At 65.6% G+C, this 57,671-nt stretch carries 43 protein-coding genes and 1 tRNA gene (1 of these 44 running past the window's edge); 21 read left to right on the forward strand and 23 right to left on the reverse strand.

Annotated features, from left to right (window positions below):
* The 3 genes from ACI3K3_RS11140 to tenA all read left to right on the forward strand — a co-directional run.
* The coding region (locus ACI3K3_RS11140; protein ID WP_404913692.1) for a VOC family protein at nucleotides 1–200 on the forward strand (200 nt) is incomplete at its 5' end.
* 64 nt (nucleotides 201–264) lie between these two features.
* Complete coding sequence (locus ACI3K3_RS11145; RefSeq protein ID WP_404913694.1) at nucleotides 265–1,101, forward strand: S1/P1 nuclease; 837 nt, start codon at nucleotides 265–267, stop codon at nucleotides 1,099–1,101.
* Nucleotides 1,098–1,760, forward strand: coding sequence for a thiaminase II (gene tenA, locus ACI3K3_RS11150; RefSeq protein ID WP_404913696.1), 663 nt, complete (start codon nucleotides 1,098–1,100; stop codon nucleotides 1,758–1,760). The genes ACI3K3_RS11145 and tenA overlap by 4 nt, the downstream gene beginning before the upstream one ends.
* 42 nt (nucleotides 1,761–1,802) lie before the next feature.
* On the opposite strand, the gene ACI3K3_RS11155 is transcribed toward tenA, so the two are convergent.
* Nucleotides 1,803–3,119 carry an Hsp70 family protein gene (locus ACI3K3_RS11155; protein ID WP_404913697.1) on the reverse strand — a complete coding sequence of 439 codons (1,317 nt, stop codon included), beginning with the start codon at nucleotides 3,117–3,119 and terminating at the stop codon, nucleotides 1,803–1,805.
* A gap of 81 nt (nucleotides 3,120–3,200) precedes the next feature.
* On the reverse strand, nucleotides 3,201–4,691 hold the full coding sequence (glpK, locus tag ACI3K3_RS11160; protein WP_404913699.1) for a glycerol kinase GlpK: 1,491 nt from the start codon (nucleotides 4,689–4,691) through the stop codon (nucleotides 3,201–3,203).
* Between the two features lie 170 nt (nucleotides 4,692–4,861).
* On the opposite strand from glpK, the gene glpD reads away from it, so the two are divergent.
* The 5 genes from glpD to ubiM all read left to right on the forward strand — a co-directional run bounded on the left by glpD (nucleotide 4,862) and on the right by ubiM (nucleotide 11,052).
* Nucleotides 4,862–6,436, forward strand: a complete 1,575-nt coding sequence (gene glpD, locus ACI3K3_RS11165; RefSeq protein WP_404913701.1) for a glycerol-3-phosphate dehydrogenase — start codon at nucleotides 4,862–4,864, stop codon at nucleotides 6,434–6,436.
* A gap of 28 nt (nucleotides 6,437–6,464) precedes the next feature.
* Nucleotides 6,465–7,274 carry a DeoR/GlpR family DNA-binding transcription regulator gene (locus ACI3K3_RS11170; RefSeq protein WP_404913702.1) on the forward strand — a complete coding sequence of 270 codons (810 nt, stop codon included), beginning with the start codon at nucleotides 6,465–6,467 and terminating at the stop codon, nucleotides 7,272–7,274.
* A 97-nt stretch (nucleotides 7,275–7,371) separates the two neighbouring features.
* On the forward strand, nucleotides 7,372–8,049 hold the full coding sequence (locus tag ACI3K3_RS11175) for a hypothetical protein (RefSeq protein WP_404913788.1): 678 nt from the start codon (nucleotides 7,372–7,374) through the stop codon (nucleotides 8,047–8,049).
* Nucleotides 8,050–8,268: 219 nt separating this feature from the next.
* Entirely contained in the window at nucleotides 8,269–9,798 is a 1,530-nt protein-coding gene (locus ACI3K3_RS11180) for an MDR family MFS transporter (RefSeq protein ID WP_404913704.1), read from the forward strand.
* 93 nt (nucleotides 9,799–9,891) lie between these two features.
* Nucleotides 9,892–11,052 (forward strand): 5-demethoxyubiquinol-8 5-hydroxylase UbiM, encoded by a 1,161-nt coding sequence (ubiM, locus tag ACI3K3_RS11185; RefSeq protein ID WP_404913706.1) that lies wholly within the window; start codon nucleotides 9,892–9,894, stop codon nucleotides 11,050–11,052.
* Nucleotides 11,053–11,058: 6 nt separating this feature from the next.
* Here ubiM and ACI3K3_RS11190 read toward each other — a convergent pair whose 3' ends face one another.
* Both ACI3K3_RS11190 and ACI3K3_RS11195 read right to left on the reverse strand, forming a co-directional pair.
* A complete protein-coding gene (locus ACI3K3_RS11190; RefSeq protein WP_404913708.1) occupies nucleotides 11,059–11,673 on the reverse strand; it encodes a biliverdin-producing heme oxygenase in 615 nt (204 codons plus the stop codon).
* A 78-nt stretch (nucleotides 11,674–11,751) separates the two neighbouring features.
* A complete protein-coding gene (locus tag ACI3K3_RS11195) occupies nucleotides 11,752–13,986 on the reverse strand; it encodes a TonB-dependent hemoglobin/transferrin/lactoferrin family receptor (protein ID WP_404913709.1) in 2,235 nt (744 codons plus the stop codon).
* Nucleotides 13,987–14,276: 290 nt separating this feature from the next.
* Here ACI3K3_RS11195 and ACI3K3_RS11200 point away from each other — a divergent pair, with 290 nt between their 5' ends.
* Nucleotides 14,277–15,731, forward strand: a complete 1,455-nt coding sequence (locus ACI3K3_RS11200) for a CHAD domain-containing protein (RefSeq protein ID WP_404913711.1) — start codon at nucleotides 14,277–14,279, stop codon at nucleotides 15,729–15,731.
* Between the two features lie 28 nt (nucleotides 15,732–15,759).
* Here ACI3K3_RS11200 and ACI3K3_RS11205 read toward each other — a convergent pair whose 3' ends face one another.
* Nucleotides 15,760–16,542, reverse strand: coding sequence for a multiprotein-bridging factor 1 family protein (locus tag ACI3K3_RS11205; RefSeq protein WP_404913713.1), 783 nt, complete (start codon nucleotides 16,540–16,542; stop codon nucleotides 15,760–15,762).
* A gap of 169 nt (nucleotides 16,543–16,711) precedes the next feature.
* On the opposite strand from ACI3K3_RS11205, the gene ACI3K3_RS11210 reads away from it, so the two are divergent.
* Complete coding sequence (locus ACI3K3_RS11210) at nucleotides 16,712–18,865, forward strand: marine proteobacterial sortase target protein (protein WP_404913715.1); 2,154 nt, start codon at nucleotides 16,712–16,714, stop codon at nucleotides 18,863–18,865.
* On the forward strand, nucleotides 18,862–19,476 hold the full coding sequence (locus ACI3K3_RS11215) for a class GN sortase (RefSeq protein ID WP_404913717.1): 615 nt from the start codon (nucleotides 18,862–18,864) through the stop codon (nucleotides 19,474–19,476). Before ACI3K3_RS11210 ends, ACI3K3_RS11215 begins: the two co-directional genes overlap by 4 nt.
* Nucleotides 19,477–19,521: 45 nt before the next feature.
* Here the strand turns inward: ACI3K3_RS11215 and ACI3K3_RS11220 are convergent, their stop codons facing one another.
* The 6 genes from ACI3K3_RS11220 to ACI3K3_RS11245 form a co-directional block, all read right to left on the reverse strand.
* Nucleotides 19,522–21,711, reverse strand: a complete 2,190-nt coding sequence (locus tag ACI3K3_RS11220; RefSeq protein ID WP_404913719.1) for a TonB-dependent receptor — start codon at nucleotides 21,709–21,711, stop codon at nucleotides 19,522–19,524.
* A 305-nt stretch (nucleotides 21,712–22,016) separates the two neighbouring features.
* A complete protein-coding gene (ssb, locus tag ACI3K3_RS11225) occupies nucleotides 22,017–22,619 on the reverse strand; it encodes a single-stranded DNA-binding protein (protein ID WP_404913721.1) in 603 nt (200 codons plus the stop codon).
* 107 nt (nucleotides 22,620–22,726) lie between these two features.
* On the reverse strand, nucleotides 22,727–24,571 hold the full coding sequence (locus tag ACI3K3_RS11230; RefSeq protein WP_404913723.1) for a ferrous iron transporter B: 1,845 nt from the start codon (nucleotides 24,569–24,571) through the stop codon (nucleotides 22,727–22,729).
* Nucleotides 24,568–24,807 carry a ferrous iron transport protein A gene (locus ACI3K3_RS11235; protein ID WP_404913725.1) on the reverse strand — a complete coding sequence of 80 codons (240 nt, stop codon included), beginning with the start codon at nucleotides 24,805–24,807 and terminating at the stop codon, nucleotides 24,568–24,570. The genes ACI3K3_RS11230 and ACI3K3_RS11235 overlap by 4 nt, the downstream gene beginning before the upstream one ends.
* A gap of 141 nt (nucleotides 24,808–24,948) precedes the next feature.
* Complete coding sequence (locus tag ACI3K3_RS11240) at nucleotides 24,949–25,602, reverse strand: COQ9 family protein (protein WP_404913727.1); 654 nt, start codon at nucleotides 25,600–25,602, stop codon at nucleotides 24,949–24,951.
* An 8-nt stretch (nucleotides 25,603–25,610) separates the two neighbouring features.
* Nucleotides 25,611–26,168: an ankyrin repeat domain-containing protein gene (locus tag ACI3K3_RS11245; RefSeq protein ID WP_404913729.1), complete on the reverse strand. Its 558-nt coding sequence runs from the start codon at nucleotides 26,166–26,168 to the stop codon at nucleotides 25,611–25,613.
* Nucleotides 26,169–26,371: 203 nt separating this feature from the next.
* Here ACI3K3_RS11245 and ACI3K3_RS11250 point away from each other — a divergent pair, with 203 nt between their 5' ends.
* From ACI3K3_RS11250 to ACI3K3_RS11275, 6 genes are all read left to right on the forward strand, one after another.
* Nucleotides 26,372–26,971, forward strand: coding sequence for an SCO family protein (locus tag ACI3K3_RS11250; protein ID WP_404913731.1), 600 nt, complete (start codon nucleotides 26,372–26,374; stop codon nucleotides 26,969–26,971).
* Complete coding sequence (locus ACI3K3_RS11255; protein WP_404913733.1) at nucleotides 26,968–27,498, forward strand: YcgN family cysteine cluster protein; 531 nt, start codon at nucleotides 26,968–26,970, stop codon at nucleotides 27,496–27,498. Before ACI3K3_RS11250 ends, ACI3K3_RS11255 begins: the two co-directional genes overlap by 4 nt.
* A gap of 3 nt (nucleotides 27,499–27,501) precedes the next feature.
* Nucleotides 27,502–28,227 (forward strand): M48 family metallopeptidase, encoded by a 726-nt coding sequence (locus ACI3K3_RS11260; protein ID WP_404913735.1) that lies wholly within the window; start codon nucleotides 27,502–27,504, stop codon nucleotides 28,225–28,227.
* Nucleotides 28,228–28,311: 84 nt separating this feature from the next.
* Nucleotides 28,312–28,809, forward strand: coding sequence for a hypothetical protein (locus ACI3K3_RS11265; protein WP_404913737.1), 498 nt, complete (start codon nucleotides 28,312–28,314; stop codon nucleotides 28,807–28,809).
* A gap of 8 nt (nucleotides 28,810–28,817) precedes the next feature.
* Entirely contained in the window at nucleotides 28,818–29,804 is a 987-nt protein-coding gene (ribD, locus tag ACI3K3_RS11270; RefSeq protein WP_404913789.1) for a bifunctional diaminohydroxyphosphoribosylaminopyrimidine deaminase/5-amino-6-(5-phosphoribosylamino)uracil reductase RibD, read from the forward strand.
* 2 nt (nucleotides 29,805–29,806) lie between these two features.
* Complete coding sequence (locus ACI3K3_RS11275; protein WP_404913739.1) at nucleotides 29,807–30,424, forward strand: riboflavin synthase; 618 nt, start codon at nucleotides 29,807–29,809, stop codon at nucleotides 30,422–30,424.
* Nucleotides 30,425–30,527: 103 nt separating this feature from the next.
* Here ACI3K3_RS11275 and ACI3K3_RS11280 read toward each other — a convergent pair whose 3' ends face one another.
* Nucleotides 30,528–31,706 (reverse strand): aromatic amino acid transaminase, encoded by a 1,179-nt coding sequence (locus ACI3K3_RS11280; protein ID WP_404913741.1) that lies wholly within the window; start codon nucleotides 31,704–31,706, stop codon nucleotides 30,528–30,530.
* Nucleotides 31,707–31,910: 204 nt separating this feature from the next.
* Nucleotides 31,911–32,642 (reverse strand): DUF1134 domain-containing protein, encoded by a 732-nt coding sequence (locus ACI3K3_RS11285; protein ID WP_404913790.1) that lies wholly within the window; start codon nucleotides 32,640–32,642, stop codon nucleotides 31,911–31,913.
* Nucleotides 32,643–32,975: 333 nt separating this feature from the next.
* Here ACI3K3_RS11285 and ACI3K3_RS11290 point away from each other — a divergent pair.
* Nucleotides 32,976–33,067, forward strand: a tRNA-Ser gene (locus ACI3K3_RS11290).
* A 515-nt stretch (nucleotides 33,068–33,582) separates the two neighbouring features.
* On the opposite strand, the gene ACI3K3_RS11295 is transcribed toward ACI3K3_RS11290, so the two are convergent.
* The 5 genes from ACI3K3_RS11295 to ACI3K3_RS11315 are packed head-to-tail and all read right to left on the reverse strand — an operon-like array spanning nucleotide 33,583 to nucleotide 44,633.
* A complete protein-coding gene (locus ACI3K3_RS11295) occupies nucleotides 33,583–35,514 on the reverse strand; it encodes an alpha-L-fucosidase (RefSeq protein ID WP_404913743.1) in 1,932 nt (643 codons plus the stop codon).
* A 26-nt stretch (nucleotides 35,515–35,540) separates the two neighbouring features.
* Complete coding sequence (locus tag ACI3K3_RS11300; RefSeq protein ID WP_404913745.1) at nucleotides 35,541–36,992, reverse strand: glycoside hydrolase family 125 protein; 1,452 nt, start codon at nucleotides 36,990–36,992, stop codon at nucleotides 35,541–35,543.
* Entirely contained in the window at nucleotides 36,992–39,586 is a 2,595-nt protein-coding gene (locus ACI3K3_RS11305) for a glycoside hydrolase family 3 C-terminal domain-containing protein (RefSeq protein WP_404913747.1), read from the reverse strand. Before ACI3K3_RS11305 ends, ACI3K3_RS11300 begins: the two co-directional genes overlap by 1 nt.
* Entirely contained in the window at nucleotides 39,586–42,165 is a 2,580-nt protein-coding gene (locus ACI3K3_RS11310) for a glycosyl hydrolase 2 galactose-binding domain-containing protein (protein ID WP_404913791.1), read from the reverse strand. The genes ACI3K3_RS11305 and ACI3K3_RS11310 overlap by 1 nt, the downstream gene beginning before the upstream one ends.
* 17 nt (nucleotides 42,166–42,182) lie before the next feature.
* Entirely contained in the window at nucleotides 42,183–44,633 is a 2,451-nt protein-coding gene (locus tag ACI3K3_RS11315; RefSeq protein ID WP_404913749.1) for a beta-N-acetylhexosaminidase, read from the reverse strand.
* 160 nt (nucleotides 44,634–44,793) lie between these two features.
* Between ACI3K3_RS11315 and ACI3K3_RS11320 the strand changes: the two genes are divergently transcribed.
* Nucleotides 44,794–45,534, forward strand: coding sequence for a GntR family transcriptional regulator (locus tag ACI3K3_RS11320; RefSeq protein WP_313437373.1), 741 nt, complete (start codon nucleotides 44,794–44,796; stop codon nucleotides 45,532–45,534).
* Nucleotides 45,531–48,446, forward strand: a complete 2,916-nt coding sequence (gene galA, locus ACI3K3_RS11325) for a beta-galactosidase GalA (protein WP_404913751.1) — start codon at nucleotides 45,531–45,533, stop codon at nucleotides 48,444–48,446. The genes ACI3K3_RS11320 and galA overlap by 4 nt, the downstream gene beginning before the upstream one ends.
* Nucleotides 48,447–48,504: 58 nt before the next feature.
* On the opposite strand, the gene nagE is transcribed toward galA, so the two are convergent.
* From nagE to ACI3K3_RS11350, 5 genes are all read right to left on the reverse strand, one after another.
* A complete protein-coding gene (nagE, locus tag ACI3K3_RS11330; protein WP_404913753.1) occupies nucleotides 48,505–50,265 on the reverse strand; it encodes an N-acetylglucosamine-specific PTS transporter subunit IIBC in 1,761 nt (586 codons plus the stop codon).
* Nucleotides 50,262–52,835, reverse strand: coding sequence for a phosphoenolpyruvate--protein phosphotransferase (gene ptsP, locus ACI3K3_RS11335; RefSeq protein ID WP_404913755.1), 2,574 nt, complete (start codon nucleotides 52,833–52,835; stop codon nucleotides 50,262–50,264). Before ptsP ends, nagE begins: the two co-directional genes overlap by 4 nt.
* Nucleotides 52,836–52,887: 52 nt before the next feature.
* Nucleotides 52,888–54,036, reverse strand: coding sequence for an N-acetylglucosamine-6-phosphate deacetylase (gene nagA, locus ACI3K3_RS11340; protein WP_404913792.1), 1,149 nt, complete (start codon nucleotides 54,034–54,036; stop codon nucleotides 52,888–52,890).
* On the reverse strand, nucleotides 54,033–55,094 hold the full coding sequence (locus ACI3K3_RS11345) for an SIS domain-containing protein (protein ID WP_404913757.1): 1,062 nt from the start codon (nucleotides 55,092–55,094) through the stop codon (nucleotides 54,033–54,035). Before ACI3K3_RS11345 ends, nagA begins: the two co-directional genes overlap by 4 nt.
* 193 nt (nucleotides 55,095–55,287) lie before the next feature.
* Nucleotides 55,288–56,031, reverse strand: coding sequence for a copper homeostasis protein CutC (locus ACI3K3_RS11350; protein ID WP_404913759.1), 744 nt, complete (start codon nucleotides 56,029–56,031; stop codon nucleotides 55,288–55,290).
* 472 nt (nucleotides 56,032–56,503) lie between these two features.
* Here ACI3K3_RS11350 and ACI3K3_RS11355 point away from each other — a divergent pair, with 472 nt between their 5' ends.
* Nucleotides 56,504–57,671 carry the 5' portion of a GH92 family glycosyl hydrolase gene (locus ACI3K3_RS11355; RefSeq protein WP_404913761.1) on the forward strand. The gene runs 1,151 nt beyond the window's last position, so the window shows 1,168 of its 2,319 coding nt (coding positions 1–1,168); the start codon lies at nucleotides 56,504–56,506; its stop codon lies off the right edge, out of view.

Here is a 57,671-nt window from a genome sequence, read left to right on the forward strand (position 1 = left end):
CCCGTCCGGAAGCCTGCGGACTGCGGCACCTTGCCTTCGCGGTGATCGATCTGGACGCGGAGATCGCCCGGCTGCAAGCGGCCGGGGTGGAATGCGAACCGATCCGCATCGATCCCTACACGGACAGACGCTTCACCTTCTTCGCGGACCCCGACGGCCTGCCGCTAGAGCTTTACGAGATGGCAGATCCAAACGACTGACCTGGTTAGAGGAACTGGCCAAACCGAACTGGCATGCCGGGCCGGTTGCTGTATGGAGTGGCCCATGCGCTATCCGACTCTCTCGCTTTCGCTCGCCGTCACGCTCGCCACGGTCGTCGCCCCCGCTTCGCCTGCCCTGGCCTGGGGCGCGATCGGCCACCGCATTACCGGCGCCATTGCCGACGAGAACCTCAGCGGCGTTGCCCGCGCGCAAGTGCGCCTGCTGCTGGGCACGGAAGACCTTGCCGAAGCGGCCACCTGGCCTGACGACATGAAGTCCGATCCCGCCCCCTTCTGGCAGAAGCAGGCCAGCCCCTGGCACTACGTCACCGTGCGCGAAGGAGACGCCTATGCGCCCTCCGACGCGCCGCCGGAAGGCGATGCCATGACCGCGCTCACCCGTTTCACCGCCACGCTGCGCGATCCGAAGGCCCCTCTGGAAGAGCGCCGCCTGGCACTGCGCTTCATCGTCCACATCATCGGCGACCTGCACCAGCCGCTCCATGCCGGCGGCGGTAACGATCGGGGCGGCAACGACGTGAAAGTCACCTGGTTCGGCAACCAGACCAATCTCCACTCGGTATGGGATTCGGGCCTGATCGAGCAGCGCTCGCTGTCCTACTCCGAATATGCCGGCTGGCTTTCGCGCAAGATCACGCCGGAGCAGGTGGTAGCCTGGAACGTGCGCGATCCACAGGTGTGGGTGGCCGAGAGCATCGCCCTGCGCAAGACGATCTATCCGACGAATCCGGTCATCTCCTGGGACTATGCCTACCAGCACCGCGCCGAGGTGGACGACCGGCTGGAACATGCCGGCATCCGCATCGCGGCATACCTGAACTGGATCTTCGACCAGGACGCGACTGCCACCAAGCCTGGCCGGCGCGGAGTATCGCGATGAGCTTCTGCGAAACGATATGGGCGGAACTGGCGCCCCTGCGTCGCGCGATCCTGTCCCACCCCTTCCTGGACGAGCTGGCCGAGGGCACGCTCCCTCCGGAGAGCTTCCGCCATTATATCGTTCAGGACAGCCTCTATCTTGCCGAATATGCCCGCGTACTGGCCATCGCCGCCGCGCGCGCGCCGAGTGCGGCGGGTCGGCTGGAGTTTTCGGACGGCGCCAAAGTGGCCGTGCAGGTGGAGGAAGCCCTTCATCAGGCGTTCTTCGCCCAATTCGGCGTAACGCCCGGCATGGCGGAACAGAGCGAGGCAACGCCCGCCTGCCTCGGCTACACCGGCTATCTCGCCAGCCTTGCCGCCACGCGCAGCTACGAGGAACTGATCGCCGGTATCCTCCCCTGTTTCTGGGTCTATTGGGAAGTGGGCTGCGACATCAAGCCGCGCGCCGCTTCACCCAACCCCTACGCGGCATGGATAGAGACTTATGCGGCCCCCTCTTTCGGAGAGGCCACGCAGCGGGTTCGCGCGCTGGTGGACCAAGCCGCCGCCGACGCCACGCCGGCCATCCGCGCGGCCATGGCCACGGCCTTCCGCAACGCCGCGCGCTACGAATGGATGTTCTGGGATTCCGCCTATCGGCGAGAGACCTGGCCGATCTGAACCACCCGTCCGAGCGTTCCTAGGGGGCTTAAAAGCGGCGGCTCAGTCCGGTTCGCCGGCGGTCCACTCATCCAGGTCGGGTGACTGACCGATCAGCGCAAGGCCATGGGCGATCGAGGTCAACTCGTTGCCGGAGGCAAGCCGTTCTTCACCGAAGCGCTCCACGAACAGCCCGCGCACGGCCGGTATCAGCGAGGAACCGCCCGTGAGGAAGACATGGTCGATCTCGTCCGCCCGCAGTTCCGCCTGCGCCAGGGCGCCATCCACCGTTTCCCCGATGCGCTGGAGATCGGGCGCGATCCAGGTTTCGAATTCGCCCCGGCTCACTTCAGCCTCGATGGTCAGCGCTTCGCTTTCGAAGTGGAAGGCGGCATGGTCCGCAGCGGATAGCGTGCGCTTCAGGCGGCCCACCGCTTCGTAAAGGCCGAAGCCCAGTTCATGCTCCACCACCGCGATCATGCGATCGATGGCCGCGGGATCGGTGGCGCCATGCTTCAGCCGCGCCAGCTGTTCCAGGGTACGACGGTTGCGCATCATGGCGAGGCGCGACCAGTCCCCGAAATCCGCGAAGTGGCCTGCCGGGATTTCCAGGACTTTGTCGAACGATCGATAAGTGCCGCCCTTGCCCAGCAGCGGCAGCACCAGATGATCCATGATGCGATAATCGAAGCGATCCCCGGCGATGCCGATCCCGGCCGATCCCAGCGGCAGGCATCGCCGCGCCGCGCCCGGCGCTTCCACCCGGACGATCGAAAAGTCGCTGGTGCCGCCGCCGAAATCCGCAACCAGCAGGGTCGCGGGCTCGGTGAGGCGGGACGCGAAACTGAATGCCGCGCCGATCGGCTCATAGACATAGTGGACCGTACGCCCCAGCAGCCCGAACATGGCATCGTAGCGCTTGCGGGCCAGCGCCTCGTCCGGACGCGACCCGACATAGCGAACCGGCCGCCCGACGACGACGCGCTCCGGCACTTCACGCAAGGCATCCCCCGAATGCCCTACCAGATGCTTCAGGAAGACCTGACCCAGTTCCTCGAACCGCAGCCGTTTCTCGAACAGGGTGGCATGCTCGAACGCCGGGTTGGCCGCCACGGACTTGAAGGATTGCAGGAAGCGCGACCCTTGCGGAAATTCCAGAAATTCCGAAATCGCCCAGGGCCCGGCCTCATGCGCCAGCCCGCCGCGAACGGCTTCGTCCTGCCAGAAGCACAAGGCGGAGCGAAACACCGAACCCGACCCGCCCTGTGCGGCGAACTCCACGAGTTCGGCGTCCTGCGCATGTTCGGCGATGGCGATGACCGAATTGGTCGTGCCGAAATCGATGCCGACGGACCGGGAAGCGACCGGGTTGGCCGACATGACGAAAATCCTCGCTGAAACGGAATTGGGCTGCGCCTATCGCAGCCTCCAACCCGTCGCGCAAGTCGCTGTGCGGGTTGGTTACTGGCTAAGGGTTCTCTTCAAGGCATCGCGCCAACCATCGATCAATCCCCTGCGGGTCCGGCCATCCATCCGGGGCGTAAACAGGCTTCCCTGCGTCCAGGTGGCGGAGAGCGCGGCGAGATCGGGCCAGACGCCGGTGGCGAGACCCGCATGGAAGGCCGCGCCCAGGGCCGTCGTTTCCAGATGGACCGGACGCTCGACCGGCACCTCCAGCATGTCCGCCAGGAACTGGCAGAGCCAGTCGTTCGCCGCCATGCCTCCGTCCACGCGCAGCTTGGCGAGCGCGTCGCCGCCGTCAGAGACCATGGCCTGCGCCAGGTCCATGGTCTGGTAGGACACCGCTTCCAGTGCCGCGCGGGCCAGATGAGCCTGGGTAGCGCCCAGGGTCAGGCCGAAGATGGCGCCCCGCGCGTCCGGATCCCAATGCGGCGCGCCCAGCCCCACGAAGGCAGGAACCATGTAGACGCCGTGATTGTCCGGCACCTGCGTCGCCATGTCGTTGGTCTCGCGCGCGTGGGTGATCACCCCGATGCCGTCGCGAAGCCATTTCACCGCCGCGCCCGCCACGAAGATCGAGCCTTCCAGCGCATAAGTCATCTTGCCACCCAGACGGTAGGCAGGCGTGGCCAGCAGCCGGTTTTCCGAAGCGAGCGCTTCCGATCCGGTGTTCAGCAGCATGAAGCAGCCAGTGCCGTAAGTGGACTTGGCCATGCCCGCCTCGAAACAGGCCTGGCCGAACAGCGCGGCCTGCTGGTCGCCCGCGACGCCGGCCAGCGGGATCTCGACGTCGAACAGCGCCTTGTCCGTCATGCCGAACAGATGCGCGTTGTCGTGCACTTCGGGCAGCATCTGCATCGGCACGCGGAACAGGCGGCAAAGCTCCTCGTCCCAGCGCTGTTCCCGAATATTGTAGAGCAGCGTCCGACCGGCATTGGTCACGTCGGTGGCGTGGACCTTGCCGCCCGTCAGGCGCCAGAGCAGGAAACTGTCGATCGTGCCGAAAGCAAGCTCGCCACGTTCCGCGCGAGAGCGGGCATCCGCCACGTTGTCGAGGATCCAGGCCAACTTGGTGGCCGAGAAGTAGGGATCGATCAGGAGGCCGGTGCGCGCCCGCACGTCCGGCTCGGCACCATCCGCCTTGAGATCCGCGCAAAGGCGAGCGGTCCGGCGGTCTTGCCAGACGATCGCGCGATGGATCGGCTTGCCGCTCTCCCGCTCCCATACCACCACCGTTTCGCGCTGGTTGGTGATACCGATGCCGGCAATCCCGCGTTCGCCCACTCCGCTGCGTTCTATCGCTTCGCGAGCGACCCTGACGGCATCGCGCCAGATGTCTTCCGCATCGTGTTCCACCCAGCCCAGATTCGGGTAGTGCTGCTCGAATTCCGACTGTGACGTGCCGAGGGGACGAGCGGCATCGTCGAAGACGATGGCACGCGTGGAGGTGGTGCCCTGGTCGATGGCGAGGATGTGGCGGGGCTGGGTCATGGCGCGTATCTCCGAGGGTATCCTGTCGATCCAGTCAAGCCCGGCGCATAACGATCGACGACGCCGTTCTGCGCATGCTTTCGAACGAACGTCAAATGTTTCGTTTGATCTTTCGTATTGCCAAGCCTATTTTCATAAATCGAAATCATGGTCAGTTTACGAGAGTCCTCATGCCGCAGCCAGAGGCGCAAGTTTCCGCGCAGTCGCCCGTTCCGAACGACCGGATCGAAAGCTACGATCTGCTGATCGTCGGCGGTGGCATAAATGGCGCCGGGATCGCGCGCGACGCGGCAGGTCGCGGTCTTTCGGTGTTGCTGGTCGAGCAGGACGATCTTGCCAGCCACACGTCCTCGGCTTCCACGAAGCTGATCCACGGCGGGCTTCGCTACCTGGAATACTACGAATTTCGCCTTGTACGTGAGGCGCTTATAGAGCGCGAACGGCTGCTCGGCATGGCGCCGCACATCATCTGGCCCTTGCGCTTCGTCCTGCCCCAATCGCGCTCTCCCCGCCCGGCCTGGATGGTGCGGCTCGGCCTGTTTCTTTACGATCACCTGGGTGGACGCAAGAAGCTGCCGGGCACGGAGACGGTTGATCTCGATCGCGGGGGCCAGGGCAAGGGGCTGAGACGGCAGGAAACGAAAGCGAAAGGAAAGGGCAAGGCTTTCGTTTATTCCGACTGCTGGGTGGAGGACAGCCGCCTGGTCGTGCTCAACGCCATGGATGCCGCCGCGCGCGGTGCCCGGATCGAAACCCGCACCCGACTGACCGACGCCGTAAGCGAAAACGGCAGCTGGATCGCCACTATCGAAAGCGCCGGCGAAAGCGAAAGAGGCCCTCGTCAGGTCCAGGCGCGCATGCTGATCAACGCCGCCGGGCCTTGGGTCGCAGACCTGCTGCGCCAGATCGGACGCGCCAGGGACGACCGCGGCGTGCGGCTCGTCAAAGGCAGCCACATCGTCGTCCCGCGGCTCTATCCCGGCGATCACGCCTTCATGTTGCAGAACCCCGATCGCCGGATCGTCTTCGCCATCCCCTACGAGCGCGAATTCACCCTGATCGGCACCACCGACGAGCCCTGGAACGAGGCGCCCGGCAAAGCCACGATCAGTCCCGACGAGATCAACTACTTGTGCGAAACCGCCAATCGCTACTTCGAGCGTCAGGTGAGCCCGGCCGACATCGTCTGGAGCTATGCCGGCATTCGTCCGCTCTATGATGACCATGCGGCCAACGCTTCGGCGGTAACGCGCGACTACGTACTCGATTTCGAACAGGGCGACGATCGGCAGGCGCCGATGCTGTCGATTTTTGGAGGCAAGATCACCACTTATCGCAAGCTGGCGGAGCATGCCATGGAGCACATCGCACAGCTGTTCCCGCAAGTGACCATGCCCTGGACGGCAGGCGCAGTGCTGCCGGGCGGCGACTTTACGGATGGCGACTTCGAACGGTTCGTCGCGGAGCTGGTCGCCGGTTATCCGCAGATGCCGGCCGAACTCCTGCGCCGCCTCGCCCGCGCCTATGGCACCCGCGCCAGCGAGATTCTTGGCCAGGCGCGAACCACGGCAGATCTCGGTCAAGACTTCGGCGGCGGCCTCCATGCCCGCGAGATCGAGTATCTCGTGGACGCGGAATGGGCGCGCACTGCGGAGGATATCCTGTTCCGACGCAGCAAGCTGGGGCTTCACGTCCCGCCCGGCACGGCCGAGGCCGTCGATGCCTGGCTTTCCGGCAATCGATAGGGACGGGCGATAAGGACGGGACGCGAATATGATCGACTTAGCCGCAGAGACCAATGGCGATATCGTGGCCCGGCGCCGCGCCCATATATTGGAGATGGCACGCGGTGCCGGCAGCGTCAGCGTGGATGATCTTGCGGAGCGGCTCGGCGTTACGCCGCAGACGATCCGCAAGGACCTGAACGTGCTGGCCGGGCAGTCGCTGCTCTCGCGCGTGCATGGCGGCGCGCTCGTCACTTCGGGGGTGGACAATCTGGCCTACGACGAGCGCCGCGATGTCGCTTCGGCGGCCAAGGCCCGGATCGGCGCCGCCGCCGCCGCGCTCATCCCGGACGGCGCCTCGCTCTTCATCAATATCGGCACGACCACGGAGGCCGTCGCCGCAAACTTCGCGCATCACCGCAATCTGATGGTGATCTCCAACAACCTGAACGTCATCGACGCCCTGTCGAACCACCCGGCGCTGGAGCTTGTCAGCGTCGGCGGGAAAGTGCGGACCGGAGACCGCGCGGTCGTCGGTGCCCTCGCCATGCGCTTCATCGAGAACTTCCGTGTGGACTATGCCCTGATCGGCATTTCCGCGCTGGACGGCGATGGCAGCCTGCTGGACTTCGCCATAGACGAAGTCGAGGTTTCGCAGACGATTATCCGCAATGCGCGCAAGGTCATCCTCGTTGCCGATTCCTCCAAGGTCGGGCGCTCGGCCCCTGTCAGGGTCTGCGGGATGGAAGCGATTGACTTCCTCGTCTGCGACCGGATCGACGATCCCGCATTGCGCGGCGCCTGTGAGCGCAACGGGGTCAAGCTCATAGAAACGCAACCGTCCACCGCCTTGCCGTAGGGCGTAAACGGGAAACATATCTCTACTGGTCTTGCCCGGCGCCATCGGCCATGCTGCCGTCCCGAAGGCCCTGTCAGGAGAGCATGTGTACCGTTCCATGATGTTTGCCGCGAGCGCAATGGTCGTCGTTGCCGCTGCCCCTGTCGCGCTGGCGGATACTCCCCGCGAACTCCTGACCACTGCCGCTTTCCAGACTTCGGACAAAAAAAAGGCCCTGTCGCTCATAAACCAGGCGATAACCGAATCCGACCGGATACTGACCGCCCATCCTGGTGATCGAGAGGCTACGCTTCAGCGTGGGATTGCAATGGGTTATCGCGGCAAGCTAACACGCAACCGCACCGACGCGAAGGCCTCGCTCGAGGTGTTCCAGCGTCTTGCCTCCCAAAATCCGCGCGATGCCGAGGCGCAGATGGTCATCGCCGGCTGGCATCTCGACGCCATCGACCAATTGGGCGGCCTGGTGGCACGCACCGTGATCGGCGCCAAGGCCGACGCCGGAGAGGCCGCGCTGACCAAGGCCGTCGCGCTGGGCGGAAACCGGGCGTTCTACGCCGGGCTGGCGGCGATGATGCGCATTCGCAAGGACCAGGGCCAAGTGGCGCAAGCGCGACGACTGGCTGAAACCGCTGCCACCGCCCCTGCTCCGACGCCTCTCGACGCGCAGATGAAGCGGGCCGCCCTGACAATATTGCCGGCCTTGCGCGCAAACGACGGAAAGACCGCCGCTCGCCTCTCACGCAAGCTCCTTCCGTTTGGCAAGATCGATGACTAAAATCATGTTATGACGTAATTTAAGAAAATAAGTCCGCTCCCTTGGTCCCACACCCATGCCCGGCAAGCAAGGGCGGGTTACATTTTCCGGCTGGCAGCCTATATGACCTTCATCGGCACGCCCGCGTGACAGATGGACGGCCAGTTCGGCGGAGAGGATCTTCAGTCCGCTAGTTCGAAAGTTGCCCATGTCACTCCCCCCTCGAAGCTCGCAGGCCCCATGCTGAGGCCGCGCCGTCGCGGCGTTGCCTCGGTCAATGCGGAAGTTCGCGACGGCATCGTGCCGGCCGCCGGTGCACTCGCGAAAACGCACGACGAAGGCCCGGAGGCTTCGGGAGCGAACTATCGGCTGGTGGCGCTGATCATCGCCTCGGCTCTGTTCATGGAATTCGTGGATTCCACGGTGCTCGCCACCGCCTTGCCCACCATGGCGCGTGATTTCGGCGTCCGTCCGCAGGAAATGAGCGTCGCCTTGACCTCTTACCTGCTTGCGCTGGCGGTGTTCATTCCGGCCTCTGGCACGATCGCCGATCGTTACGGATCGCGCACGGTCTTCAGGGCGGCAATTCTCCTTTTCGTGCTGGGAAGTCTTGCCTGCGGCCAGTCGCGAACGCTGGAAATGATGGTCGTTTCCCGCTTCGTCCAGGGCGTGGGTGGAGCGATGATGATCCCGGTCGGCCGACTGGTGCTGCTGCGATCGGTGGCCAAGCAGGATATGGTCAACGCCATGTCCTGGCTGCTGGTACCGGCCCTGATCGGCCCGATCATCGGCCCACCATTGGGCGGCCTCATCGTGACTTATCTCGACTGGCGCTGGATCTTCTACATCAACCTGCCGATGGGTGTGCTGGGCTTCTATCTGGTGGGGCGTTTCATCGCCAACATCCGCGAAGACGAACCCGCCCGGTTCGACACGCCCGGCTTCGTGCTGAGCGGCCTGTCGCTGGGTTGCCTGCTGTTCGGCTTCGAGATGGTCAGCCGCCCCAACGAAGGCGCCCTTGCCGCGGTTCTGATCGGCGTAGGGCTGGTGACGGGAACGCTCTACGTGGTGCACGCCCGCAAGCGCGATAACGCCATTCTCGATCTATCCCTCCTGCGGGACGACACCTTCCGGCTTTCGGTCATAGCCGGGTCGATCACCCGCATCACCCAGGGGGCGCAGCCGTTCCTCCTGCCGCTGATGATGCAGGTGGGCTTCGGTTTCTCGGCGGCCCGCAGCGGGACCATAACCGTGGCCACTGCGATCGGATCGCTCGCCATGAAGAGCTTCGCGCCGCGCGTGCTGCGCCGTTTCGGGTTCCGTAAGGCCCTGGTGTGGAACGGCGTCATCGCCACTTTCGGATATGCCGTCTGCGGGTTGTTCGGCCCCGGCTGGCCGGTCTGGGCCATGTTCTGCGTGCTGGGGCTCTCCGGCTTCTTCATGTCGTTCCAGTTCACCGCCTACAACACCATCGCCTACGACGGCATCGACAAGAAGCAGATGAGCCGCGCGACCGCGTTCTATTCCACCTTCCAGCAGCTGATGCTTTCCCTGGGCATCTGCGTGGGTGCCCTGGGCCTCCACCTGGCCATGACGGCAAACGGGCGCGAGGCCCCTGCCCTCATGGACTTCTCCGTGGCCTTCTGGGTGGTTACCGCGATTTCATTGACCGCCACGTTCTGGAACCTGCGCTTCGCCCCAGACGCCGGCGCGGAAATTTCCGGCCATGCCGCCCGCAAGCAGTCGGAGCCGCGGCAAGAGGCTGCCTGACCCGGGATTGACCTGCATCATGGCGCCGATGGAAGCAGGCGTGCAGGATCAGCCCGGCAGCAAGATGGCCCGACAAAGATGGAACCAGCGACGATGACGCATGACGTTGTAGTGGTGGGAGCAGGCCCGGCAGGCCTTGCCTTCGCCGCAGCCCTGGCGGGCACGGACCTGCGCGTAGCCGTGGTGGAACGACAGCCGGTGGAGGCCCTCGCCCGCCCCCTGCCGGACGGGAGGGAAATCGCCCTGACGCAGCGCTCTGTTCGCGAATTGCGCGAACTTGGCGCCTGGCATCGCATCGACGCGCAAGGCATCGCGCCCTTGCGGGAAGCGCGCGTCCTGAATGGAAAATCCGCCTTCGCGCTTTCCTTCGGAGCGGGCCATGCGGAGCGGCTGGGTCATCTGGTCTCGAACCACCTCATCCGCCAGGCCCTGTTCGAAGTGGTGGACGGGCTTGCCGGGGTCGATATCCTCGGCGGCCGCGCCGTCCATTCCATCGAGCGCGGGCCGCACCGGGTGGTCGTTCGCCTGGATGACGGCGAAGCGTTGCAGGCACGGCTCGTGGTCGGGGCGGATTCCCGCTTCTCGTTCGTTCGCCAGCAGTTGGGCATCGGCGCCGAAGTGAACCGGCTGGGCCGCGCGATGCTGGTCTGCCGGGTAGTGCATGATCGCGATCATGACGGCATCGCCACCGAATGGTTCGACCATGGCCAGACGATCGCCATGCTGCCGCTGAACGGCCGCCAATCCTCGGCCGTCCTGACGCTGTCGTTAGCCGGGATAGACCGGCTCACTGCCCTGGATCAAGAGGCGCTGGGGGCGGAGCTGACCCGTCGCTATCAAGGACGCCTGGGCCGGATGAATGTGATCGGGCAGCCCCATGTCTATCCGCTGGCGACGACTTACGCGCGCCATTTCGCGGCCTCTCGCGCGGCGCTGATCGGCGATGCGGCGGTAGGCATGCACCCGGTGACGGCCCATGGCTTCAACCTTGGACTGACCAGCGCCTGCACCCTGGCCGGTCTCATCCGCGAGGCGGCGGCAAGGGGCCAAGACATCGGCGCGTCGTCGCTGCTGCGTCGCTACGAAGCCGCGCATCGCCTCGCCGGCCGGCCGATCTACACCGCGACCAACGCCATCGTCGGCCTTTACACCGCCGAGCACCCGGCCGCGCGTGTGGCACGGCACGCGGCGCTGCGCACGGCCAGCTTACCCTTCATTGCGAAGAGCGTCAGCCGGCTGCTGATGCAACCCTGAAGCCGCTCAGCCGTATTGCTGCTCGACCAGCGCATGAACGCGCCTGAAGGCGGCATTGGCACCATCGACCACCCGCGCTTCCTCGGCCGCGTCCAGCGTGACGCCGTCGAGCGCGCCCGTGAACGAGCGCCAGTGCTGCGCGCGGCCGTCGGGATGCCCGGCGAGATGGCGGGCGCCGTGGTTTTCGTCGAGACCGAGCGCCTTCGCCATCTTGAACAGGAACGCCGCGCCCAGGTTCGAACCCTCAGCGACATAGAGCCATCCCAGCGCCGTCGGCAGATCCACTGCATCGGCCACGAACCGGGGTTCTTCGTCTGGCTGCGGCAGGTCCAGCACAAGATCACTCATGTCCTGTCCGATTTGCCCGAAGCGGCGACGATCGGAGAGATCGGGCAGGAGCGCCGACAACGCCGCATTGTCGTAAAGCGCGTCGATATCGCGATGGAACTGGTGCTGCACGGCCAGAAAGCGGCCGTAGTTCGCAACGGAAGCGAACGGTTGCCCAGCCATGATCCGCTTGTCCAGCCGATCGTGCGTCTCCGTGGTGGCAGCCTTGAGGCGCTTGGCGCGGCTCGTTTCGGAGTGGGCGGTTTCAGCGTGGTTCTGAAGTGCCGTATCCATGGATTATCCTTCTTCCATTGTTCGCGGGGGGAAGTGTGTGAGGCCTGCCCCGCCTCACACGCCCCCCAAAGCCGCAGGTCAGAACGCCAGTATCATCGACGCCTTGTAGGTCCGTCCCGGCTGGCTGTAGTAGCTTTGCGAGGCGGTGGCGCTGTCCGAAATGTCCAGCGCGTTGTAATAGGTCTTGTCGAGGATGTTGTATACGCCGCCCTGAAGACGCAGGCCTTCGAACAGGCCGGGCTTCACCCAGGCGGTGAAATCGATGATCCCGTAACCGGGCGTCTTGTTGATCGAGGAAGCGGGATTTTCGACCTTGTTTCGCTTCGCGGCAACCGTGGCGGACAGATCGGCTCCGAAGCGGGACTGGCTGTAGCCGAAACCGGCGATGCCGCGCAGGGGCGGGATCGAGTTGAGGTGGATATCCTGCTCGGTGTCCTTGCCGTTGGCATAGGCGATCGATCCCCACACGCGCCAGTTGTCGGTCAGCGCCCACTGCGCGCTGGCTTCGACGCCGTAGATTCGAACGCGGTTACGGTTGGCGTACGTGGTTATGCCGAAGGGATAGGAGCCTGTGACACCCGCTTCGGCGGCTGTCGTGCTGACGTTGTCGATGAAGTTGCGGTAGTAATTGTCGTAGAAGCTCACCTTGGCGCCGCGCTTGGCGTCACCGAACTTCATGCCGATCTCGTAACCCTTGCTCGTCTCCGGCTTGAGGTCGGGATTGCCTATATTGAGATAGGTACCGGGCCCGCCATAAGTGAGATAGAGCTCGGTGGCCGAAGGCGCGCGGAAGGCCTGCGCATATTGCGCATAGGCGGTCAGGCCGGGAACGATATCGTATTCCGCCAGGATCTTGGGCGAAAACTGGGAATCGCTCGACCGGCTGGGCAGGCCTTCATATGTCGGATTGGCCGTGTAGCCCGGCGTATCCTGCGGGCGGCGGCGATACCAGTCGAAGCGCAGACCCGGCGTCAGGTGCAGGGCCCCGAAGCTCATCCGGTCCTGTATGAACAGGCCCAGGTCCAGGCTCTTCACGTCGGGCATGTCGGACTGGTTCACATGCAGGAACGAGCAGGATGCGATCGCCGGGGTGCAATTGTCGACGCCGGCGGCATATTGCTGGGTCTTGGTGGCGAAGAATTCACCGCCCAGGCTGATCTCGTGCTCCACCGCTCCAGTGGCGGCCCTCCCGATGATCGAGCCGTTCGCGCCCCAGGATTCGTTCTGGAGGTCACTGTCGCGATCGAACTGCCCGGCAGGCCGGGTTATGCGCATGGCCTGCGTGTAAGTACGCAGGTTCAGCCGCTGCCAGTAGCCGACGAGATGGGCCTCCTGCACGAAGCCGTCGCCTTCCGCCTGATAGTCGTAAGTGCCGGCGATACGCTTGCGCTTGTTCTGCTCCAGCGTGGAGTAGGTCCGGTAGGTGGCGTTGACGCTGGTCAGTGTGTTCTCGTCATAGCTGCGCTTGAATTTCTCGCCGGTCAGGCCGATCCGGTGTCCGCCGCCGAGGTATTGGTGGACCTTCAGCAGCAGGTTGCCCTGATCGTAGGAGGCGGGATTTCGCGCTGTGCGGCCGGTGCCGGTGCCGTAGACCGTCCCCTGGTTCTCCACCTCATGGCCGTTCTGATAGCCGCCCTGGATGAGGACGAGCGTATCTCCCGTGCGAAACGCCGCCGCCTGGTTGAGATAGACGCTGTCGCTGGTGCTATCGTAAGTGGCCTTTCCAAGCGCGCCCTGCTTCTTGCCTCCGGTCAGCAAATCCTCGGGATCAAGGGTTCGCACCGCGAACACGCCGCCCAGCGCACCCTGACCGAAATAACTGGAATCGCTGCTCTTCACCACATCGATGGCACTGAGCGAGTTGAAATCGAAGGCCGCCACGCCGCCCTGCACTCCGCGTGCGCCATCGTTCATCCACGGCAAGCGGATGCCGTCCACGGTCGTCAGCACGCGGTTGGCGTCGAGGCCGCGAATGTTGATGCTCTGGTTGCTGCTGCTGAAGTTCACCCCGGCATCCACACGACGCGCATATTCGGCGATATTGTCGACCATGCGCTCCCGCAGGGTTTCCGCCGTGGTGGTGGTGGTGAGCACGGAAGGCTTTCCGGCCGCATTGCGATCGACGCCCTCACGCTGATCGCCGATAGCCGTATCCTCGACACGCACCGAACCGAGCTTACCGGCATCTTCGGGTCCAGCGACGGTATCCTGCGCGGCATGGGCCTGGATCGCCGCGCAGAACATCGCGACGGCACCGAGGGCAGATGTCTGTTTCAGCGCGCAAACCAGGGAGCGCCGTGTGGAGAAGATCATTGAGGTTCCGTTCTACTGCTAATGATTCGCAGGAGCGGTATGTGCACAAGGTAGCCCTGGGATTTCAATGGCCCCGATGAATTTTTTCGTGGAACCTCAATCGATCGGAATCGCTCGCGCACGGATGAGGTGAAGGAGCGCTCTTCGATGGCCCGAAAAGGCGGTCTTTGTAGCATTCCGGTAATCCCGAACCGGCAAGGCGAACGTTCGGGGTTCTGGTGCATTTATCCTACTGAGACCAAGCACCGGCAACGCCTGCCTGTCTTGCCGAATAGAATGGAGATCACGTCATGACGGCCGCCCCGAACGAGGAAGCCGAACTGAAGCTGGAACTCGCGGCGGACAGTGCAGATCGCCTTGAAAAATCCGGATTGCTCAAAGGCGATCCCAGCGTGTTGCCGCAACACGCCATCTACTTCGACACGCCGGACCATGACCTGGCCAGCGAAGGCCTTTCACTCCGCATCCGGCGCGAGGGCGAGAAGCGGAAGCAGACCGTCAAGGCGGACGGTTCGTCTGCCGGGATGTTCATCCGTCCGGAGTGGGAGCGCTCCGTCACCAACGACGAACCGGTCATCGATCATGCCACGCCCATTCCCGCCTTGCTGGGAAAGAAAACGGCAGCGATCGCGCCGATATTCACAGTCGAGAACGAAAGGCATCTCTGGCTACAGGACGGCATCGAGATCGCGCTGGACCGGGGCCGCATTCTGGCCGCAGAACGCGAAATGCCGATGTGCGAAGTCGAGCTGGAACTGAAGCGAGGCCATGCCGCCGCGCTGTTCGCACTGGCGCGGCGGATAGACGAAATCGTGCCGGTGCGCATCGGCGTATCGAGCAAGGCGGAACGCGGCTATCGCCTGCTCGGCCCCGCACCCTCCGCCTTCAAGGCCGAGCGCGTGAAACTGGGCAAGGACCAGACCGCCGCAAGCGCCTTCCAGACGGTTGCAACGGCGTGCCTGCGCCATTTTCGGCTCAACGAACCGCTGGTTCTGGACCATCGCGATGAAGCGGCCCTGCACCAGCTACGCGTCGCCATCCGCCGCTTGCGTTCCGCGCTGACCCTGTTCAAGCCCCTCTTCGACGAGAAAGCGCGCCGCCGGTTCAACGACGAACTGCGCTGGTTGGCCTCCGAGCTGGGCAAGGCGCGGGATCTCGACGTGCTTGCCGGCCAAGTGGAACCCGGCCCCCTGCTCGACCGCATCCTCTCTGCGCGGGACGAGGCTTATGACGGCGCGATCGCGGCGCTGGATTCGCTCCGTGCGCGCAGGTTGATGCTCAGCCTTGCCGAATGGATCGCCGTTGGCGCGTGGCTTTCGGATGCGGAAACGCAGGACTTCCGTGACACGCCGGCCCGAGAGTTCGCCACCGGGGTACTGGAGCGGTTCCGCCGCAAGGTGAAGAACGGCGGCCGGAAAATGGAAAAACTCGGCGACCATGCCCGCCATGAGGTTCGCAAGACGGCCAAGAAGATGCGTTACGCGACGGACTTCTTCGCGGGCCTGTTTCCCGACAAGCGCGAGCGGCGGCGCCGCAAGCGCTTCGTTTCCGCGCTGGAGGAATTGCAGGACGGTCTGGGTGCGCTCAACGATCTGGCGGGCGCGCCTGAACTGCTGGCCAGGCTGGGCCTCGAAGGCTCACCGCAGGCAGCGGGGATCGTCACCGGGGATCGCAAGGCCGATCTTCTGGAATCGGCTGCCGAAGCCTACGATGCTTTCGTCGATGCCAAGCGCTTCTGGCGCTGACCGGCGACCACGCGGCAAAAGTCCAGGATCATGACGGCAGGTGCAGCCGCGCGAAGTCTCCCCCGGTCGCGCGGCCCAACATCTCGCTGTAGCCGCTGAAATGCCCCATGTCGGCGGTGACGAGCCCCAGTTCGACGTTCTCGCCATCGGCCAGCTTGCGCAAGGCGATCGGCGCCGCGGCAGGAACGAGTTGCGATCCGCTGCCCACTTCCAGAGTGGTCAGGATGCCGAACATCTGCCCCTCGATCGTGGGGCGTGAAAGAATGGCCAGGCGGTACTGCCCCTGCTCATTGGTGACGAGATAGATATGGCCGGAGAGATTGGGCATGGAGACGTGCCCGGCCTGTTCGAACCGGGAATCCGAACGGCCGGATTCCGCAAATCCCAGACATCCCTTTTCCGGCATCCAGCAAACGGTGGTGAGATAGGCAAACAGCCCGCCCGGCGTGCCGAAGCTGGGCCGCAGAGTGAGGTAGCGTCCTTCCAGCCATGTCACCGCCGAGCGCGCATAGGCGCCCATGGTGTCGGGCGCCACGTCGGGGACGATGGGGCCGGCCATCGCTGAGGCCGCGAGGCTTTCGCCGCCCGGACGCAAGCTGACGCCCAGGGCGTCCTCGATCCGCAGCAATGTCGCCAGCGTGAAGGAACGCTTGCCCGCCAAGGCCTTTTCCAGCGTAGACAAGCTGATACGCGCCATATCTGCCAAGGCTTGTCGGGATATCCGGCGGCGCGCGATCTCCTCACGCACAAGGCGGGCGAGTTCGGCCGAATCGGTCTCGGCATCGGTAGGGTCGGTAGCGCTCGTGGTCATACTGCGCACCTTTCCGCACAATTGCGCACATCACGTCAATAGCCGCATCACTTTGCGCAATCCCGCACAGACCCCCGCACAGGCATGCCGGAACCGGCCGAAACTGCTCGTGGCTGTGCGGCAAGCCCGGCGCATAAGGAACAGGCTCCAAGCCAGATGGAGCTTCGCCATGCCGCAATCTTCCGCAAACCGCCGCGCCTTTCGCCGCGCACTGATCCCCGCCGCCATGCTCGTCCTTGCAGGCCCGGTGGCGATCGCCATCCAATCGACCGCCGCCGTGGCCGAGGGAACCGCTCAGGGATCATCCTCGGAACAGGGTCCGGCCACCGGCACGCTGCTGCTGCGCGGTCAAGGGATCGCCCGCAGCCTCCCCGCCGTGCGCCTGGGCACCGACATGGACGTGACCGTTACCGGCCAGATCGCCCGCGTGCGGGTTACGCAGGCCTTCCGCAACACCTCGGATCGCTGGATGGAGGCGAGCTATCTCTATCCCCTGCCACAGGACGGCGCGGTGGATTCGCTGAAGATGGTCGTGGGCGAGCGGGTCATCGTCGGCCGCATCCAGCCCCGCGAAAAGGCCCGCGCGGCTTACGAAGCCGCCCGGAGCAGCGGCCGCAAGGCAGGGCTTGTGGAGCAGCAGCGCCCGAACATGTTCAGCACTTCGGTCGCCAACGTAGGCCCCGGCGAGACGGTGCTGATCTCGATCGAGTATCAAGCCCCGGTCGCCCAGACGAACGGCACCTTCTCGCTGCGCCTGCCGCTGGTGGTCGGGCCGCGCTACACCCCGCCGCATACGCTGACCTCCTCCACTGCGGCGGACGATGCCACGGCCGTCACCGCCGCGCCGGTCCTCGATCCCGCTCTGGGGGCGAACCAGAACCCCACATCGATCTCCGTCCACCTCTCGCCGGGGTTCGACGTCGCCAACCTGATCAGCCGCTATCACAAGATCGACGTCGCGGGTCCGACAGACGACCGGACCGTCCGCCTTGCCGAGGCCGCCGTGCCTGCCGATCGCGACTTCGTGCTCGAATGGCGCTCCGCCTCGGCAGACCCCACGCTCGGCCTGTTCGCCCAGAGGACCGCTGCGGGAGACTATGTCATGGCCTCCATAGCCCCGCCGGCCAATCTCGACGGCCTGCCCCGCCCGCCGCGCGAGATGGTGTTCGTGATCGACAACAGCGGATCGATGGGCGGCGACTCGATGGAGGAAGCCAAGGCCAGCCTCGTCCATGCGCTGGGCACCCTGCGCCCGCAGGACCACTTCAACGTCATCCGGTTCGACGATACGATGACCCGCCTGTTCGAGCACAGTGTCGCCGCCACGCCCGATCAGGTGGCCTTGGCCACCCGCTTCGCGCAATCGCTGGAAGCGCAGGGCGGCACCGAGATGCTTCCCGCTCTGAAGGCGGCGCTGGAAGATGCCGGAACCGGCGGCGGCAACGATCCGGATATCCTGCGCCAAATCGTGTTCCTCACCGACGGCGCCATTTCCAACGAGCGCGAGATGATGGCCGCGATCGGCGCCGACGGCGGCCGCAGCCATGTCTTCATGGTCGGCATCGGCTCTGCCCCCAACGACTTCCTGATGGAGCGGATGTCGACGATCGGCGGCGGCGTCTACACCCATGTCGGCGCGCCCGGCGAGGTGGCGGCCAAGATGATGCCCTTGCTCGACGTACTCAGCCATCCCGCCGTCCGCGACCTTTCCGTGCGCGTCGAGGGTGGCTCACTGGACCTCACGCCGTCCCGCCTGCCGGACGTCTATGCGGGAAGACCGCTGGTGCTCCTCGGCCGTGCCGACAAGCTGGCGGGAACCCTGACCGTCAGCGGCAAGATCGGCGATCGGCCGTGGGAGCGGCGGGTCGATCTTGCCGCCGCCCTGCCCAGCCCGGCCATCGAAAAGCTCTGGGCGCGCCGCCGCATCACCGATGTCGAGGCGGATCGCGCGCTTGGAAAGCTGGAGGACGTACGCGCCGATGCCGAAGTCGAGCGGATCGGCATGGAGAGCGGCATCGTCACCAGCCGCACCAGCCTCGTGGCGGTCGACGAGACGCCCTCCCGCCCGGCCGGAGCGCGCCTGAGCCGCGAGGAACTGCCGATCAACCTTCCGGCAGGCTGGGATTTCGACCGGCTGTTCGGACAGGACACAGTCCAGGCCGCGCCGAAGGACGGATCGGAAGCCTCAGCCGCCATGCAGGCTGAGGCGCTGGAACTTCCGCAGACGGCCACCGGCTTCCTGGGCGTGATCGGCAAGGGTCTTGCCCTGATACTGGCGGGCCTGACCGGCCTTGCACTGCTGCTGCGCCGGAGGGCGGCATGAGCCGGGCGGTGCTGGCGGCGCGCATCGGGAAGGTCGCGCCGATGCGCGGCCTGCTCGCCCTGGCGCTGCTGGCCCTGTGCCTAACCGGGCTCGTGGAGGTCGCGCGCGGACTCTACATCCCGGCGAAGGCGGCCACGGCGCAAGTCCTGCTCGACCGGGCCTTCGAGCGGAGCCGCATCGATCACGCTCCCCGCAAGCCCTGGCCCTGGGCGGACATGACGCCGGTCGCGCGCCTGGTGGTGCCAAGGCTCGATCTCTCGCGCACGGTGCTCGACGGCGGTTCGGGCCAGGCCCTGGCCTTCGGACCAACGCTCCTGCCCGGCGGCGGCGCGCTGGGTCGTTCTGGAACCGCTGTGATAGCCGCCCACCGCGACACGCATTTCCGCTTCCTGAAGGACTTGAGGAAAGGCGATCTCGTTTTCGTCCAGACCCGCGAAGGCACGGAACGGCGCTACCGGGTGACCGGCGCGGAAGTGGTGCGATGGGATGACTATGCGGTAGCGGATGTAGACGCCAGGGAGCGGCTCGATCTGGTGACCTGCTTCCCGTTCGATGCGATCCGGCGCGGTCCGTGGCGCTATGTCGTCCACGCGGAAGCCGTCGCGCCATGAACCAGGGGACGCCCGGCCTTGAACCGGGCGCCCCTGGGAAATCGATCAGAAGTGGAACTTCACCTCGCCGCCGATGATGCGCGGCTCGTTGACCATGCTGGTCAGGTTGTTGAAGTCGATGGCACCGACGATGCGGATCTGGTTGGTGATGTTGCGCGCGAAAGCGGCCACTTCCACACCCATGGCATTGTCGCGCCAGCCCGCCCGCAGGCCGCCTTCAAGCGACGCCTTGCCGGTGAACTCGATGGAATCGTAGAGGAACAGGTTCACCGAGCTGCGATAGGCCCAGTCGGTATAGGCGAAGACTTCCTGATTCTCGCTGATCGGCACCGTGTAGCCCGCCGTCCAGTTGGCGATCCAGCGCGGCGCCTGCGGCAGACGGTTGCCGTCGATCGAGACGTAGGAGGTACCGGCCACGATGGGATCGAGCACGGTGCAGCCGCCCGAACAGGGCGCGACCGTCAGGTTCCGGTCCTTGAGCTTGGTGAAGTTGTAGCTGCCGCCCGCCGTCAGGACGAGGCCCTCGACCGGCGTGAGCGTGACTTCGCTCTCCACGCCCCAGCCGATCGCCTTGCGGGCATTGATCAGGGTGGTGGTGTTCGAGGCGCCGCCCACGGCGGTCAGCTGGATGTTGCGGGTGTTCATGTAGAACACATCGGCCGAATAGCTTACGAGGCCGCGCTCTTCACCCTTGAAACCGGCTTCGAACGAAGTGGTCGTCTGCGGCTTGGCTTCGGTGGCGACACCGGCGATGACATCGTTCTTGAGCGAAGCACCGAGATAGCCCGATGCGGCGCGGGCATAGAGGGAGTGGTCGTCGTCAAGCTTGTAGGTCGCGCTGGCGTCCCACGATACCTTCGAGCCCTTGGCACGGCCGTCCGACAGCAGGGCGCCGTCGACATCGTTGAGGACGCTGTACTTGCGGTCATGCGACCAGCGCAGGCCGCCGCGCAGGATCAGCTGCTCGATCGGGGTATATTCGACGGAGCCGAACACCGCGTAAGTCTCGTTGTCGAGATGCGCGGTATTGCCGTCGGTGCGGACGTTGGTCTCGTTCCAGCTGACCGCTTCGGTGTTGAGGTTCTGGTTGAAGTAGTAGGCGCCGGCCTGGAAGCTGACATCCCCGAACTTCTCCGAGGCGAAGCGCAGTTCCTGCGTGAATTCGCGCGGGCGGGCCTTGCTGCCGGTCTCGACCGAGAACGGCACGGCGGCGGGATAGCTGCCGTCCGTGTCGCCGCGCGAGAAGACGTTGACCTTCTCCCAGCCCGTCACCGAGAACAGGGTGCCGATGCCGTCGAAATCGTAGCTGGCCTGGACATTGGCGCCCCAGCCGTCGAGGCGCTGCGGGTTCGAACCGTTCTGCGCGGTGTGCTCGACGTCGAAGCCGTCAACGAAGTCGTTGGTGCCCGGCTTGATCGAGTTGCCACGGAAGACGCGGGCCGATCCGCGCAAGTGGCGCGCGTGGACATTGGCGAGAATGTTGAGCGGACCGTTGTCGTATTCGAGCAGAGCGCGACCGGCGAGATCGTCGTAGCCGTCGAAACGGCGCTCGTTGATCGTCTGCGCGTAGTCGTTCTTCACCCAGTCGTCGCGGTGCTGGAGGTTGCCGGCAACGCGGAAGCGCAGGGTGTCGGTGATCGGACCGCTCAGCGCCAGCTCGCTGTTGATCGTGTTGTAGGTGCCCCAGGAAACGCTGCCGTGGCCGGTATAATGATCGGTCGGGCGAGCAGAGGTCAGCTTGATGACGCCGGCCGGGGTATTACGGCCGAACAGGGTGCCTTGCGGGCCCTTGAGCACTTCGATGTTTTCAAGGTCGAACGCGGGGAAAGCCTTCAGGAACGGGCTTTCGAGCGCGATGTTGTCATAGACCACCGAGACGGGCTGTGCCGCGTCGGAAGAGAAGTCGGTATTGCCCAGGCCTCGGATATAGAAGCGCGGGAAAGTGCGGCCGAACGACGATTCCGCCAGCAGGCTGGGCACGCGGCCCGAGAGGAAGCGGATGTCCTGGCCGCTGGAATTGATCGCGGCGAGCTTGTCTCCGCTCAGCGACGAAACCGCGATCGGCACGTCCACGGCGCGTTCCGCGCGGCGGGTCGCGGTCACGACGATATCGGTGCTGGGGGCGGCATCGGCAGCCGGTGCCGTGGCGCTCTGAGCATGGGCGGCATAGGGCGTGGCACAGGCGATCGCGAACAGCGAGGCGGCGGCGCAGTGACGGAATCGGCGCTGATGCATGATTTTATGGAACCCTGATTACCCTGACCTTGTTGGCGCGGGCGCTTAGGGACTCGAGCGCGCTCTCGCAAACGCAATGTTTCTGTTGCTGCGTTGCAAAAATCAGATCGCCTCGGGACTGTTGTCGTTTGGCCACAACGCTGCACACGTGAGCCTGCACTTCTCATGCTGCGCTGCGGCAGCGATCTCCTTGAGATAATGCGCCTTTTTCTACACTTGAAGCCGTAGAAGCTGTTCAAAATGCAAGAAGGGGCGCTTCTCGCGAAGCGCCCCTTCTTGTTGCGGGTTCTTTTCCGGAAAAAAGCTCAGAACGGGATATCGTCGTCCAGGTCGTCGCCGAATCCACCGCTGCTGCTGGTACGGCCCCAGTCGCTGCCGCCAGAAGCGCCGCCCGAGGACGAACCGCCCGACGAAGAACCGCCGCTGCGCCCCCAATCGTCGCCGCCACGGGCACCGCCGCCGGAGCGGCCACCGCCGAAGTCGCCGCCGCCCGAGGAGCCACCTTCTCCCCAGCCACCGCCGGAACCACCGCCGGCGCCGCCACGGCCGCCGCCCTGCGCGCCGTCCAGCATGGTCAGAACGCCGCCGACGCCGCCGACCGAAACTTCGGTGGTGTAGCGATCGTTACCGTTCTGATCCTGCCACTTGCGGGTGCGCAGTTGGCCTTCGATGTAGATCTTCGAACCCTTGCGCAGGAAGCGTTCGACCACGCCGACCAGGCCTTCCGACTGGATCACGACCGAGTGCCACTCGGTGCGTTCCTTGCGCTCGCCGGTCGCACGGTCCTTCCAGTTTTCCGAGGTCGCAATGCGCAAGTTCGCGATGCGCCCACCGTTCTGGAACGACTTCACTTCGGGATCGGCTCCGAGGTTGCCGATCAGGATGACCTTGTTGACGCTGCCTGCCATGAGGGAATCGCTTTCTTCTGAATCTCGGCGGTTGGGGTAGCGAATGGCGGCCGCCGGCGCGAGTCTGCCGACGGCCCTTTTTCACAGAGCGGTTGCGGGCCTGAGGTCTACAGCCCGGCGCTTATCGCTATCCAGTAAGTCACGCCCGCCGCCACGTAGGCCATGGCGAAGAGGTAGACCAGCATGAACACCGGCCATTTCCAGCCGTTGGTTTCGCGCCGGGTCACGGCGATCGTCGACATGCACTGCGGTGCGAAGACGAACCAGGCGAGGAACGCCAGCGCCATCGGCAGGGTCCAGCGGCCCTTGAGGCGCTCGCCCAGTTCCATCGCCTGGGCATCCTCGTCGTCGCCCGCGTCGACGGCATATGTCGTCGCCAACGAGGAGACCGCCACTTCGCGCGCGGCCATGGCCGGGATCAGCGCCAGTGCCATGTCGCGGTTGAAGCCGATGGGCTCCACGACCACGGCCAGGCCGTTCGCCAGCTTGCCCGCGATCGAGGCATCCACCTGGCTTTCACCCGGCTTGGCCTGCGGGAAATTCAGCAGTACCCAGAGCACCACCGTGACGGTGAAGATGATCGTGCCTGCCCGGCGCAGGAAGATCCAGGCGCGCTGCCACAGGCCGATCGCCATGTCCTTCAGCCGGGGCATCTGGTACTTCGGCATTTCCATGATGAAGCCCGAAGCCGCGCCCTTGGTCACGGAACTGCGCAGCAGCAGCGCCACGACCATGGCCCCGACTATACCGGCGACATAGAGGCCGAACAGCACGACGCCCTGGAGCCCGATGCCCCAGCCTAGGTTGGTGTTCGGAATGAAGGCGCCGATGATCACCGCATAGACCGGCAGCCGCGCCGAACATGTCATCAGCGGGGCGATCAGGATCGTCGTCAGGCGGTCCTTGGGGTCGGTGATCGAGCGGGTCGCCATGATGCCGGGAATGGCACAGGCGAAGCTGGACAGCAGCGGGATGAAGCTGCGCCCCGACAGCCCGACATAGGCCATCAGTCGATCCATCAGGAACGCGGCGCGGGCCATGTAGCCGGAGGCTTCCATCGCCAAGATAAAGGCGAAGAGGATAACGATCTGCGGCAGGAAGACCACCACCGAGCCGACGCCGGAGATCACGCCGTCTGTCAGCAGGTCGCGCACCAGGCCCGGCGGCATTGCGGCCTTGACCGTATCGTGCAGCCAGCCCGCGCCCGCATCGAGCCCGTCCATCAGCGGCGCGGCCCAGGCGAAAACCGCCTGGAACACGACGAAGAGGAATGCGAAGAGGATGATCGGTCCCAGCCAGGGGTTGAGCAGGATCTGGTCGAGCCGCGCATGGAGGCGGTGCTGCTTCGATTCCGAGAGAATCGCGGCATTGGCCATGGCATGGGCGGCAACGCGGCGCTCGGTCGGCCCAAGGTCGGTGAGGCCCGGCCCGGCATGGCGGCTCTGCGCGGAAGCGATAGCCTCGCCCAGTTCGGCAAGGCCCCGGCGGCGCACGGCGACGGTCGGCACCACCTTTACGCCCAGTTCTTCCTCCAGAACGGCGGCGTCCAGCACCAGTCCGTCCCGCTCGGCAAGGTCCACCATGTTGAGCGCCACAACCGAGGGCTTGCCCAGCGCCAGCAGTTCCTGCGCGAAGACCAGGTGCTGTTCGAGGTTTGAAGCATCCAGCACGATGACGAGAACGTCGGGTTCCGCCTCTCCGGCGAACTTGCCGGCGATGACCTTCGAGGTCACTTCCTCGTCGGGGCTGGTCGCATCCAGGCCGTAAGCGCCGGGAAGGTCGGTCATCTCCACCGGTTCGCCGGTCGGCAGGACCATGCGGCCGGACTTGCGCTCCACGGTGACGCCGGGATAATTGGCGATCTTCTGGCGCGCGCCGGTCAGCGCATTGAACAGCGCGCTCTTGCCCGCATTGGGGTTGCCGACGAGGGCGATCTTGCGTTGGCGGCTCATAGCGGCGAAACCTCCATGGCCAGGGCATGGGCGCGGCGCACCGCGATCGTCATGCGGCCGATGGCGATCGCAATGGGATCCCGCCCCCCTGCGACACCCCGATGAGCGATCGAAACGGTCGCGCCTTCCTCAAGACCGAGTGCGCGAAGGCGACGGGCTTCTTCGGGGACGAGTGCAGTCCAGTCCACTGCGACGATTCGAGCGCGCTGGTCGATAGGGAGAAGATCGAGAGTCATGTCGCTCCGCTGCCAGATCGGCGGATCGATTGCAACTTGTTCGCAATAACTAACAAAACATCTGCAAAAAGGCCGCTGAAAAGACGGCCCGGCTCACGCATTTTTGAGCCGGGCGTCCCTATCCTTACCGACCGCTCAGGGCTACCGCGCCGGATAACGCAGCCGCCCCAGCAGCCGCACGAGGCTGATCCGTTCCTCCGGCGCACGCAGGAACTGCGCCTTGGTCTTTTCGAACCGAATGATCCCTTCGATCCGCCGATCGAGGAAAGCCCGGGTTTCGGCCTTGTCCTCGCTCTTGTCGGACACGAAGACCCGCAAGGTCGCGGCGTAGATGCTGCCCAGGATCGTGCGCTTGGTATAGTGGTTGTAATCGGTGGCCGTATCACCGGCGAGCCGCCACATGGCGTCGGCGCTGCGCCAGCCAAGGCGCAACGAAGTGCGCAGGTTTTGCGGCATGGCCATGATGGTGAGCGCCCGGTTCAACGCTTCCTCGCGGCCCGCCACGGCATCCAGCCGCGCCATCACCAGGCGGCGGATGCGCTCGCGGATCGACACGCCCTTGAGCGAGGACGCGGGAGTGGTGCGCTCCATTTCCTGATCGACATGGCTCACCCAGGCCGAGATCATCGCCATCTGGCCATCCCGGAAAGCAAATTCCGCGAGATTCTTGTCGATACCGGCCATTTCCGCGGCCTGCCGCACCGCATCCATCGTCCAGCCGTCGAAGACGGCCGCATCGGCGATGGCGGGTGCGAGTTGGCGGCGCAGCGCCTCCAGGGTTTCTGCCTGTTCCATCATCCGTCTCAGAACGTCGGGCCGTAGACGGCCTTGCCCTTGCCCGAATTCTTCTTCGCATATTCCTCGAGCAGGCTGGCAACCGTGCTGCCGCGTGCTTCCTGCGCGGCATAGTCGCGGGCGCTGCGGCCTGAATTGTCCGACCTGCTGGGATCCGCGCCCGCTTCCAGCAGCGCCTTGACCATGTCGGTATCCTTGCGGTGAACCGCGAAGATCAGCGGCGTTTCGCCGGCATCGTTGGAAGTGCTGGGATTCGCCTTGTGGTCGAGCAGCAGCGAAACGCCGTCCCGCCAGCCGAGGCTGACCGCGACGGAAAGGGGCGTGCGTCCACGATCGTCGGCAGCATTGACGTTGGCGCCCTTGCCGATGAGATAGCTCAACCAGGTAAGGTCGCGGCGATTGGTGACGATCAGCAGCGCCGTCTCGCCCGTGGTCACATCCTTGGCGTTGACGATCTGGCCATTGTCCATGAGCGCCTGCTCGACCTTCTCCCCTTCCTTCTTCTTGACCGATTCCAGGAACTTGTAGCCATCGGAGAAATCGGCGTGAGCCGGGGAAGCGAACATCAGACCCGCCGCAAGCGCGGCCAAGGCCATCCGGACAGGGCCCATTTTCAGGATTCCGCGCGAGCTTGGCGAAACGTTCCCGGACATGGTCTTCGACACCTTCATTACCTCCAGACAGACAGGATGCCCGTGACGACCGGCCCTTCCCTTCCGGCATCGCACCCTTGCACCGGAGGCTCTAGCAGAGCATGAAGCGCGGCGCCATGACATACCTGTTTCGCCGTATCGCCCTTATCGCCTTCGCCCTTTCGCTGGGCGGAACGCTCGCTGCCTGCCAGCAGAACGCGGCCGAAGCGCCGCCGCTGGAAGGCGCACAGATCGGCGGCCCCTTCACTCTGAGCGACAAGGATGGCAAGGCCGTCACCTGGGACAGCTTCAAGGGCAAGTGGCGGATCGTCTACTTCGGCTACACCTTCTGTCCGGACGCCTGCCCGATGGACGTAAAGGCGATGATGCGCGGCTTCACGCAGTTCGAGAAGGCGGAACCGGCACGGGCGGCCAAAGTGCAGCCGATCTTCATCACGATCGACCCCGAGCGGGACGATCGCGAAATCGTGGGCCAATGGACCGCGGCGTTCGGCCCGCAGCTCTACGGCCTCACCGGCTCCCCCGCGCAGGTCAAGCAGGCGGCGGCAGCCTTCGCGGTCTACTACAAGAAGGGTGAGCCGACACCGGGCGGCTACCTCATGGACCACAGCCGCATCGCCTATCTCATGGACCCGGACGGCAAGCCGATCGCCATGCTGCCCGTGGACAAGGGGCCGCAGGCGGTCGCCGCCGAACTGGCGAAGTGGGTGAAGTGACCGCGCACGCCTCTTCCGGCCCGTCTTCCGGTCGGCCTGCCGGCGAAAAGCCTTTCTGGGAGCGTCCGATCGAGACGCTCGACCGGGGGGAATGGGAAGCGCTTTGCGACGGGTGTGGGCAGTGCTGTCTGCACAAGGTGGAGGACGCCGACACCGGCGAAATCTATCACACCAACGTCGCCTGCAAGCTGCTCAACCTCAAGACCGCGCAATGCAGCGACTATCCGCGCCGCCACAAGTTCGTGCCGGACTGCATGAAACTCACCCCGAAGTCGGCGGGGAACCTTTCGTGGCTGCCACCAAGCTGCGCCTATCGCCTGCGCGCCGACGGCGAGCCGCTGCCGGAATGGCATTACCTGGTCTGCGGCGATCGCGAGGCCGTGCACAAGGCCGGCATCTCGGTGGCGGGCAAGGTCATCAGCGAAACGGTGGCGGGACCGTTGGAGAACCACATCGTCTGGCCCTATGGCGAGGACGACGAGGACTGTCTCGAACCCGAAGGCCCCGCCCCCTGGGAGACCGAATAGCCCGTGCTGGACTGGCTGCGCCGCGATCCCCGTGAAGACCCGATGCTGGAAATTGCCGGGCGGCAGGTGCCGGTGGTCATACGCAGGTTGCCCCAGGCCCGGCGCATGACGATGCGCCTCGCGCCGGACGGCAGCGAAATCCGGATTTCGATCCCGCGCTGGACCCGCACCGACGATGCGCTGGAATTCGCGCGCTCGAAGCAGTCCTGGTTGGCGATCCAGATAGAGGCCCTGCCGCAGGCGACCCCGCTGGGCGACGGGGCTACGCTGGACTTCCGGGGGCATCGCTTCGTGGTCCGTCACGACCCGGCCCTGCCCCGCCGCCCTGTGCCGGACGATGGGGCGCTGCTGGTCGGCGGCCCGGAGAGTTCCCTGGCATCGCGGCTGAAGCGCTGGCTGGAAACGGAGGCACGCGGCGCGCTTACCGACGATCTGGCCGAATATTGCACTCGCGCCGGACAGCCTACCCCGCCGCTCGCGCTGTCCAGCGCCCGGCGGCGGTGGGGCAGTTGCGCGGCCGATGGCTCGATAAGGATCAACTGGCGCTTGATCATGGCGCCGGATCCAGTGCGACGCTCCGTCGTAGCGCACGAAGTGGCGCACCTCGTACATTTCGATCATTCGCCGGCATTTCATGATTTTCTGGGGCAGATATTCGAAGGCAGCGTGCCCTCGGCCAATCGCTGGCTGAAGGAAAACGGTCGGTCGCTCTACCTGCCCTTCGGGTAGTTCGCAGGTTCGCTGCCTGGGACCACGCCGCAAAATGCGCGGCGCGCATTTCCAAACCGCCCGGAAACCACTACATAGCCCGGCATGGCCCTGTTCAAGCGTTCCGGATACTGGAAAGACGTCAATCCCGTCGGCATGATCGCGGATTTCCGCGAGGTGTGGAAGCAGGCGGGCAACAACCGCTGGCGCATCGCCGCCGTTTCCGCCGCGTGCACTTTCTCGGTTTTCTACCTGATGTCCACCCAGGAAGCACGCGGACCGCATCCGCCGCCCAAGGTGGTCTACATTTCCGTGCTCCCGGCCCATCGCACCGAAGAGCAGATTCTGGCCTCCAATATCGAGAACCAGAAGCGCAAGGAAGCCTGGGCCGCCGAACAGGCCAAGCGCGACAAGGAAGTGCGCGACATCTACAAAACCATCGGCCGCTATTCCGGGATGGACGTGGACAAGATCGCCCGCGACGCCGAGGTCGAGGAAGCCGCGCGCAAGAAGGCCGAGATGGAGCGCATCGGCAAGCCGCGCCTGCCCGAAGGCCGCACCCTGCCGCAGATCGACCAGGTTCCCACCGGCACGGCCGAGTGACCGCTCTAGTGAAGGACGACGCTCGCTGGCTTGCCGCCGCTGCCGCGCTGGCGGCGCGGGCGCGGCCGGACAGCCGCCCCAATCCGGGGGTCGGCGCGATCCTGGTAAAGGCCGGAAAGGTCGTTGCGCGGGGCTGGACGCAGCCGGGCGGGCGCCCGCACGCCGAAGCCGTGGCGCTTGCCGCTGCTGGAGAGGCGGCACGCGGCGCCACGCTCTATGTCACGCTGGAACCCTGCGCGCACAAGTCCGCAAGCGGCCCGGCCTGTGCAGACCTTGTCTGTGCCTCCGGCGTGGCGCGGGTGGTGATCGGCTGCATGGACCCCGATCCGCGCACCTCGGGCGAAGGTCTGTCGCGCATCCTGGCCGCTGGAATCGAGGCGATCCACCTCCGGTCCGCCGCTTGCGAGCGAAGCCTGTCCGGCTACCTCGTCTCCCGGCGCCTGGGCCGCCCGGAAGTCACGCTCAAGCTGGCGCTCTCCCTCGATGGCTGCATCGCCCTCGCCAGCGGCGAAAGCCAGTGGATCACCGGGCCCGAGGCCCGTGCACACACGCATGCCATGCGCGCCATTTCCGATGGCATACTCGTGGGTGGCGGCACCCTGCGCGCGGACGCCCCGCGTCTGGACGTGCGCCTTCCGGGGCTGGAAAGGCGCAGCCCGCAGCGCTTCGTCCTGACTCGAGGCGATGCACCGCAAGGTTGGCAAGCCGTCGCATCACCAGCGGCAATCGCCGGTCTGGACGGCATCCAGTACCTGTTCGTCGAGGGCGGTGCCGGCGCCGCTACGGCCTTCCTGCGGGCCGGGCTGGTCGATCGGCTGCTGATCTACCGCGCGCCGATCCTGCTTGGCGGCCGCCCCGCTCTTTCCGACTTCGGCCTGCCCGGCCTGTCCCAGGCCCATGGCCACTGGCACCTGGCCGAACGGCGGCAGCTTGGCATCGACACGCTCGAAGTCTACGAGGCCGCAAACGTATCTGAGCAACCGCTCGAAAGGTAAGCATGTTCACCGGAATCGTCACCGCCATCGGCCAGATCCGCGAAGCCCGCCAGACCGGCGACTTGCGCGCGGTCATCACCTGCCCCTTCGACCCTGCCGGCATCGCCATGGGCGCTTCGATCGCCTGCTCGGGCGTCTGCCTGACGGTGGTGGACAAGGGCGGCGTGGCGGGAGACGCCTGGTTCGCGGTCGATATTTCGGCCGAATCCGTATCGCGTACGGTCGAGGGCCGCTGGGCCGAAGGCACCAGCCTCAATCTCGAACCCGCTTTGAAGCTGGGTGACGAGCTGGGCGGCCATATCGTTACCGGCCATGTCGACGGCGTGGGCACCGTCGTCAGCGTCACGCCGGAAGGCGATTCGAAGCGTTTCGTGATCGCGGCACCGAAGGAACTCGCGCCCTATCTCGCACCCAAGGGTTCGATCACGGTGGACGGCGTATCGCTGACGGTCAACGAAGTCTCGGATCAGGCGGATGGAAGCTGCCATTTCACGCTGAACATCATCCCACACACCTCGGAAGTGACCACCATCGGCGTACTCTCGGCGGGTGACGGCGTGAACCTGGAAATCGATGTTCTGGCGCGCTACCTCCAGCGCATGCAGTCGCTGCGCGGCTGAGGCGCGAAAAACGCCGGCGTCGCGGGTGAATTCCGCGAGGCCGGCGTCTTGTTCATGAAACGCGAAACGGGCCGATCCCCGAAGGGACCGGCCCGAAATTCTGTCAGGCCGTGACGTCCGCGACGGCGGCGACGAACTTGTCGATATTGCCCATGGTCAGGCCCGCGACGTTGATGCGTCCCGAACCGGCCATGTAGATGCCGTGCTTTTCGCGCATCGACAGAACCTGGTCCTTGCTCAATGGTACGATCGAGAACAGGCCGTTCTGGCCGCCCATCGGGGTCATGTCCACCGAACCGGCAGTGCCGGCAGCGGCAAGCCGCGCGCGAACCTGCCGCATGCGCTTACGCATCTCGTCAAGTTCGGCGAGCCACTGCGCCGTGAGTGCTTCGTCCTCAAGGATCAGGCGAACGGCAGCGCCGCCATGATCTGGCGGCTGCGACCAGTTGGCGCGCGCAAGGTTGTGCCCGTTCGACATGACCTTGGCCAGATCGGCCGGGTCTGCCACCATGGCGTAAAGGGCGCCCACGCGATCGCGATAGAGCCCGAAGTTCTTGTCGCAGGAATAGCAGATCAGCGCTTCCGGCACGGCCACCAATACGCGGCGCAGGCCGTAGGCGTCTTGTTCCATGCCCATGCCCAGGCCCTGGTAGGCCAGGTCGAGGATCGGCAGGATCTTGGCGTCTGCGATGAGCTGGGCGATCTCGTCCCACTGCTCGTTGGTGTAATCGATACCCGTCGGGTTGTGGCAGCAGCCGTGCAGCAGGATGGCGTCGCCTTCACGGGCATCGGCAAGCGCCGCGCGCAGGGCGTCCATGTCGGTCTGGCCCGAAGGCAGCGCATGGTTGAACTCCACCACGTCAAGGTCGAGGTCGGCACAGATCTGGGCATGGTTGGGCCAGCTGGGCGTGCCGACGATGATGCGGTTGTAGCCCGCGCGCTTCACCATGGCGAGCGCCAGACGCAGCGAGCCGGTGCCGCCGGGGGTCTGCATGCCTTCGATGCGACCGCCCATGTCGGCGGTGTCCTTGCCGAAGATATAGGGCATGAGCGCTTCCACGAAGCCCATGTCGCCTTCGGGGCCGAGGTAGGCTTTCGAATCCTGCTCGGCGACGAGCTTCGCTTCCGCCGCCTTGATCGAGCGGAAGACCGGCGTATCGCCGTCACCCGTACGATAGACGCCGACCCCGAGGTCGATTTTGTCTGCGCGCGGATCCGCGTTGTGGAGCTTGATGAGCGCGAGAAGCGCGTCGGCGGGCTGTTGCTGAAGGTTCGTAAGCATGGCGCGCGGGGCATTAGACCGGGCAGAGAAACCACGCAATGCCCGATCAACCGAGAATTGCCGAGAACGGCAAAAAAATCGCGGCAATCGCCATCATGGCGCGAGAAAGGTGAAATTTTCTTCGAAAACGGCGATGGTTACACGGAAAGGAGCCCGCGCCGTCAAGTACGGCGCAGGCTCCTTTTAAACACGCGAAGCGTTACCTCAGAAGGGCATCCAGCTCTGCTTGTGCGTGAACTTCATGTAGCCGATGTTGGCGCCCAGTCGCAGGCCCGCGCCCGCGCGGACGGGGATCAGCACTACATTGCCGCGGCGAAGATAGCTGACGGTGAACCCGCCGACCAGATAGGCCTGCCCTTCGCCCGCGCCGAATCGATGATAGAGGTCTTCGGTATCGTAGAGGTTGTAGACCAGCACGAAGGCGTTGCCGGCATTGGCGCCGGCGTCGAAGCCGATCGACGGCCCGGTCCAGTAGACCGGCTGCTGGCCTTCAACTTTATGATAGAGAGTGCCCGAACCATATCGCAGCCCGACGGCGATGGCGCCGCCGCCTTCGCGGCCGATGATGTAGCCATTGGGCTCACCCTGCTTTTTCAGCAGGTCTTCGATCACTCCGGCAAGACCCTTCGCGCCCTTGCCGAAAACACCCTCGGCGGCACCGATCAGGTCGTCCTGACGGTAGGTGGTCGAATTGTCGGCCGGCAAGTCTGTCGGCGCCGCTGGAGAGGTCTCGGACCGATACTCGGAACCGTTTTCCACGGGCGTTCCGTTGCCGGGGTAGCCGGGGGCCGCATCGACCGGAGGCTGGGATTCGGCAGGCGGTGCGTAAGTCGTTCCCGCAGAGCCGGAATTGAGATCGCTGTCGATCGCCGCGTCGGGATCGACGGTGGTGACTTGCGCCATGGCCGGGGCGATCGGCGCGAACATAACGAACATCGCCGCCACGGCGGTGCCGATCTTCCGCGACAAGCCAACCGGCGCCCCCCTGGCGGCGATTTGCATGGTGAATGACATCTGGTGGCCCTCCAATGGCGATCCCGAATTTTCGTAATGCAGTTACGCTCTAGGCGCACAATGCGTCATGTCACTAAAGAATCCAGAGCGCCTGACCCCGCAATGAACGGTCGACAGGGCGAGTCGGGTTTGCGGCAGGCCGAACCCCGCAAAACCGCGCGTTCCGCAAACATTTCCACAGGTGCGAAAAACTGCTCCGCGCCCTCTTGCCGAGCCACCCCACCCCCGTTATACGGCGCCTCCTAGGCCGCATGCGGAGACGTGGGTGAGTGGCTGAAACCAGCGGTTTGCTAAACCGTCGTACTCTTAAGGGGGTACCGAGGGTTCGAATCCCTCCGTCTCCGCCACGGGCTTGCAGTTTTCTGCGGCTTGTAGGCTTAAGTTTCAGCCCGGGCCCACGATAGGGACCATGATAGACGCTTCGCTTGGAGTGGTTTTCATGGACTATCGTGGACCTCGGGTAGAAATATTCCTAGAAATTTTGGATATTCACGAGGCCGGCGCAGGCATTACGTCGGATGCACTGAGTGGCAAACTTTCGGTGAACCTTTATCTCGCTCCCGCAAGCGGGATCCGGTCGTCTCTTTAACTGTAAAAAAACGGTCCTGCTACGTGGACAGAGTTGTCCACCTGAAAGCGGTTGCACCGCAATGCGGCGCCCCCGGTTAGGAAATGACGGGGGGTGCTCGCTGATCGCGCGACCGCTTCGAGCCAGTCGGCGCCATGACGAACGGATCGAGGGACACCCCGCACGCCTCACCGAGCCGCTCAGGTGGAATGTCTCCCGAACCGAACCTCTGAAGAACCTACAGTCGGTCCGGGCGTGAGAACGCACGCTCGAACCAGCCCTGAGCAATTCCATTCAACGTGCTATGAAACCGCCTATACCCGCCACGGCCAGATTACCCGCGACGAGAGCCGTTTCCGCAAAAGTGAGGCGCAGGTACCGTGCTTCCAGCACGTTCGGGAAAGCGATCCGCTGGGTGGCCAGAGCGTAGGCGATGTTGCCGAACTCGCCCGTGGCGGCGCGCGTCCAGGTCTTGCCGTCCATGCTGGTCTCGGCAATGTAGCCCTTGGGCGGAGCGGCATCCGCCATGACTTGCCGCGATGGTGTCAGCGTAAATCCTGCCAGAGACGTGCGGCTCCCGAGATCCACCGTCACGCTCGCAGGATTGCCCGGCTTGGGAGCAGGTTGCTTCCAGATGGTTGCCGCGTCGTTATCAAGCAGGCGCTCCGCACGCGGCGCGCTGGCTGTGACGATCACCCATTTCGTGGTGTCGAGCACGGTGGGATCGGTGGAGACGATCGCCGGCACATCTACTGGGTCGACGCTGGCGAAAAGCGCGAATTCAGAAATTGCCGGTGCCGCGCTGCCTTCAAGCACGACCAGCCGAACGCGGCGCGGCGTGATCGGCTGCGGCAGGCGGACGATGCGCTGGGCGCCGATGCATTCCTTCTCGGCAAGACGCTGCCACAGTCCGTCGATTTCGGCCTCGATCGCGAAGCGGCTCACGCGAATACCTAAAGGTAGATACTCACGCAGGCGAACCACGTCGAAGCGCGAGCCCGGCGCAAGGTCCAGTGTCAGCGTGGGAGTGAGCACGGTGTCGGGTGTGGACCAGTAGGTTTCGCGCCGTCCGTCCAGCACATTGGCCGGTGCGAAGCGCCCTCCCCGCGATACGCTGGCATGGGCGACGCTGCTCTGCGCAAGATCCTTCGCGAACGTCGCGCGGATCGCATCGCCGAAAGACTTGAGGATCTTAACGTCCTGATCCGCGATCCGGCCCCGGCGGTCGGGCGGGAGGTTCAGGTTGAGGTTGGTGCCCCGACCCACGGATTCGTCGTAGAGGCGGATCAGGCGTGCCGGGCTCTTGACCTTGGAGTCTTCGTCCGCGTGGTAGAACCAGCCCGGCCGGATCGAGACGTCGGTTTCCGCCGGCCACCAGATTTCGCCGCCGCGCAGACCGGAGTTGCCCACGGCCTGCTCGTACGGCACGTTCGGCATCGTCGGCCAGCAGGGATCGCCCGCGACGCCGTCCTCGTTGCCGACCCAGCGCACGTCGGCGCCGAGCGGGTCGAAGGTGCAGGCGTCGGGCTGGAGTTCGTGGACCAGCTTCACGATCGAGGGCCAGTTGTAATACTTCGGCGCATCGATCTTGCGCGCCTCGCGGGCGCCGCCGTAATAGCCGTCGCCGCCATTGGCGCCGTCGAACCAGACCTCGAACAGCTTTCCGTAGCGGGTGCAGAGTTCGGTCAGCTGCTTGCGGTAGTAGTCGATATAGGCCGGGCGGCCGTACTCGGCATGATTGCGGTCCCAGGGCGAGAGGTAGAGACCGAACAGCATGTCGGCCTTGCGGCAGGCTTCCGACATTTCCGCGACGATATCGCCCTTGCCCTGCTTGTAAGGGCTGTTGCGGATCGAGTGCTCGGTAAGCTGGGTCTGCCAGAGACAGAAGCCGTCGTGGTGCTTGGCGGTCAGGATAACGCCGCGCATACCTGCGACTTTGGCCGCCACGACGATCTGGTCGGCGTCGAAGTCGGTCGGGTCGAACCACTTCGGGTCTTCGTCGCCGTAGCCCCATTCCTTGTCGGTGAAGGTGTTCATGGCGAAGTGCACGAAGGCGTACATTTCGTGGGCGTGCCAATTCCACTGCCGCGCCGACGGGACGGCGCCCGAGGGCTGGGGTGCGGCCGCTTCACTGGCGGCGCGGCGCGCGGCCTGCGCGGTATCGGCGCCCAGCGCAGCAGAGGCAACGGCGGAAGCGGCGAGGAAACGGCGGCGGGAGAAGTCCATCGTTCAGTCCTTGAAACGCGTGCGCGTCAGAGCGGCGCGGAGAGCAGTTCGGGCCGGGTATCGGCCAGCTTGACCAGGAGTTCGCCGAAGAGGCCATTGGCCCAGGCGAACCAGTCGCGCGTGAATTTGGAAGGGTCGTTGCTGTCCACCGCCTCGTGGATGAAGCCGGTGCCCCCGTCGCTATCGCGCAGCATGCGCAGCATGGCGCGGATCACCTGCGGGTCGCTGCTCGACAGCGCGCGCACGATCAGGCTCATCGGCCAGACCTGCCCCAGCCCCACATGCGGCCCGCCGATGCCCTCGATCTTCGATCCCCGGAAGAAGTAGGGGTTCGCATCCGACCAGCAAGCGTCTGCCGTGGCTTTCCACAGCGGATCGGTAGTGGGCACGCATTCGAGAAAGGCGAGACCCAGCAACGATGGGACATTGGCATCGTCCATGAACATCGCATTGCCGAAGCCGTCCACTTCGTAGGCCCAGACCCGGCGACCGTCCGGCAGCAGCATCGTGCCCCAATGTCGCAGCGCCGCTTCCACTTCGTCCGCCAGCGCGCGCGCGTCGGCAGCGAGCGCCGTGTCGCCGCGCGCCTGCTCTGCCACGCTGGCCATCTCGCGCAGCGATGTCACCGCGAAGAAGTTGGCCGGGATCAGGAACGGATAAGTGCAGGAATCGTCGGAAGGGCGGAAACCGCAGTGGATCAGCCCGACCGACCGGCTCGGCGCGCCCCAGCCATCGAGCTGCATGGTCTCTGTCGGCCGGTTGCTGGTGCGCAGGAAGCGGTAGGGCCCGGGCGAACCCTTGCGCTGCTGTTCGCGCAAGGTGCGCACGCAGGCGCGCGAAGCCTCGGCCCAGGTCTCATCGAAGGGCAGCTCGTCCCGCGTCTGGCGCCAGTAGCGGAAGCCGAGCCGCATCGCATAGCAGAGCGAGTCGATCTCCCATTTCCGCTCGGCGACGCCGGGCTTCATTTCGGTCTGGTCCTTCAGCGCCCACGAGAGGTTCGTCTTCGCAGATGGGTCGCGCATGAAGGCATTGGCGTAAGGATCGATCAGGATCGAGCGCGACTGGCGGGCGATCAGGCCCCGGAACAAGGCAGTGAGCGCCGGGTCCTTGTTCACCAGATGGAGGTAGGGCAGCACTTGCGCCGTGCTGTCTCGCAGCCAGAGGCAGGGGATGTCGCCGGTGATGACAAAAGCGTCCGGGCGGCCGTCTACCGCGCCCATGTAGACCGTGGTGTCGAGCGTATTGGGATAGCAGCCCACGAACATCGCGCGCAGCTTGGGATCGGCGATCTTGCGCGATACGCGGTCGATCTCGGCCTCCACCGCGCGGCTGACGTAGCGGCGATCCGAAACGGCCGGGCGGCCTCCACCTTGCGGCATGGGGATGCTCGCCGCACGGGCCGTGGCCGGAAGGGCCAGCGCGGCCGCGCCTGCCATCCCGGCAAGCGTAGTGCGGCGGTCGAGGTTCGTCTTGGTCATCACTTCGGCAGCTCCTGTGCCTGTCCGGTCAGGGTGAACTGCACCCATGTGCCCGCGCCGTCACCCGGCTGTCCGCCGCCGATCCACACTTTATAATTGCCCGGAACGACCCGGCGCGTGCCCCGGCGGTCCACGACCGAAAGGCTGCGCGGATCGATCGTCAGTGAGACTTCCCGCGACTTGCCCGCCGCCAATGGAACGCGGGTGAAGGCGGCAAGCTGGCGCTGCAAAACGCCCTGCGTCATGATCGGGCGCGGCTCGATCACAGGCGGCACGACATAGGCCTGCACCACTTCCTCGCCCGCCATGGTCCCGAGGTTGCGCAGGGTCGCCGTGACCGTGACGGGCTGGCCCAGACCGGGCGCGGAAACCTTGGCGCCTTCATAGCCGTAGGTCGTATAGCTCAGGCCATGGCCGAAGCCCCAGAGCGGCTTGCCCGTGAAGTAGCGGTAGGTCCGTTCCTTCATCGAATAGTCGACGAAGGCGGGCAGATCGCTGGTCGACTTGTAGAACGTCACCGGCAGACGGCCCGAGGGGTTGTTGGTCCCGGCAAGCGTTTCGGCAATGGCGGTGCCGCCCGCTTCCCCCGGATACCACGCGGTCATCACGGCATCGGCCATGGTCGGATCGACCGAGACCGCACTGCCGTTTGTCAGCACGACGATCACCGGCTTGCCGGTGGCATGGAGCGCCGCGAGCAGTTCGGCCTGTGGTTCCGGCAAGGCGATGTCGCTGCGGTCGCCGCCGACGAAGCCGGGCACCTGGACCTGAAGCGCCTCGCCTTCGAGATCGGGCGAGAGACCGAGCACGGCGACCACCGCATCCGCCTGCGAAGCCGCCTTCACGGCCTCGGCACGCTGGATATCTGCGGGGGGAAGCCACATGAGGCGCAGGCCCTCGTCCTCGCCGTAGTGGTCGAGTTCGAGGCTGATCGGCTGCGCCGTGCCATCGAAGGTAACGTCGAATTCGACCCGCTGCTTGCCGAGCACACCCGTGTGGAGCTGCTTGCCGCCGATGCTCAGGCGCACGTCGTCATGCCGCGTGCAGTCCTTCCAGCAGGCCGGAATGTCGAGCGCGAGGCGATAGGTACCCGCTCCCGGCGGCACCAGCGAGCCGCTCCAGCGCACCTTGAAGCCCTTGGCATCGAGCCCCTTGGGAGCGGTGCGGGTGAAGTTGAAGTCCACGCGGCGATCCTGCCGCACGAGCACACGCTTGCCCGACATGTCGAGATATTCGGCGCGCAGCCCCGGCTTGCCCTCAGCGACAAGCGCGGTTTCCGGCACCACGACGGGCGCACCCTCGGCCAGGACCGAACCTTGCGCATAGGCGACGTTCGCCGCGCCGAACTGGCGGCGGATGCCTTCCAGCGGCGTCACCGGATCGGCGGCGGTGCCGTGATAGTTGGCCTCGATCACCGAAAGGTCGTCGGCATTGGTGCCGATCACGGCGAGGCGGGTTCCGGCCTTCAGCGGCAGGCGGCCGTTCTCGTTCTGGAGCAGGACCACCGACTTGCGCGCGGCTTCGAGCGCAAGAGCGCGGTGCGCGGGGGTGTTCACTTCGGAAGGCTTGATCTTCGCCCAAGGATTGCTGGCGCCAAAGGCAATGCCCAGCTTGTAGCGGGCCTCCAGCGAGCGGGCGAGCGCGCGGTCCACCTCGGCCTCGGTGAGCAGCCCGCGCGCGACCGACTGGGTGAGCGCGGCATAAGTCGTGCCGCAGTCGAAGTCGGTGCCCGCCTTGATCGCCGCAGCCGAAGCCTCGGCGGCGTCATAGCGGTAATGGTGGAACATCCAGATGTTTGCCACCGCATCGCAGTCGGAAACGACGAAGCCCTTGAAGCCCCAGTCGCGGCGCAAGGTATCGTTGAGCAGTGCCCCGTCGGCGCAGACCGGCACGCCGTGCGTTGAGTTGTAGGCGCACATCAGCGAGAGCGGCTTGGCCTCGGTCACGGCCTTGCGGAAGGCGGGCAGATAGGTCGCCTCGCGGTCCTGCGGGCTGACGTCCACGTCGAAACTGTCACGCCCCGCTTCGGGGCCGGAGTGTACCGCGAGGTGCTTGGGCGTCGCGATCACGCGGGGGTGCAGCGGGTCGGGGCCCTGCAGACCCTTGATGAAGCCGACCGCCAGCGAGCCGGTGAGGAACGGATCTTCGCCGTAAGTCTCCTGGCCTCGCCCCCATCGTGGGTCGCGGAAGATGTTGATGTTGGGCGACCAGATCGTCAGGCCCTCGTAGATGCGCCGGTCGGCACCCACGGGCTTGGCGTTAAACTTGGCGCGCGCCTCGGTGGAGACGACCGTGCCGACTTTCTCCATCAATACCGGATCGAAAGTAGCGGCAAGGCCGACCGCCTGCGGGAATACCGTGGCGACACCGTTGCGGGCAAGGCCGTGCAGCCCCTCGTTCCACCAGTCGTAGGCGGGCAGCCCCATGGCCTTGGCGGCGGGGGCGGTGCTCTGGAGCTGGTCTGCCTTTTCGGCCAGATCGGCCTTGGCGATGGCGGCCAGCACGGCGGGATCGGCCTCGCCCGACGGGTCCTGGGCCGCAACCGGCGGCGCCGCCAGAACCATGGCGAGGGTGATCGGGAACAGCGGCTTCATCACTTGTCTCCCGCCAGGGTACGCAGCACCAGCGCCTTGCGCAGCGCTGCGGCATCGGCCTTAGAGGTGATCTCGATCCGCACGCTCTCGCCCGGCAGCAGGTCGAAGCCGTTGTCCGAGGCTTGCGCATCCACCGCGCCGAAATCGAGCATGACGGCGCGGGCCAGCGCCTTGGCGGTGATCGTCACCGCCCTGTCGTCCCAGTTCGCGGAAAGGCCGGGCGCGGGATAGGCCATGGCCTTGGGCAAGCCGCGCTCGACGATCTGGCGCGAGACGGTCTTGCCGCCGATCACCAGTTCCGCCACCGCATAGCTCGCCTCTGCCGTGGCATTCGCGAAGACTTGCGCGTCCGACACATCGGGAACGGAAGTGGCAGTCGTCGGTGCGAGCGTCACCGCCCCGCCCGCTTCGCCCAGCTTTGCGCCGTCCATGGCATAGCCGGTCAGGCGCCACTCCGCCGCGACAGGGCTGGTCGCGTCCGAAGCGAAGCTGACCTTGGTCGCGCCGCTCTTATGCTCAGCTATCACCGCCTGCGGCGCGAAGAAGCGCCGCGCGGCATAGTGCAGCAATTTCCAGCGCCCGTCGTAGTCCACGCTCGCCCACGAGATCGAGGGCCAGACATCGTTGAGCTGCCAGTAGAGCGAGCCCAGCGTCACCGGCGCGCAGGCGCGGTGATGGCGCGCCGCCATGTCGATCGCCTGCGCCTGGTTGACTTGCGTGAGATAGACGAAGTCCGCGAGATCCTTCGCCGGGCGCAGCCTTGCGTCGAGGTAGAATTTCAGGCGTTCGTTGCCCTCGCCTGCGAGGAACTTCTGGTGCGCCTTCATCACCGGGCTGTCTGGCGCCTGCGCTGCATCACCGGCGAACCCGCGGATCGTCGCCATGACCGGCATCGCCTGGAACCCGTATTCCGACATGAAGCGCGGGCAGGAAAGCGTATAGTTCTCGACCGGCTTGGAGCCGGACCAGACATCCCAGAAATGACGGTCGCCCGCCGCATCGGTATCGACCGGGCCTTCGTAATCGGTCGAGGGCGAGCCGGGCCAGTAGGGCGTGGTCGGCGAATGATCGGTCACCGCCTTGCGCAGCACACGGTCGAACAGCACCGTCATGGAAGTCGCCATGCGCTCGTGTTCGTCGGGACCGACGGCTTTCTTCCACGCCTTGCGGTCGCTCCATGTCTCCCAGCCGGAGAGCACTTCGTTACCGCCTGCCCATATCACGATCGAGGGATGCGAGCCGAGCCGTTCGACCTGTTGCTCCGCTTCGACGCGCACGTTCTCGCGGTAGGCCACGTCGGCCGGCGGCACCGCGCCGCCGAACATGAAGTCCTGCCAGACCATCAGGCCCATGCGATCCGCCATGTCGTAGAAGCTGTCCGGCAGATAGTAGCCGCCGCCCCAGACGCGGATCATGTTCATGTTCGCCGCGCGGGAATCCTCCAGCAGCGACTGCATCTTCGCGTCCGTGACGCGCGAGGGGAACATGTCGAAGGGAATGAGGTTCGCGCCCTTGGCGAAGACCGTCACGCCATTGACGCGGAAGCCGAAAGCCCCGCCTCCGCGCACGATTTCGACTTCGCGCAGGCCCACATTGCGCGCGGCCTTCGCTCCGGCGCCCGCGCCCGAGACGATCTCGCCCGAGACCTTGTAGAGCGGCTGATCGCCATAGCCGACCGGCCACCAGCGCTTCGGCGCGGCAACGGTCAGCGGCACCGTGACGACGCTCTCGCCCGCATCGAACGAGGCCTCCCGCGAGACGGGGGCCAGCGCTTGCCCGTCCGGTCCGGTGACCCGCGCGGTGAACTGCGCCTTGCCCGGCTTGTCGGCAACAACGCGGAACTTCGCGACCAGCCGTGCCTCGCCCTTGCCGAGCGCTTCCTGCACGACCTCGAAGGCGCCGAGCCGCGCTTCGTCCCAGGCTTCCAGACGCACCGGCCCGGAAATGCCCTGGTTGACGATCCGCGGGCCCCAGTCCCAACCGTAGTGGTACTTGGCCTTGCGGATATAGGCGGAAGTCTGCTTGCCCTTGGGTTCGTCCCCGAAGGCGGAATCGTACTCGGCCGGCAGCGGGTGCGCCTCGGCCAGCACCATCGGCTGCAAGGTGCGGATCGGCGAGGCGAAGCGCACCAGGATCTCGTTTCGGCCTTGCTTCAGGAAAGCCTTGGCGGCGACGCGCCACTGCCGGTGCCCATTGTCGGCCTTGAGCACCTGCTTGCCGTTGATGAACACGGTGGCGAAGGTATCCAGCCCGTCGAACACGAGATCGAGATTGTCGCGGCCCATGGCCTGAGCGCTCACGTCCAGCGAGCGGCGCAGTTCCCAATCGGTGAGGCCCGCCCACTGGATTGCCGCCTCGTTGGTGCCGAGGAAGGGATCGGGCACCTGCCGGGTGGCGATCAGGTCCTGCTGGACGGTACCCGGCACTTGCGCCCGAAACCAGCGCGCGGCCTTGGGATGCGCCTTTACGGCAGCGGCATCGCTAGGCGCGATGCGGGCCTGCCAGTCGCTGTCCAGCGACGTTACCGCCGGCGGCGCGGCCACGACTGCACTCGACACGCCTGCGAGCCAGAGCGCCATCACCTTGCTTGCGAACCTCACTTCGCCTTCTCCCCGTAAACGATTTTCTCGACCGCATAGAATGGATCGGACAGCGGCGATGTGAATTGGAAGCAGACATCCGTCTCGTCTCCGAGTTCGGGACGGTCGGGCAGTGCTGCGGTGAATGTGAACTGCTGCGGCGCGGTCTTGGGATCGGGCAGCGGGAAGGTCGCCAGCACGGTGGCGCCCGGCATCGGCGAATGCTCCTTCTGCTTGCGATCGGCGTTCTTTTCCGCCGCGCGGCAATTTGCGCTGATGATGAGTTCGCCGTGCGGCGTCACGGCATAGTGCCCGATCACCGCCGATTCTTCGTGCGCGAGGCCCCAGTTGCGCGGCAGTCGCGCGACCGAGACCGTGATCGACTTCGCATGGGCCAGCGGCGCATGATCGTCTGCCTGGCAGGTATCGAAGATGTTCACGTTGTAGGCCGGCCCGTTGCTCGTCGCATCGGCGTTCAGCGGGATACGCAGTCCCTGCGACCCGCGCGGGCAGGCCGTGAGGGACGAGGACGTCGAGGTCAGCAGCGTTTCACGCCCGGTGTCGTAGCGACGCGGCGCAGAGAGCGCCGTGCCGTCAGGCGCGAAGCTGGCGGCGGTCACAACCGTGCCGGGCTTGACCGCAAGCGCCTTGGCATAGGCCGCAGACTTCGCGCCCGGCGCCTTGCCGTCCAGCGTGTAGCGGATGGTGCCGTAGGGCGCCTGCCTGGCCAAAGTCACGCCGATGGCTTTCGCATCGAGGGCCGCGCCGCGCGTCTGCGTCGCCGTGAACGCCACGCCGAAGGCACTGTCGGACACTTCGAAACCGCCCTGCTTCCAGCGCCGGATCTGCGGCGTCAGGCGCGCAAGGAAGCCCGCATAGTCCTTGGTGCCAGCCACCTGCGGCGACCATGCCGTCTCGGCAATGGCACCCACGCGCGGGAACAGCTTGTGCTGCAACTGCCAGGGCGTGACGATGTATTCGCTCCAGGCATTGCCCTGCAGGCCCATGACATGCTTTGCTCTGGCGGCATCGATCCCCTTGGGCATCGGATCGTAGCGATAGACCGTTTCCATCGACTGGATCGAGATGCGACCCGGCGCTTCGTCCGGAAGGGTGGATTCCAGATTGTCCAGATAGAGCGTGGGCGCGGGCGAGAGCACCACGTCGTGCCCGGCATTGGCCGCATCCACCGCGCCCCGCTCGCCGCGCCAGCTCATCACCGAGGCCGAGGCCGGCAATCCGCCGTCGAGGATCTCGTCCCAGCCGATCAGGCGGCGACCATGCTTCGCCAGATGGTTGCCGAACTGGTCGATCATCCAGCTCTGCATCGCATTCTCGCTCTTGATGCCAAGCTTTCGCATCTGCGACTGGACTTCGGGCGAGCGCTCCCACTGGTCCTTTACCGCCTCGTCGCCGCCGAGGTGGATATACTGCGAGGGGAACACCTCCATCAGTTCGTCCAACACATTGCGTACGAACGTCATGCCCGCCTCGTTCGGGTTGAACAGCCAGGGGAAGATGCCCCAGCCGTTCGACACTTCGGGCCGAGACCCCGGCACGCCCAGTTCGGGATAGGCGGCGACGAGCGCCTGCGCATGTCCGGGCAGGTCGATCTCGGGCACTACGGTAATGCCGCGCGCTGCTGCATAGGCGACGAGTGCCTTGAGCTGCTCTTGCGTGTAGAACCCGCCGTTGCGCTCGCCGGGGCCATGGCCGGTGTCGGGCCCGTTGCGCCAGGCGCCGATGCGGGTGAGTTCGGGGTAGCGCTTGACCTCGAAGCGCCAGCCCTGATCGTCGGACAGGTGGAAGTGTAGCGTGTTCAGCTTCACCTCGACCATGCGGTCGACGATGGCGTAGATGGACTCGATTGGCTGGAAATGGCGGCAAGGGTCTACCATGACCCCGCGCCAGGCGAAGCGCGGCGAATCCTGGATGGTCAACACGGGGATCGAGACGCTCTTGGCCGCCCCTTTACCAGTCAGACCCGCATCGGCCGTCAACAGCTGCATCAGCGTCATCGCGCCGTAGATGAAGCCGGACTTGCCCGAAGCGGCAATGACCGCGCCGCTCGAAGTCACCGTCAACCGGTAGGCCTCCGCTCCCGAGATCGCCTGATCGCGTTCGAACCGGATGGGTGCGCCAGCGGAAGAAGAGGCCGAAAGCACGAGGCCGTTCGCACGTTCCGCATGTTCGATCAGGAGCTTTGCCGCATCGGCCGCATCGGCATCGCCCGGCGGTACCGCCACGGCTGATCCCCTGGCGACCAATAGTTTGCCCCCGCCCTGCTCCACCGAAGCAGGCCAGGGTGTGAGCGCCAAAGCTGAAGATTGCGCATGGGCGTGGGCAGGGGCCGGGACCGTGCAGACCAGTGCCGGAAGGATCGAAGCGGTCGCCAGGGCGCCGACCCGAAACCATGCCCCCAGTCGGCACCGTGCCGTCATCGTCGCGCCCATACCTGCCCTCACCATGTTTTACTTGAAAGGAAATGTAACCAAAATATATCCTTTCCCGCAACAGGTCTTATTATTTTCCTGCGAATTGAGCTTGAACGGCGACCGTTTGCGGCGATTGTCAGCGCGACATACCCAATGTAAAGCCATTCCCAAAGATGCACCGAAGGGGGATCGAATGTCATTTTCCGACCGGATCGGTCGTTTGCGCGAAGACAATCCTGCGCCGCTGTACATCCAGCTTCAGCAGATCATTCGCGACGCGATATCCAAGGGCGTGCTCGATCAGAACGAGGCGATCCCGCCCGAACGCAATCTCGCGGTCGAATACGACGTTTCACGCATCACCGTGCGCAAGACGATCGCCGGTCTGGTCGAGGAAGGCCTGCTGACCCGGCGGCGTGGCGCGGGCACTTTCGTTGCCTCGCGCGTGGAGAAGAGCTTCTCCAAGCTGACTTCGTTCAGCGAGGACATGGAAGCGCGCGGCAAGCGGGCCTCCAGCGTCTGGGTCTCGCGCATGACTGGCGCGGTCAATCCCGAGGAATCGATGGCGCTGGGCCTGGCCCCCGGTAGCAGCGTGCTGCGCTTCACGCGGATCCGCTATGCCGACGACGAGCCGCTCGCGCTCGAAATCTCGACGATCGCCGGATACGGTCTGGCCAGTCTCGACGTCGTTGGGGATTCGCTCTACGCGGCGCTTGAGAAGAGCGGCAACCGCCCGGTCCGTGCGCTCCAGCGCCTGCGCGCGGTGCCGTTCGGTACAGAGCACGCCAAGATGCTGGGCGTGGAATCCGGCCATGCCGGCCTGCTGATCGAGCGCCACGGCTTCCTGCGCGATGGGCGCATCGTCGAATTCACCCGCTCCTACTATCGCGGCGATTCCTACGACTTCGTGGCCGAGCTGATCGAGGGTTCATGAACAGACGCGAACTGCTGCTGCGCGGCGCCTCCACGGGTGCCGTCGCCACTTTGCTGCCTGCCCTCTCCACTTCCACTCTCGCCGCCACCACGCCGAAATTCGGACCGGGCATGCCGGACGGGTTGCCGATGCCGCCTCCCCTGCCCGGCCCCTCGCCGCGCCTGCCCGAGACCGACCCATCACGCACCCTGCTCGAACGCGGGTGGCGCTTCCATGAGGGCGAGGTTTCGGTTCCGGAGCCTGCCGACCACAACGCCACATACCTCTCGGTCAAGGCAGGCAACGCACGCGGCGCGGCGGCGCTTGCCTTCGACGATTCCGATTGGCAGGCCGTCGATCTGCCCCACGACTGGGCCATCGCGCAGGACGTGCGCGAAAGCGCCAATGTCTCGCAGGGCTACCGCCCGCGCGGGATCGGCTGGTATCGCCGCCTGCTGCGGCTGGACGAGAGCCAGAAGGGCCACCGCCTCGAACTCCATTTCGACGGCATCGCCACGCTCGCCACGATCTGGGTGAACGGCAGCGAAGTGGCCCATTCCTGGTCGGGCTACAGCAGCGTCATCGTCGATCTCACGCCTTTCGCCCGCTTCGGGGACGAAGTGAACTGGATCGCCGTCCGCGTCGACGCCACCGCGCGCGAGGGCTGGTGGTACGAAGGCGCGGGGCTCTATCGCCACGCATGGCTGGTCAGCCGCCCTGCCCTGTCGATCGAAACGGACGGCATCTACTGCGACCCGGTCCATCGGGACGACGGCACCTGGCGCGTGCCCGTGGAAGTCAGCCTCTCGAACGTCGGCGAGGACACGGGACAGGCCGAGATCGCCGCCCGCCTGCTCGACCCCGAAGGCCGCGAAATCCACCGCACTGCTGGCAGCGTGGCGGTCGCACCGCTCGAACAGGGCAAGTTCACGGCGGAATTGAACCCCGGCGCGGTCAAGCTGTGGTCGCCCGACACCCCGGTGCTCTACAGCGTCGAGGTTGACCTGCTGCACGACGGCAAAGTGGTCGATACGCGGCGCCAGTTCATCGGCTTCCGCACCGTAAGCTTCGATCCCGCGCGCGGCATGATCCTCAACGGAGTGGAGACCAAGCTCAAGGGCGTGTGCATCCACCAGGACCACACCGGTGTCGGCACCGCGATCCCCGATGCGCTGGCGCTCTGGCGTCTGCAACGCCTGAAGGCGATGGGCTGCAACGCCATTCGCATGTCGCACAATGCCCCGGCCAAGGAGGTACTGGACTGGTGCGACCGGCTGGGCTTCCTGGTCATGGGCGAAAACCGCCTGTTCAACCCCGCGCCGGACTATCTGGCGCAGCTTGAATGGATGGTGCGGCGAGACCGCAACCATCCCTCGATCATACTCTGGTCGGTCTTCAACGAGGAACCGATGCAGGGCACCCATGCGGGCGTCGAAATGGTCCGCCGCATGCGCAAGGCCGTACGCCGGCTCGATGCGCAGCGTCCGGTAACGGCGGCGATGAACGGTTCGTTCTACAACCCGGAAAACGTCTCCAGCGTCGTCGATGTCATGGGCTTCAACTACTACCAGGCCGACTACGACAAGTTCCACGCCCTCCATCCGGACAAGCCGATCACCAGTTCGGAAGACACCAGCGCTTACGAGACCCGCGGCGCCTTCGAATCCGTTCCGGACCGGCAGGTCATAACCTCGTTCGACAAGGAAGCGGCATCCTGGGGTGCCACCCACCGCGATACCTGGAAGATGATAGCCGAGCGCCCCTTCGTGGCCGGCGGCTTCGTCTGGACCGGCTTCGACTATCACGGCGAGCCGACGCCCTATGCCTGGCCCTCGACCAGCAGCTTCTTCGGCATCATGGACCTTTGCGGCTTCCCCAAGACCGCCTTCGGCATCCATTCCGCGCACTGGCGCGACGATGCGCCGGTGATCTGGCTTGCGCCGCACTGGAGCTGGCCGGGACGTGAGGGCCAGACGCTGGAAGTCTTCGCGATCACCAACGCCGATGCCATCGAGCTGCGCCTGAACGGCGAAGTGATCGAGCGCGTGCCCGCCGCCGACCGGATCATGGGCCACACCTTCCAGGTGCCCTATCGCCCGGGCCGGATCGAAGCCCTCGCGCTGCGGGACGGCAAAGTCGTGGCCAGCGCCGTTCACGAAACCGTCGGCGCGCCGGTCTCGCTGCGTCTGACGCCCGCGCGCGAGGCGCTCGCCAGCGACGGCGAGGACGTACAGGCGATCACCGTGGACTGCGTGGATCCGCGCGGCCGCCATGTGCCCACCGCGAATCTGCCGGTGGAGTTCGCGATTGCAGGCGGGCGGATAATCGGCCTCGGCAACGGTAATCCGAACGACCATGCGAGCGAAAAGGGAAGCAAGCGCGCCTTGTTCAACGGCCTCGCGCAAGTCATCGTCGAAGGCGATGCCAGCGGCCGACGCCTGACCCTGGAAGCAAGTGCTCCGGGCCTGCGCCCCGCGCGCCTTGCCGTCGCCCGCGCACCACGCGAACCGCGTGCGCAGGTTCCGGCCGTATCGGCGGAAATGCCGATCAGTGAATGGCGCCGCTCGGCCTCGTTCGCGCAGAAACCGGATCCGGCCTTCGCTCCCGTCGACGGCGACAACAACTCCTGGGACTTTGTGCGCTCCGGCGCGGCAGTTCCGGCGGGAACCGGTGGCTGGCGTAGCTATCGCACCCGGTTCACGCCATGGAAGAAGATCGCCGCAGCTGGCGGAACGCTGCACTTTGCCGAGATCACCGGCGCGGCGGAAGTATGGCTCGACGGCAAGCTCATCGCCCGGAAGACCGAAACGGCGCCGGGCGCTCTGGCCGTCAGTATCCCTGCAGGCAGCGGCACGCGGACGCTTGTCGTCCTGGTTCAGGCCGCGGAGGGCAAGCCGAGCGGGCTGACCGGCAGGGTCTACGTTTCGAGTTGATCCAATCGCGCCACCCCCGCCCGCTCAACGATGGGGCGGGGGTGGCCGATCGAACGGGTCAGGCGGCGATCCTGTCGAGATCGGCAGCGGCAAACAGCAGATGGACCGCTCCGCCTTCGGTTGCGCCCAGTGCCCGTACGCCGGTGGCCAAGAGCGTCCCTTCGTCGAGGACGGCCGTATCCGCGAGTTCGACCCGGAGACGGTTGCCATAGCGCATTGCGCCGCGCACGTTCTCTTCACCGCCAAGCGCCTGAACGAGGCTTGCCGGAAGCTGCACTTGCGCCGCGCTCTTCACGGTAGCCGGGACAGGAGCGGCGTGCGAAACGGTCGTCGCCGGTCCTGCCGCGATGGCCTCGCGGATTTCCATCGACACGATATCCGCCACCGGCCCAAGGATCACCTGTAGCGCCTTGTCCGAAGGGCGCACGACGCCCCGCGCGCCGAGCGCCTTGAGCCGTGCCTCGTTCACCGCGCCATGATCGACGATGATGAGGCGCAGGCGCGTGGTGCAGGCGGAGACTTCAATAAGATTGCCCCCGCCGCCCAGAGCCGCGAGATAGGCGTGCCCGCGCGTCTCTTCCGCCACCCCTCCGGACTGCGCAAGGACAGAGGAAGAGGAAGAGGAAGAGGAAGAGGAAGCGATGGCATCGTCCGCCTCTCGTCCGGGAGTCTTGAGGTCCAGCTTGCGGATCACGAAAGCGAAGACCGCATAGTAGACCGCGAAGTAGACCAGGCCCACCGGCAGCAGCAGCAGCGGGCGCGTCGCCGTGCCGAAGTTCAGCACATAATCGAACAGGCCCGCCGAGAAGCCGAAGCCGAGATGCATTCCCAGGGCATCGGTCAACCACATCGCCGCGCCGGTCAGCACCGCATGGATCGCGTAGAGCGCCGGCGCCAGGAACATGAAGCTGAACTCGATCGGCTCGGTAACGCCGGTCAGCAGCGAAGTCAGCGCGAGGCTGAAGAACATGCCGCCCACCGCCTTGCGCCGCTCCGGCCGCGCCGCGCGGTACATCGCGAAGCAGGCGGCGGGCAGGCCAAACATCATGACCGGGAAGAAGCCGGTCATGAAGCTTCCCGCGGTGGGGTCGCCGGCGAAGAAGCGACGGATGTCCCCATGTGCGCCCCCGTAATCGCCGAAGACGAACCAGAACAGGTTGTTGAAGACGTGATGCAGGCCGGTCACCAGCAGCAGCCGGTTGATGAGGCCGAACAGGAACAGGCCGAAGCCGCCCAGCCCGGTAATGCCATGGCTCACGCCGTCGATGCCGGTGACGATCGGCTGGAAACCCAGGCCGATCACGCAAGCGATGACCAGTCCGGCCAGCCCGGAAACGATCGGCACGAACCGGCGGCCGCCGAAGAAGGCGAGGTATTCCGGCAGCTTCATGGCCGAAAAGCGGTTGTAGAAGAGGCCGCCGACAAGCCCCGAGACGATGCCGATCGGCACGTCCAGCCGCCCGATCGCCTGGCTCTTGGCCGCCGCTACCGCCGCCGTGAAGGCGTCTTTCGCCAGTGCTGGGTCGATACCCGGCGGCACCGGCATCAGCACTTTGGCGCCCTCGGTGGCAACAAGGAAGCAGACGATGCCCGCAAGACAGGCGGCCCCGTTGCCGTCCCGCGCATAGCCGGTGGCGACGCCGATCGAAAACAGCAGCCCGAGGTGCGAGAACAGTGCATCGCCCGCCGCGCTCAGCAGGGCGATGTCGAGCAGGTCGGGCTGGCCGAGCCGCAGCAGCAGCCCCGCCACCGGCAGCACCGCGATCGGCAGCATGAGCGCACGGCCCAGCGGCTGCAGTGTTTCGAGAACCCGCCTCATGCCCCCTGCTCCATCAGAAATTCCCGTGCCAGCGCGCGTACTTCCGCCGCCGATGTGCATTCCAGCGCCTGCGCGGCCAGTGCGCGGCACTTTTCGATGTTCAGGCCTGTGACCAGCGCCTTGATGTCCGGCACCTGCGCGGGCGTCGCGGAAAGCTCCGCCACGCCGAGGCCGAGCAGCAACGGCACCGCCAGCGGGTCGGAGGCCAGTGAGCCGCAGACCCCGGTCCAGCGCCCATGCCGCGCGCCGCCCTCGCAGGTCAGCGCGATCAGGCGCAGCACTGCCGGGTGAAGCCCGTCGATGGCCGAAGCCACCGCCGAATTGCCCCGGTCCATGGCGAGGGCATATTGGGTGAGATCGTTGGTCCCGACCGAGAGAAAATCGGCCTCCCGCGCCAGGATGTCCGCCGTCGCGGCGGCAGCGGGTGTCTCGACCATGATGCCGAGCGACACCGGCTCGATCAGGCCCAGCCGCGTCGCCACCTTATTCACCACCGCCCGCACCGCGCGCAATTCGGACAGACTGGCGACCATCGGCACCATGATCCGGCACTGCCCCACAGGCCGCACGCCGAGGACGGCCTCGACCTGGGCTTCCAGCAATTCGGGATAGGCCAGCCCGACGCGGATGCCGCGCAGACCCAACGCCGGATTTTCTTCAGGGGCCATCGGCAGAAACGGCGCGGGCTTGTCACCGCCGATGTCGAGCAGGCGCACGATCAGCGGGCGACCTTCCAGCACATCGGCAATGGCCTGATAGGTTTCCAGCTGCTCGGCGGCACTCGGCGCCTGGGCGCGCTCCACGAAGAGGAACTCGCTGCGCAATAGCCCGGAGCCTTCCGCGCCGTTGGCCATGGCCTGCTGCGCGTCAGCCAGCGATCCGAGGTTGGCGAAGACCTCGATCCGCGTGCCGTCGGCCGTCTGGCACGGTCCCCTGGCTTCCAGCGCGGCGGCGCGGCGGGCGGCCTGCATGGCAAGCTGTTCGCGAACGCCGTCGATCCGCTCTTGCGAAGCGCCGGTTTCCAGGCGAGCGGCGGCGGCATCGACGACGAGAACCGTACCTTCGGCGATGCCGTCAAGCGCGGTTCCCATCGCTACCAGCATCGGCACGCCGAGCCCGGCGGCAAGGATCGCAACGTGTGACGTCGGCCCGCCGTTTACGAGACAGATCGCGGCTAGCCGGTCCGGATCCAGCCCCATCAACTGCGACGGCAGCAGATCCTCCGCCACGAGCACGGCGCATTCCGGCAGCGCGAAGCTGGCGGCATCGCTGCCGATCAGCGCAGCCAGCACCTGACGTTCGAGATCGCGCATGTCGTCCACGCGCTCGACAAGGCGGGAATCGCCCGAACGCAGCAGGAGATCGACTTGCGTGCCGATGGCCAGCCGCCAGGCCGCGCCAGCGCTCTCGCCTTTCACGATAGCCTCATGCGCGGCCGCCAGCAGGTCTTCGTCCTCCAGCATTACCGCATGGGCCGCGAGTATCGAGGCCGCATGGGCCGGTGCGCCTTCGCTTTCCTGCGCAATCTTCGCGTGAAGCCGAACCAGCGTCCCATCCAGCAAAGCGCGCTCGACGGCGGGATCGCCCGATCCTTCGGCCACCTCCACCTGGACGAGCCGATAATGGACGGCCCGGCCCACCGCCACGCCCGGCGCGGCAACGACACCGGGCAGATTTCCATCCGCGCCAAGTTCCGTAATCCGCCGCTGCACGGGCGCGGCGACCGCCGGGCGTCCCGGCGGAGAGACGACCTGCTCGTCCCCATGTGCCAGTTCACCCATGCCGCTCGCGATCAGAGCCTCAAGCGCATCGAGCGCTTCATCGGCCTCGGTCCCACGGGCATGGAGCGAGATACGGTCGCCGTGCCTGATGCCCAACGCCAAGACGCCGACGGGGCTGCGCAGGCTGGCGGACTTGCCAGAAATCTCCATCCGCACCACGGCATCGAACGAGGTCGCGACCTGCCGCAAACGCGCGGCCGGACGGGCATGAATGCCGTGACGCAGCGGCACCGCCATTTCGCGCACCCGTTCCTCTTCCGGCGATGCCGGTCCTTCGGCTGAAGAGGTATCGTCCGGGTTCAGGCGGCGCAGAGTCATCAGCCTGTCGCCGACCTTGATCGGACCTGGCTCACGGCTGGATTCCAGCGTCCATGCCTCATTGGCCAGCAAGAGCACAGGGGTCATCGCGCTGGCCGCGCTCGTGACCACGGCGTCGAGATCGAAGCGCACCAGCGGGTCGCCCGCCGCCACATGCTGCCCCTGCGTCACAAGGGGCGTAAAGCCGCGACCGCCCATCGCCACGGTATCGACACCCAGATGCACCAGCAGCTCGGCCCCGCCTTCGAGACGCAAGGTCACGGCGTGGCCGGTAGCGGCGAGAGAAGCTACGGTGCCGGCGCAAGGCGCATGAAGAACCGAGCCGGTCGGATCGATCGCCACGCCGTCGCCCAGCATTCCGCCCGCGAAGACCGGATCGGGAATCTCGGTCAGCGGCGCCAGCCAACCCTCCAGCGGCGCCTCGATGACGATGGCAGGCTCCGTGGTCGTCATGGTTCGTTCGGCAGCCATGGAAGAAGAAATGGAGGCAGTCATAGGATTGGCTTGTCTCCGGAAATCGGCATCAGAATACCCGTTCGCCGGCGATCCAGGTCGCCTGCGGCGCCATCGCGCGGTCGAGCCTGACGAAATCCGCGCTGCGGCCGAGGGCGATCACGCCTCTTTCCGAAGCGAGGCCCAAAAATTCGGCGGGCTGCACACTGGCCATGTCGACCGCCTGTGCCACCGACAGCCCCGTCATCTCCACGGCATTGCGCACGGCGGCGGCCATGTCGAGCGAAGCGCCTGCCAACGTCCCGTCCGCGCCTACGCATCGCCCGTCCGCAACGATGATCTCGCGGCCATCGAGCTCGAAACTGGTCTGGTCCGAGCCTACGCAGGACATGGCGTCGGTCACCAGCACGAACCGATCGAGTGGACGGCTCGCCATCGCGACACGCATGGCGGCGGGATGGACGTGATAGCCGTCGACGATAAGTCCGCACCAGGCGGACCGGTTCTCCAGCGCCGCGCCGACCATGCCGGGGTTGCGATGATGCAACCCCGACATCGCGTTGAACAAGTGGGTCACGCCGGTCACGCCCATGTCGAAAGCGGCGCGCGCGGTCTCGTAGTCGGCATCGGAGTGGCCCATCGCCAGCACGACCCCGGCATCGATCAGCGCCTTCGCCTGATCGGCATGGAGATACTCGGGCGCGATCGTGAAGAGCACCTTGCCTGCACGAGGTCGTACGAGCAGGTCGACCATCTCGTCGTCCAGCTTGCGCAAATGGCTTTCGGAGTGGATCCCGCGCCGCTTGGCGTTGAGCACCGGGCCTTCCACGTGGATGCCGATGCAACCGGGCACGCCCATGGCAATCGCCTCGTCCGTAGCGTCAAGCCCGCGCGCGATCACTTCCGGCGTGGCGCTTATGAGGGTGGGCAACAGGGCCGTCGTGCCGAAACGCGCATGGGCGGAAGCGATCGTGGCGATCCCTTGCCGGGTCGGCGCGTCATTGAGCAAAACGCCGCCGCCGCCGTTCACCTGGACGTCTATGAAGCCCGGAACCAGCAACCCGCCTTCAAGATCGACGACCTCGTCGGCCTCGGCTCCGCGCCCTGAAACGCCTGCATGCGCCTGGACGATACGGCCTTGCTCCACGCTCACCACGGCATCGCGAGACCATTCGCGGTTGAGGTAGACGTCGCCGTTGACGAAGGCGATTTTCATCAGAGAGTCTCGGTTACCTTGCGCAAGTGCGCTGGATTGTCCGGGTCGAAGCCGCGCGCAAGCGAAAGGGTATTCACTTGCGGATAGAACGCCTGGATCATCAGCAGCGGCTCCAGCGCTGCGTGACCGGCGAGGATGGCCAGCGTCGCCTCGCCGAACGGCTGAAGGGCATCGAGAACCGCCACGTCGGCGCCGCGTCCCGCGAACTCGGCGGCAGCCCCGCGCACGCTATCGCCGCTGGCATCCGAAGTCGCGAAAGCGACGATAGGGAAGCCCTCGTTGATGATCGTCATCGGGCCGTGACGCACTTCGGCGGCGCTATAGGCCTCGGCGTGGAGCCCGCAAGTTTCCTTGAGCTTCAGCGCGCCCTCCTGCGCAACCGCGAAACCGTATCCACGGGCGATCACGAAAAGGTTGTTCGCATCGGCAAGCTGGCCGACGAGATCGAACGGCGCGATCTTCGAAGCGGCTTCCAGCGCGTCGGGCAAGCCTTCCAGGGCAAGATCGAACGCGGCATCCTCGGCCCAGTGGGCCACCAGGGCAGCGACCCCGGCCAGCGAAGCGATGAAGGACTTGGTTGCCGCCACCGATTTCTCGGGGCCGGCATGGAGCGGCAGAACCCAATGCGCCAGATCGGCGAGCGGCGCGGTTTCGTCGTTGACCAGTGCAATGACGCGGGCTCCCGCGCGGCGATGTGCCTCGACCGCCGCCAGCAGGTCCGGACTGCGTCCACTTTGCGAAATCGCCAGCACGAGCACGCGGCCGGGCTGCATCTCGGCACCGAACACCGATGACACGCTGAGCGCGGACGACGATACCGGGACGCCTACGAGGGTCTCGATCAGGTACTTGGCGTAAGTTGCCGCATTGTCCGACGATCCGCGCGCGCAAGTGACCACGACGCAAGGCGGCTCATCGCGCAATTCCTGCGCCAAGCGCGCGAGAGTTTCGCGGTTGTTCGTCAGGAAGCGGCGCACCGCCTGCCCAGCCTCGGCAGCCTCACGATCCATGAGCGAGGACTGTGTCGGGGTTGGCTGGGAACCAGCGGTTTCGGACTGCATTGCGGCAAAATCTCCTGTGCATCGTGCCAGTCGGCGGAAGTCGCCAGGAGGAACGAAGCCTTACCAATATTCACATAAGTTCTATATTGGTATCTTCCAAGTTCAGGCAATACGCAATCGCTTTCGAACGGAAGCACGGCCTTGCCGCCATGCCAGGCTGCACGTTTTCGACCGAAAGCCGATCCTGTCCACCTCAGATGTGCGCTATGGCAGCCTTGAGACGCGCCACTTCCGCCGCGTCCGTCACCAGCCGCGCGCCTTTTTGGAACCCCAGTTCCTCCAGCCTGGCGTTTTCGCTCGAATCCGGCGTGTCGCCAGCAACGCGGCACGAAGCGTGGAACTCCGCGATGCCGGTGGAGCGCAGCAAGGGAACTGCCTCTGCGGATACGCCCGATCCCGCGAGAATGACGATACGGCCCGCAGCGCGTTCGTGAAGATGTGCGAGCATGGCTACGCCTTCAGGTGCGCGGATCGCGCCGCCTGAGGTCAGGATACGGTCGAAGCCCATCGCGACGGCCTGCTCCAGCCCGCTCTCCATATCGTCGAGCAGATCGAAAACCCTATGCAAGGTTACCGACAGGCGCCTACCGCGCGCGCTGCCGACGCGTCGCGCATGATCGAGCCAATCCGCCAGGACTCCATGGTCAAGCCCCCGCGCGCTCCCGGCTCCAATGACGATGCCAGCGAGACCGGCTTCGGCAGCCAGTTCGATATCGTCCCGAACCTGAGCGACTTCCGGCTCCGCATAATCGAAGTCCCCTTCGCGAGGGCGGCAGAGCATGTGCACGGGTATCGGGGCTGCGGCGGCAAGGCGAACCAAGGCCCGCGAAGGCGTCAACCCACCCAGCGCCAGTGCGCTGCAAAGCTCAATGCGATCGCCGCCACCCGCGACAGCGGCAGCCAGACCGACAGCATCTTCAACACAAACTTCGAGCATCGAGCCTTCCTTTCGAGAGGCCGTTGAAGACCGGGATACGATTCGTAGACCGTGAATTGGGCATACTTTGGCCCCTTATGCCAACCGACCTTGCGATCGACTTGAAAGGCCGAACTGACCGCGAAGGATACAAGATACTGAAAACATATGATATTTTTAGATGCCGTAACGCGTCCTTCCAAGAGGAAAAATTATGCGATGGACATGCGGACCTATTTTGGTGACATTAAACCGTGAAATTGGAATGGCATTGGAATTGTTACAGGGCGCCGCTCGTCGCGCGCCTTGAGCGCCACCGCTCGGTCCAGCTTCTAAGTCCCGTGAAAAGCGTGCAGGTCCCTCTCCTCCTCCTATGATCTGCATGCACACGGGCCGACGCCTGTCCCCGGGTCCTGACCCGGAGGACAGGCGTCGTCCTTTATTCAAGAACAGCGCCATATATAGCAGGGCCAGTAAGCAGGGGATGCCACAAATGACCGCCTTCAGCCGTCGCCGCCTGATGTCCGGCTCCTGCCGTCTCGCCTTGCTGGCCGCCGCACTGCCGGCCGGAACGTCACGGGCGCTTGCCAGCGAAGCCGTCGCGAAGGCCGATCCCTTTATCGGCACCGGCGGCGACGGCCACACGTTCCCCGGCGCCACCCTGCCGTTCGGCATGGTCCAGCTCAGCCCCGATACCGACACCGCGCGCTGGGACACCTGCTCGGGCTACCACCACGGCGATCCGTCGCTGCTCGGCTTTTCGCACACGCACCTTTCCGGCACCGGCATCGGCGACATGCTGGACGTGCTCGTCGTGCCTTGCCGGGGAGAAGTGCGCCTTCAGCCCGGGCCGCTCGACCGCCCGGACGAAGGCTATCGCCTGCGCTACAGCGACGAAGCGGCCGAACCCGGCTTCTATCGAGTGCAGCTCGAGAACGGCGTCGTCAGCGAACTTACCACGACACTGCGCACCGGCATCCAGCGGCATGCCTACCCGGCAGGTCATGGCCACCTGCTGATCGATCTGTCGCATCTCGTACGCGACTCCTCGGACAAGCATCCCCTGATCGACGACGCTGAGCTGACGCTGGACGCGGACGGCACGCTCACCGGCCAGCGGCGCGTGTTCCGTTGGGCCAAGGGCCGGCACATCTATTTTGCAATGCAGTTCTCGCGTCCACCCAGCCGGGTGGAATTCTTCGGCGACAATGACGCCGCGCAAGCTCCCGCCAGCAGTCAGGTCAAGGGCCGACGCGTGAAGGCGGCGATCCACTTCGACGATGCCGGAACCGCGCCCATCGTCGTGCGCACAGCCGTCTCGGCCGTGGACGTTGCGGGAGCCCGCGCCAACCTCGCGGCGGAGGCGACGCACTTCGACTTCGACAACTATCGTCGGGCCGCCTCCCGCGCATGGGCTGACGAACTGTCACATGTCTCGGTGACCGGCGGCAGCCTCGAACAGCGCACGATCATGGCGACGGCGCTCTATCATGCCGCGATCGGACCCACGCTGTTCTCAGACGTCGATGGCCGCACCATGGGCCTCGACCGCAAGGTGCACCAGCTTCCCCCGGGCCAGAGAGCCTATAGCGCCTACTCGCTCTGGGATACCTACCGGGCCTTCCACCCGTTGCAGACGCTGATCCGGCCGGCACGGGTCG

It is taken from the genome of Novosphingobium sp. ZW T3_23 (assembly GCF_044987305.1).
Lineage (GTDB): Bacteria > Pseudomonadota > Alphaproteobacteria > Sphingomonadales > Sphingomonadaceae > Novosphingobium.

What these genes read in the sequence shown, in the direction of transcription:
- ACI3K3_RS11145 (WP_404913694.1), top strand. Translation starts at nt 265, where the DNA reads ATGCGCTATCCGACTCTCTCGCTTTCGCTCGCCGTCACGCTCGCCACG.
- tenA (WP_404913696.1), top strand. Translation starts at nt 1,098, where the DNA reads ATGAGCTTCTGCGAAACGATATGGGCGGAACTGGCGCCCCTGCGTCGC.
- ACI3K3_RS11155 (WP_404913697.1), bottom strand. Translation starts at nt 3,119, where the DNA reads ATGTCGGCCAACCCGGTCGCTTCCCGGTCCGTCGGCATCGATTTCGGC.
- glpK (WP_404913699.1), bottom strand. Translation starts at nt 4,691, where the DNA reads ATGACCCAGCCCCGCCACATCCTCGCCATCGACCAGGGCACCACCTCC.
- glpD (WP_404913701.1), top strand. Translation starts at nt 4,862, where the DNA reads ATGCCGCAGCCAGAGGCGCAAGTTTCCGCGCAGTCGCCCGTTCCGAAC.
- ACI3K3_RS11170 (WP_404913702.1), top strand. Translation starts at nt 6,465, where the DNA reads ATGATCGACTTAGCCGCAGAGACCAATGGCGATATCGTGGCCCGGCGC.
- ACI3K3_RS11175 (WP_404913788.1), top strand. Translation starts at nt 7,372, where the DNA reads ATGATGTTTGCCGCGAGCGCAATGGTCGTCGTTGCCGCTGCCCCTGTC.
- ACI3K3_RS11180 (WP_404913704.1), top strand. Translation starts at nt 8,269, where the DNA reads ATGCTGAGGCCGCGCCGTCGCGGCGTTGCCTCGGTCAATGCGGAAGTT.
- ubiM (WP_404913706.1), top strand. Translation starts at nt 9,892, where the DNA reads ATGACGCATGACGTTGTAGTGGTGGGAGCAGGCCCGGCAGGCCTTGCC.
- ACI3K3_RS11190 (WP_404913708.1), bottom strand. Translation starts at nt 11,673, where the DNA reads ATGGATACGGCACTTCAGAACCACGCTGAAACCGCCCACTCCGAAACG.
- ACI3K3_RS11195 (WP_404913709.1), bottom strand. Translation starts at nt 13,986, where the DNA reads ATGATCTTCTCCACACGGCGCTCCCTGGTTTGCGCGCTGAAACAGACA.
- ACI3K3_RS11200 (WP_404913711.1), top strand. Translation starts at nt 14,277, where the DNA reads ATGACGGCCGCCCCGAACGAGGAAGCCGAACTGAAGCTGGAACTCGCG.
- ACI3K3_RS11205 (WP_404913713.1), bottom strand. Translation starts at nt 16,542, where the DNA reads ATGACCACGAGCGCTACCGACCCTACCGATGCCGAGACCGATTCGGCC.
- ACI3K3_RS11210 (WP_404913715.1), top strand. Translation starts at nt 16,712, where the DNA reads ATGCCGCAATCTTCCGCAAACCGCCGCGCCTTTCGCCGCGCACTGATC.
- ACI3K3_RS11215 (WP_404913717.1), top strand. Translation starts at nt 18,862, where the DNA reads ATGAGCCGGGCGGTGCTGGCGGCGCGCATCGGGAAGGTCGCGCCGATG.
- ACI3K3_RS11220 (WP_404913719.1), bottom strand. Translation starts at nt 21,711, where the DNA reads ATGCATCAGCGCCGATTCCGTCACTGCGCCGCCGCCTCGCTGTTCGCG.
- ssb (WP_404913721.1), bottom strand. Translation starts at nt 22,619, where the DNA reads ATGGCAGGCAGCGTCAACAAGGTCATCCTGATCGGCAACCTCGGAGCC.
- ACI3K3_RS11230 (WP_404913723.1), bottom strand. Translation starts at nt 24,571, where the DNA reads ATGAGCCGCCAACGCAAGATCGCCCTCGTCGGCAACCCCAATGCGGGC.
- ACI3K3_RS11235 (WP_404913725.1), bottom strand. Translation starts at nt 24,807, where the DNA reads ATGACTCTCGATCTTCTCCCTATCGACCAGCGCGCTCGAATCGTCGCA.
- ACI3K3_RS11240 (WP_404913727.1), bottom strand. Translation starts at nt 25,602, where the DNA reads ATGGAACAGGCAGAAACCCTGGAGGCGCTGCGCCGCCAACTCGCACCC.
- ACI3K3_RS11245 (WP_404913729.1), bottom strand. Translation starts at nt 26,168, where the DNA reads ATGTTCGCTTCCCCGGCTCACGCCGATTTCTCCGATGGCTACAAGTTC.
- ACI3K3_RS11250 (WP_404913731.1), top strand. Translation starts at nt 26,372, where the DNA reads ATGACATACCTGTTTCGCCGTATCGCCCTTATCGCCTTCGCCCTTTCG.
- ACI3K3_RS11265 (WP_404913737.1), top strand. Translation starts at nt 28,312, where the DNA reads ATGGCCCTGTTCAAGCGTTCCGGATACTGGAAAGACGTCAATCCCGTC.
- ACI3K3_RS11275 (WP_404913739.1), top strand. Translation starts at nt 29,807, where the DNA reads ATGTTCACCGGAATCGTCACCGCCATCGGCCAGATCCGCGAAGCCCGC.
- ACI3K3_RS11280 (WP_404913741.1), bottom strand. Translation starts at nt 31,706, where the DNA reads ATGCTTACGAACCTTCAGCAACAGCCCGCCGACGCGCTTCTCGCGCTC.
- ACI3K3_RS11285 (WP_404913790.1), bottom strand. Translation starts at nt 32,642, where the DNA reads ATGTTCGTTATGTTCGCGCCGATCGCCCCGGCCATGGCGCAAGTCACC.
- ACI3K3_RS11295 (WP_404913743.1), bottom strand. Translation starts at nt 35,514, where the DNA reads ATGGACTTCTCCCGCCGCCGTTTCCTCGCCGCTTCCGCCGTTGCCTCT.
- ACI3K3_RS11300 (WP_404913745.1), bottom strand. Translation starts at nt 36,992, where the DNA reads ATGACCAAGACGAACCTCGACCGCCGCACTACGCTTGCCGGGATGGCA.
- ACI3K3_RS11305 (WP_404913747.1), bottom strand. Translation starts at nt 39,586, where the DNA reads ATGAAGCCGCTGTTCCCGATCACCCTCGCCATGGTTCTGGCGGCGCCG.
- ACI3K3_RS11310 (WP_404913791.1), bottom strand. Translation starts at nt 42,165, where the DNA reads ATGGCGCTCTGGCTCGCAGGCGTGTCGAGTGCAGTCGTGGCCGCGCCG.
- ACI3K3_RS11315 (WP_404913749.1), bottom strand. Translation starts at nt 44,633, where the DNA reads ATGGTGAGGGCAGGTATGGGCGCGACGATGACGGCACGGTGCCGACTG.
- ACI3K3_RS11320 (WP_313437373.1), top strand. Translation starts at nt 44,794, where the DNA reads ATGTCATTTTCCGACCGGATCGGTCGTTTGCGCGAAGACAATCCTGCG.
- galA (WP_404913751.1), top strand. Translation starts at nt 45,531, where the DNA reads ATGAACAGACGCGAACTGCTGCTGCGCGGCGCCTCCACGGGTGCCGTC.
- nagE (WP_404913753.1), bottom strand. Translation starts at nt 50,265, where the DNA reads ATGAGGCGGGTTCTCGAAACACTGCAGCCGCTGGGCCGTGCGCTCATG.
- ptsP (WP_404913755.1), bottom strand. Translation starts at nt 52,835, where the DNA reads ATGGCTGCCGAACGAACCATGACGACCACGGAGCCTGCCATCGTCATC.
- ACI3K3_RS11345 (WP_404913757.1), bottom strand. Translation starts at nt 55,094, where the DNA reads ATGCAGTCCGAAACCGCTGGTTCCCAGCCAACCCCGACACAGTCCTCG.
- ACI3K3_RS11350 (WP_404913759.1), bottom strand. Translation starts at nt 56,031, where the DNA reads ATGCTCGAAGTTTGTGTTGAAGATGCTGTCGGTCTGGCTGCCGCTGTC.